Here is a 57671-nt window from a genome sequence, read left to right on the forward strand (position 1 = left end):
TAGCCATTTAGTTCTCCTGAATCGGCAGATTTGACAAAACCCAGCATTGTACTGTGCGAAGGTGTCAGTGCAATGCCAAACAAGTTTGAAACGGCGACTTGTCAACACGGGTTTCCCTGAGCGCCGACATGCCACCAGATGAAATCAACGACGGCCGCGGCCGCCGCCTCCTCCACCGCCGCGACGGCCGCCACCACCAGTCTTGCCGAAGTAGGCATCGGCGCCGATGTAGCCCACCGAGGTTTGCAGCGGGTCGGGCTGACGCGGGCCCTGGCCCTTCTTCTGCCCACCGTGGTCCTGCCCATGGTTCTGATCGGGGCGACCAAAGCCCGCGGTGATGCGCTTGGAGCCCTTCACGAAACGCTTGTCGAAGGTCTGCTCCAGGGGGTTGGGGATCGGTCCGATGTGGTCCAGATCGTCGTCCATGTCATGGCGAGGTGCCTGCTGGCGATCCTGCATGGGGGCGCGTTGCTGCTTGTTGCCAAAACCACCCTGGCCACCACCTTGGCCGCCATGTTGCGGACGGCCGCCGCGCTGGTCTTGCTGGCCTTGCTGACCACCACGACCTTGTTGCGGCTTGCCCTTGAAGCCCTGCTGGCTCTTTTGCTGACCCTGCCCCTTGCCACCGCGGCCCTGACCTTGGCCTTGGCCCTGGCCTTGACCAAACTCCTGGCGGTCCATGCCAGCCAGTGACTTCACGGCACGCACGTCGGACTCACCCAGCTCAACCCAGATGCCACGCTTGAGGCCGCGAGGCAGCACGATGGCGCCATAACGCACACGGATCAGGCGGTTGACCGTGAGGCCGACGGCATCAAACAACTTGCGCACTTCGCGGTTGCGGCCTTCGGTGATGACCACGCGGTACCACTGGTTCACGCCCTCGCCCTCACCCTTGCTGATGGACACGAACGAGGCCGACTGGCCCTCGATCTCCACGCCGGTCAGCAGCTTGTTGCGGGCGGCATCGTCCAGCGTACCCAGCACGCGAACAGCGTACTCACGCTCCACGCCGAAACGCGGGTGCATGAGCTGGTTGGCCAGCTCGCCCGAGTTCGTGAACAGCAACAGGCCTTCGGTGTTGAGGTCCAGGCGACCCACCGACATCCACTTGCCGTTCTGCAGACGAGGCAGACGCTGGAACACCGTTGGGCGCCCCTGGGGGTCGTCATGCGTGACCACTTCGCCGGTCGGCTTGTGATACGCCAGGATGCGCGCGGGCGGCGGTGCAATGCGGACCTTGATCGGGCGGCCCGCCACCTTGATGCGATCCCCAAAGGAAATGCGCTGACCGATGTGGGCGACCTGGTCATTGACCTCGATGCGGCCGTCTTCGATCATCTGCTCGATGTCGCGGCGCGACCCGACGCCGGCCTGGGCCAGCACCTTCTGCAACTTGGGCGCATCAGGCTCCGGGCGCAGCACGCGCTTGTAGGGGCCGCTTTCTTCCGTCGAAGCGGCTTCAGCCGCTTCTTCTTCGCGCTGCTTGTCGAAATCACCGGACAGCAACTCGGCGAACACCTCGGTGGCCTGCTCGGCGGCAATGACCGCACGGCGCGACGGACGCTGCTCACCCGGCTCGCCGGCGTTTTCGCCGCCCTCACCGCCCGGCAAAGCATCCGACTCACCATCCGCCGCCGCGACCTGATCCTGCCGCGGCGGACGATCACCACGCGGGCCACGCTGGCGATCCCGGTCGCGCTCGCGGCGATTGCCACGCCCCTCGGGGCGCTGCTCGGCAGCGGGCTCGATCAACTCGCCCTGCACAGCCTCGACCACCGCCGCATCCGCCTGCACCGGCACCGCCGGAGCCTCAGGCGCCAGTTCCACGAAACCATGCGGCGTCAATTCACGGGGCGCGTCCTGCGTTTCGGCAGACACCACCTCGACAAGCTCGGCAGCCTTCTTGCGAGGCGCACGCTTGGGCTTGGCCGGCGCAACGTCATCACCGCCTTGCTCCACCGTTGCTTCAGCGCCTTCTGCCGCCACAGGCAGGTCGGCCTCAACGGCCTTCTTGCGGCGCGTTGCGGCCTTCTTGGCGGGCACAGCCGCCTCTTCGGCAGAGGCCACGGCCTCGACTGGTGAGGCGTCTTCCGTCACCTTGGGGCGGCGCGCTCGCTTGGGCTTGACCACCTCGTCGGTGACCAAAGGCTGTTCATTGGGATCTTGCATGGGCACGTTGTCTGTGGTCATGGAGCGGGAAATGCTTGTTCTGTTCAGTATCGGGTGACTGCAGCCCGGCGCCCTCAAAGGACACGGGCTCAGCTTGAATGTCGGCTGCACAAGCGGGCGTCGCCTCGGCGGGTGCATCGCCAGTTGAATCGGTTTCCAGGAGAGAAGCCTGGTCTTGTGTTGTGCCACCTTCATCAGCCGGCAACTCGTCGACACCAGCCTCCTCGAGGCCCGGCAGCAAGGCCTGGCTGACCGGCAGGCCGTCCAGCGTCGGCAACTGGTTGAGCGAGGCCAGCCCCAGGTCACTGAGGAACTGCCGCGTGGTGGCAAACAGGCTTGGCCTGCCCGGCCCGTCACGGTGGCCGATCACCTCGATCCAGCCCCGATCTTCCAGTTGCTTGATGATGTTGGCACTGACCGTCACACCCCGGATGTCTTCGATGTCACCCCGGGTCACGGGCTGCTTGTAGGCAATGATGGCCAGGGTCTCCAGCGTCGCACGCGAATACTTGGGCGGCTTCTCAGGGTTGAGCCGATCCAGGTGCGCCTGAACCTCTGCCCGCGTCTGGAAGCGCCACCCATTGGCCACCTGACGCAACTCGACCCCCCGCCCGTCCCAGCGCGCGCCCAGGTCAGCCAGCAAGGCGAGCACGGCGTCCGCCGACATGGTGTCGTCGAACAACTGGCGCATCTCGCGCACCGTCATGGGCTGGTCGGCGCACATCAGCGCCGCTTCGAGAATGCACTGGGCATCCTGGGGATTGAGGACTTCCATCTCTTCAATCGAATAGGGTCGGACGGCCTTGCTGGCCACCGGACGACATTCAAAGCTGGCAGACACGCTGTTATCACGTGGCGAGTCCGCAAGTCGGGTTACACGAGGCGATTCACGCCCTGCTTGTAGCTTTTAAAGGAACCTCTGTGAGGTGATCGGGCCGGGGAGCACCTGAAGGCGCTTCAACCCTTGCTCGGCTTTTCAATCAGGAAAGCCGCCCGCATCCGGGCTCTGTGCCCGTTATTTGTCGAAGCATTATGCACCAGTTGTGCCCCGCCATGGCACAGATCATCAAACCGCCCCGCAAACGGCCGCCAATTCGCTCCATGCGTGAGCCATGTCCTCTGGCAACGGCGCCTCGAATTTCAGCAACTCGCCCGTGATCGGATGCGCAAAGGACAAGCGCGCAGCATGCAAGGCCTGACGCACCATGCCCAGCGCCGGGCCTCCACCATAAAGCGCATCGGCCACCAAGGGGTAGCGCCGGCTGCTCAGGTGGACGCGAATCTGGTGCGTACGGCCGGTGTGCAAGGTGCACAACACCCCGCTGAAGCTGCGCGGCACAGCACGATCACCCTTGCCCGCCGGCGACGCCGGCGCCCACTCGCCCGTGAGCAAGCGCTGCACATCCGTGCGCGCCGGCTTGCCCGAGGGCACCACGGCCATCTTGACCCGGGTCGCCGGATCCCGGCCGATGGAGGATTCGACCGTGAACGACTCGGGCGGCACGCCGTGCACCAGCGCCAGGTATTGCCGACTGACCTCACGTGCAGCAATGGCACGTGTCAGGGCCGTCACCGCCTCCAGCGTCTTGCCCACCACCATCAAACCGCTGGTGTCCTTGTCCAACCGGTGCACGATGCCGGCGCGCGGCAGGTTGACGGCGCCAGCATGGTGCGCCAGCAAGCCGTTCATGAGGGTCCCCGTCCAGTTGCCGGCCGCGGGGTGCACGACCAGGCCGGCGGGCTTGTTGACCACCAGCAGGTGCGCATCCTCAAAGACGATGGGCAGCGCCATTGCCTCGGGCACGAAGGCCTGGCTTTGGGCCGTGGGCTTGAGCAAAACGGCCACCCGCTGCCCGGCCAGCACTTTGCGCGAGGCCGCACTCGCCACCTTGCCGTCGACCTCGACACACCCCTCTTCGACCAGATGCTTGAGGTGGCTGCGGGAGAACTCCCCCGCCCCCGCCACCAGGAACACATCCAGGCGTTGGCCATGGGCGGCCTCGCTCACCACCCACTCGCGACGCTCGGGCTCCCTGGGTGCGGCAGGCACGTCTGCCGACTCCAGCCACTCGTCATCGGCCAGATCGCCCCCCGGTACATCAGATGCGGCATCCACCGCGGCTGGCAAGGTTTCAACGGGTGGTTCAACGGGAGTTCGACGGGCCATGTGGCAAACAAACCTGGTTAGCGGAGAAAGATAAGGCGGAGGGCTTCTATACTGCAGGTTCTGGCGCTGCAAGGCGGAACTGCAAGCGGAGCAATCCGCAACATACACACGTGAAACTGCTGAAGAACACCTCCCGGAGCACCTGGACCGGCCAACGTGCCGGCCTGCTGGCACTGGCTGCGAGCGCCCTGATGGCGGCATGCGGGTCAGCCCCTCAAGACGAGTTTGCCAACATCAGCCCGGACAAATTGTACGCAGACGCCAAAGATGAAGCGGCTGACGGCAATTACGAGAACGCCATCAAGCGCCTGGAAAAGGTCGAAGCGCGCGCATCCGGCACGATCCTGGCGCAGCAGGCGCAGATCGACCTGGCCTATGCCTACTACAAAACCGGCGAAAAGGCCCAGGCCCTGGCCAAGCTGGAACGCTTCATCCGCCTGCACCCCACCAGCCCTGCGCTGGACTACGCCTACTACCTGCAAGGCCTGGTCAACTTCAACGACGACCTGGGTCTGTTCGGCCGCCTGGCCAGCCAGGACCTGTCAGAGCGGGATCAACAAGCCTCACGTGACGCCTACGAGTCCTTCCGGCTGCTGAGTGAACGCTTTCCCGCCTCGAAGTACACACCCGATGCGCGCCTGCGCATGAACCACATCGTGAACTCGCTGGCTGCCGGCGAAGTGCACGTGGCGCGCTATTACCTGCGTCGCGGCGCCTACCTGGCCGCCGCGAACCGCGCCCAGCAAGCCGTCAAGGACTACCGCCAGTCGCCGGCCATCGAAGAAGCGCTCTACATCATGGTGGAAAGCTACGACAAGCTGGGCCTGACGCAGTTGCGTGACGACGCCCAACGCGTCCTCAAACAGAGCTTCCCCAGCAGCGTTTACCTGGGGGACCAGGCCGCCACCAATCTCAACGCGCCCGCCAAGAAGCCCTGGTGGCAGCTCTGGTGAGGCCAGGCAGGCGGGGCGGGCTCAGTCCCCGCTGCTGGCGCCACCGGCTGTGAAGCCGGAGAGCGTCCCCTGGTCATGAACCTCGCGGCCCAGCGGTCGCACGTCCACAGGCTCTTCGGTCGGGGCCACCTCGGCAGAGGGCTCGGCCTGGATCTGCTCCAGGTGGATCTTGTGGATGAATCGGCGCGCCCTGTCGTACGGGAACACGTCATGCACATAACCCGCCTTGATGCGCTCCTTGTGCTGCTGCCAGAAATCGGCCTCCAGCAGATCGGCATGGTGTTCCATGAAGATTTTGCGCACGCGCGGGTCACCCAGCAGGAAGGGCCCGAAAGTCTCGGGGAACACATCGTGCGGGCCGACGCTATACCAGATCTCGCCTGACATCTCCTCTTCCTCCGTGCGCGGCTCGGGCACCTTGCGGAAGTTGCAATCGGTGACGTACTCGATCTCGTCATAGTCGTAGAACACGACCTTGCCGTTGCGCGTCACGCCGAAGTTCTTCCACAGCATGTCACCCGGGAAGATGTTGGCCGCCACCAGGTCCTTCAGCGCGTTGCCGTACTCGATCACGGCGTGCTCCAGCGAATCGCCACTGGCTTCCTGGATGTAGATGTTGAGCGGCACCATGCGGCGCTCGATGTAGAGGTGCTTGAGGATCAGCACCTGGCCGTCCTCGTCTTCCTCCATCACGCTGGGGGCGAACTTCTTGAGCTCGGCAATCAGCTCCTCATCGAAGCGGTGGCGCGGAAAGGCCACGTTGGTGAACTCCAGCGAGTCGGCCATGCGCCCCACGCGGTCGTGCTGCTTCACGAGCTGGTACTTGCTCATGATCAGGTCGCGTGTGGTTTCCTTCTGGGGCGGGAAGTAATCCTTGATGACCTTGAACACGAAGGGGTAGGACGGCAGGTCGAACACCAGCATGACCATGCCCTTGATGCCCGGCGCGATGCGGAACTTGTCGCTGGAATGCTTCAGGTGGAACAGGAAGTCCCGGTAGAACAGGTTCTTGCCATGCTTCTGCAGACCGATGGCGCTGTAGAGCTCGCCGCGTGGCTTGCGGGGCATCAGCGTGCGCAGGAACTGCACGTAAGCCGATGGCACCGGCATGTTCACCATGAAGTAGGCGCGCGCAAAGCTGAACAAGGCCAGCAGATCGTCCTCGCCAAACAAGGCCGCATCGATGTAGAGGCGGTTCTTGGAGTTGTGCAGGATGGGGATCGCAAACGGCAGGCTGCGGAAGCCGTTGACCACCTTGCCGACGATGTACGCCCCCTTGTTGCGGAAGAACAAGGAGCTCAGAACCTGGATCTGGAAGTTGGTGCGCAAGCGCACATTGCCCACCTGCTCCATCAAGGCTTCGTACACGAAACCGATGTCGCGGTCCAGATCATCGAAGGGGATGGTCAGCTCGTAGTTCAGGACGATGGTCTTGAGCGTGTCGCGCAGGTTGTCGCGCGTGGGGTAGTAGGCACGGAAAGTGGCGTTGCCCTCACCTTCCTCGTCATCGATGTACTCGGTGGACACCGCCGGGCGCACGAAGATGAAGTCGTTGCGGTAGTACTTGCGGTGCAGGATCTTGATGGTGACCGAGTTGAAGAAGGTCTCGGCCAGCTCCGGCTGCTTGTGCCCGGTCAGCAAGCCGATGTAGAACAGCTTGATCTGGTGCCAGACCTCCATGGGCAAGGTGCTGGCCTGGTAATCCTTTTCCAGGCGCTCGACGGCCTCTTCCACCCGCAGGTCATAGAACTCGATGCGCACACGCTGCGCTGTCTGCTGGCCATGCCAGTCCGCCTGCTCGAAGCGCTTCTTGGACTGCGCACTGGTTTCGCTGAAGATCTTGTAGTGGCGGTCAAAGCCGTCCAGCAAAGCCTTGGCGATTTCAAAGACGCGGGAGTCGGTCAGCTGCTGTGGAAACATCGTGTGCCCTGGTATGGATCAAGCCTTGTCGGCGTAACGCTGCTTGAGTTGATCGATGGCCTCGGCATACGCCTGGGGAAGCCCCTCTGGCCCCGCCACCGACATGCGCAAGTCATTGATCAGGCCATTATGAACGCCGTAAACCCAGCCATGCACCACGACCTCCTGCCCTCTTGACCAGGCCTCATGAACCATCGTGGTCTGGCACACATTAAAGGCTTGCTGCAAGACATTGAGCTCGCACAGCGCGTTGTAACGGCGATCGCCCTCTGGCACCGTCATCAGCCATTCCAGATGCTGGTTGCGCACATCCTTGACGTGGCGGATCCAGTTGTCGACGATGCCGATGCGCAGGTCGTCCATGGCGGCGCGCACGCCACCACAGCCGTAGTGCCCCACCACCATGATGTGCTTGACCTTGAGCATGTCGATGGCAAACTCCACCACCGACAGGCAGTTCAGGTCGGAATGCCCCACCACGTTGGCCACATTGCGATGCACGAACATCTCGCCAGGCAGAAGGCCGCAGATTTCGTTGGCGGGCACCCGGCTGTCCGAACAGCCGATCCACAGGTACTCCGGGGACTGCTGCTTTTGCAGCCTGGAGAAGAAACCAGGGGTGCGTTGTTCAATGTCTCGTGCCCAGGCACGGTTGTTGTCAAACAGGTGATCAAGTTTCATGCCCCACAGTGTAGTTAGGGATGCCCCTGATCGGGAAAAGGCAGGCCAAAAGAAACGGCCGCCCCGGTATTTGCCATGATGCCGACACTGTTGTTGCGCATAACAATGGCCGTGTCTCCTCATTCAGATGAACGCCACCCATCGGGCTGACGTTTCTCGCCCGGGTCGGTTTGGCCCGGGTTCTTTTCTCCCTTCGGCGAACCTGCACACAGCAAGGCACAATGGCTTGACTCCATCCTGCTGTGCCTCATGCCTGCTACCTCAGAAGCCGCCAAGCCCTTGCATTACCCGCTGGACAAGACCCAACCCCTACCTGGCCAGTTGATGACGATCCGGCCCGGCCTGCACTGGTTGCGCATGCCCATACCCTTTGCGCTCAACCACATCAACCTGTGGGCACTGGACGATGAGCTGGACGGCCAGGCTGGCTGGACCATCGTGGATGCGGGCGTGGCCACCGAGCCCATCCGCGAAGCCTGGCAGACGCTCTGGGCTGGCGCGCTGGCCGACAAGCCTCTGACGCGCATGCTGGTGACCCACATGCACCCCGACCACGTCGGCAACGCGCAATGGCTGATCGAGCACTTCAGCGCACCAGGTCAGCCCGCCCGCTTGTGGATGAGCGCCACCGACCACTTCGCGGCCCAACTGGCGTGTGAATCAACCACCGGTTTTGGCGGCGCCCGTGCGGCTGATTTCTTCCAGCAACACGGCCTGAACAATCCAGAAGATGTCGAGAAGATCCGGGGGCGCAGCAACTATTTCAAATCGCTGGTGCCCACCGTGCCTTACAGCTATCGCCGGCTGCAGGACGGCATGCTGCTGCGCATCGGCGAACGCGAGTGGCGCTGTATCTCCGGCTACGGCCACAGCCCCGAGCACATCGCCCTGTTCAACGAACGCGATGGCCTGCTCATCTCCGGGGACATGCTGCTGCCCAGCATCTCCACCAACGTCAGTGTGGTGGACATGGAGCCAGAAGGCGACGCGCTGGGCCTGTTCCTGAGCTCGCTGGACAAGATGGCCGCCTTACCCGGCGACACCTTGGCCCTGCCCTCGCATGGCCTGCCCTTCACGGGCATCCATGCCCGCATCCAGCAGTTGAAGGCCCACCATGACGATCGTCTGAGCGAGGTGCTGCAGGCCTGCGCGCTCAAGCCGTCGAGCGCCGCGGACATGCTGCCCGTGCTGTTCAAACGCCAGCTGGACCTGCACCAGACCACCTTTGCCATGGGCGAATCCATCGCCCACCTGAACTACCTGTGGCACCGCGGGCAACTGCACCGCCACCAGGATGCGCAAGGCACCTGGTTGTTCGAGAAGGCCTGATCAGTCCGGGATGATCGCGTGGCGCAGCTGGTCACGCGGGCCATCAAACTCCGGCATGATCGAACGCACCACATCCCAGAAACGCGGGCTGTGGTTCATCTCGCGCAGGTGCGCCAACTCGTGCGCCACCACGTAATCGATCACGCTGATGCTGAAGTGGATCAGGCGCCAGTGCAGCCGGATCGAACCATCGGCGCTGGCACTGCCCCAGCGGGTCTTGGCCGATGACAGGCTGACCTTGCGCACCGACACGCCCAACTGGTCTGCGTAAACCGGCACACGCGCCAGGAAGACCTGCATGGCCTCGCGCTGCAGCCAGGCCTGCACGGCATCGCGGATCTGCTCGGCCGAGGCGTTCTGCGGCAAGCCCAGGTGCAGAGCCCGCTGCGCCACGCCGGGAAGGCCTTGATCGGCTTGCTGGAAAGGCGCTTGCAGGGCCGCCCCGTCGACACGGGGATCCAGCACCAGTACCACCGACTCGCCCATATAGGGCACGGTCGCGCCTTCGCGCCAGTCGATGCGCGCGGACAACTGCTTCTGAGCGCGTTCGCGCTGCTCGACCAGCTTGTTGCAGATCCAGCGCTCCTTGGCGCGCAAGGCGGTCTCGATGTCGGTGGACGAGACCCAGCGCGGCGCACGCACGCTCAGGCCCTCGACACCGACCACCATGCCAATGCTGCGGCGGCGCGCACGCTTGATTTCATAAGACACGATGGCCTTGCCCAGGCGGATTTCATGCTCACCCTGAGGGTGGCGAAACCAGGGCAGACCGCTCACGGGATGGCACTCATCATGCGCGTGATGCGGCACACGCAGGGCGGATGTCTTGGACACCGGTGCGTCATCGGGGCTGGGCACGCCATTGCCCCGAACAGCAGGGTCAGCGGCCAGGGAAGAGGAAGACAAAGGGGGAGCCGCAAGCGGCGATACAGCAGCAGTCAAAGGAGGCAAGGAATGTGAAACGGCAGATACAGCCGACACGGGATCAGCGCAGAGATCATCGTCTCCCCACAGACCCAGTTGCATCGGCTCGGAGAGTCTCAAGTCAACTCCCCCATATGGGTCGCGACCGGGCTGTCTTCGCCATGGGCCTTGCGATCCCGCAGGATGAGAAAGTCTGCAAACGCAGACAGGTCAGGGTGAATGGTCAGGTCGGGCACGCGCTGGCGCAGATCGAACAGGTCGGACTCGCTCATGGTGGCAGCCTGACCGGTACGCACCAGATGGGGTTCGCACCCCACGGATTGGGCGGCCAGCACGTCACGCGGGAGGTCGCCCACCATGGGCACACCGTCCAGGCTGCGCCCGAAGCGCTGGCCGATCATCTGGAACAAGCCCGGCAAGGGCTTGCGGCAGGTGCACTGGTCTTCAGGGGTGTGCGGGCAGAAGAACACCGCCTCCACACGCCCACCCACACGCGCCAGCATCTGGTTCATCTTGGCATGCATGGCGTTGAGCGCCACCATGTCGAACAGGCCACGGCCAATGCCCGACTGGTTGGTCGCCACCACCACATGCCAGCCGGCGTGGTTCAGGCGGGCAATGGCCTCCAGCGCACCAGGCAGCGGCACCCACTCGTCGCTGGACTTGATGTAGTCCTCGCGTTCGTGGTTGATCGTGCCGTCGCGATCGAGGATGACCAGTTTCATGCCCTCTCCGGGGTGGATGCGTCCAGACACGTGCTCAGGCCGCCAGCCTGGAGATGTCCGCCACCTGGTTCATGGCCTTGTGCAAGGTGGCCAGCAAGCCCAGACGGTTCGCCTTCAGGGCAGCGTCATCGGCATTGACCATGACCCCGTCGAAGAAGGCATCAACCGGCGCCTTGAGCACGGCCAGCGCCTGCAAGCTTGCAGTGTAGTCACCTTCTTCGAAGGATGCGCGTGCTTTTGGCGCAGCAGCCTGCAGCGCGTCATACAGCGCACGCTCGGCGGCTTCTTTCAGCAGGCCCTCATCAACCTTGGCTTCAACCTGGGTTTCCGCCTTCTTGAGGATGTTGCCCACGCGCTTGTTGGCAGCCGCCAGCGACGCAGCCTCGGGCAGCGCGGCAAAGGCGCGCACCGCCGCCAGGCGACGGGGGACGTCACCCAGGCGTTCGGGCTGCAGCGCCAGCACGGCGTCCACTTCCTGGGCACTGTAGCCTTGCTCGCGCAGGGACACGGCCAGACGGTCCGAGAAAAACACCAGCAGGTGCTCGGCCGGGTTACTGATGAGCTCGCCAAACACGGGAATGGCCGCAGCGATCAACGCAGGCAGCTCCAATGGCAAGTTGTTCTCGACGAGGATGCGGATCACGCCCAGCGCATGGCGGCGCAGCGCAAACGGGTCCTTGTCGCCGGTGGGCAGCTGGCCGATACCGAACAAGCCGACCAGGGTCTCCAGCTTGTCGGCCAGGGCCACCACGGTACCGGTGTGGTTGCGAGGCAAGGCGTCACCAGCAAAACGAGGCTTGTAATGGTCTTCGATGGCGATGGCCACGCCGTCACGCAGGCCTTCGTGGCGCGCGTAATAGCCGCCCATGATGCCCTGCAGCTCGGGGAACTCGCCCACCATGTCGGTCAGCAAGTCGGTCTTGGCCAGGCGGGCAGCCTGCTGGACCTTGCTGTCGAGCACGGCAAAGTGATCCTGCGCCTCCACCGTGAACGGCAGGGTCGCCAGGCTCAGTTGCTTGACGATCTCGTGGCCGATGGCGCGCACGCGCTCGGCGCGGTCACCCTGCGTACCCAGCTTGCCGTGGTACACCACCTTGGCCAGGCCGTCCACGCGCGACTCCAGGGTCTTCTTGCGGTCCTGATCGAAGAAGAACTTGGCATCGGCCAGGCGCGGGCGCACCACACGCTCGTTGCCACCGATCACGGCGCTGGCGTCGTCGGGCTTGATGTTGCTGACGATCAGGAACTGGTTGGTCAGCTTGCCCGACGTATCCAGCAGCGGGAAGTACTTCTGGTTGGCCTTCATCGTGAGGATCAGGCACTCCTGGGGCACGGCCAGGAAGGCTTCTTCGAAGCGACCGGTCAGCACATTGGGGCGCTCGACCAGGGCCGTCACCTCATCGAGCAAGGCGTCGTCTTCGATGGGCTTGAGGTTGCTACCGGCCTTGGCTGCGGCTGCGGCCAGTTGGCGCTCGATCTCGGCGCGACGCTCGGCAAAGCTGGCGATCACGGCGCCTTCGTGCTGCAGCTGCTCGGCGTAGGTGTCGGCCGTGAGCAGGATGATTTTCTCGACGCGGGCTTCAAAGCGGTGGCCACGCGTGCTGCGGCCAGCCTTCAGACCCAGCGCAGACACAGCCACCTCCTGGTCACCATGCAAGGCCACCAGGCCATGCGCCGGACGCACGAAGTTCACGCTGGTCCAGCCCGGCTGGAAGTTGGCGCCATCGCCTTGCTCCAGCTGGTAGGTCATGACTTTGGGAATGGGCAGCTTGGCGATGCTCTCGTCCAGCGCCTTCTGCAGGCCTTCAGCCAGGGTGGCACCAGGCTTGATGCTGTCAAAGAACAAGGCCTCGGCCTTGCCATCAGGGGCACGCTTGAGACCCGGCACGGCTTCAGGACCAGCGCCCAGCGCCGCCAGCTTCTTGAGCAGGGCCGGCGTGGCCTGGCCGTTGGCATCCAGCCCCACGGCGACAGGCATCAGCTTTTGTTGCACGGCCTGGTCAGCAGCCTTGCCTGCCACGTTGCTGACATGCACGGCCAGACGGCGCGGCGAGGCAAACGGCGTGACCACCACATCGGCCGCGGCCAGACCTTGAGCCTTGAGGCTGTCAGCCAGCACGTTGGCAAAGGATTCACCCAGCTTCTTGAGCGCCTTGGGCGGCAGCTCTTCAACAAACAGTTCGACGAGGAGGTTCGCCTTGTGATTGGAGGACGTCATGCTCAGGCAGCCTTCTTGTTATTGAGTTGTTCGATCACTTCGTCGGCCCAGGCCTTGGGGGCCATGGGGAAGCCCAGTCGAGCGCGGCTATCCAGGTAGCTGGCCGCCACAGCGCGGGCCAGATTGCGGATACGACCGATGTAGGCGGCACGCTCGGTCACCGAGATGGCGCCACGGGCATCCAGCAGGTTGAAGGTGTGGGCGGCCTTGAGCACCTGCTCGTAAGCCGGCAGCGCCAGTTGCTGCTCCATCAGGTACTTTGCCTGCGTCTCATAGTTGGTGAACGCGTCCAGCAGAAAATCGACATTGCTGTGCTCGAAGTTGTAGGTGGACTGCTCCACCTCGTTCTGATGGAACACGTCGCCATATTTGACGCCGGGCGAGTAGACCAGGTCGTACACGCTCTCCACGCCTTGCAGGTACATGGCCAGGCGTTCCAGGCCATAGGTGATCTCACCGGTGATGGGCTTGCAGTCAATGCCGCCCACCTGCTGGAAGTAGGTGAACTGCGTCACCTCCATGCCGTTGAGCCAGACTTCCCAGCCCAGGCCCCAGGCGCCCAGCGTGGGGTTCTCCCAGTCGTCTTCCACAAAGCGGATGTCGTTCTTCTTCAGATCGAAACCCAGGGCCTCCAGCGAACCCAGGTACAACTCCAGGATGTTGCTGGGTGCGGGCTTGAGCACAACCTGGTACTGGTAGTAGTGCTGCAGGCGGTTGGGGTTCTCGCCATAACGGCCATCCTTCGGGCGGCGGCTGGGCTGCACATAAGCGGCCTTCCAGGGCTCCGGGCCCAGTGCGCGCAGGAAGGTGGCGGTATGGCTGGTGCCCGCGCCCACTTCCATGTCATAGGGTTGCAGCAGCGTGCAGCCCTGGGCGTCCCAGTAGCTTTGCAAACGCAGGATCAGTTGCTGGAAGGTCAGCATGGTGTTGCCTTGTGTGATACCGGGCGCTTCGAGGCGCACCCTTGATCGGTGAATGTGTGTTGTTCTGCCTCACACACCGGGACACGCAAAACAAGCGCGCCAGCCCCGGGTGCAAAAGCTCGATTCTAGTGAATGACGGGGCCGTTCCCGCCGAGGGGCAGCGGCGTGCGATTTCGCACACCTGCACACCCGCCCGCCATGAGCACCAGGGCCAGCCCGAACATGGGCCACAAGCCCCAGCGAGAGGCCCACCAGGCAAAGGGCGTCACCCCGGCGCGCCCCTGCACAGAGGCCTCCAGCACGCCACGCGTATTGGTGGGCAAGGCGTGCGTCACGCGGCCGGTGTGGTCGATCACGACGGTGGCGCCCGTGTTGGTGGCCCGCAGTGTGGGCAACTGGAACTCCAGCGAGCGCATGCGGGCGATCTGCAGGTGCTGAGAAATGGCCACGCGCTCACCGAACCACGCGAGGTTGCTCACGTTGACCAGGATCGTGGGAGACGAGGCAGCGTCTTTGAAGCGCGCCGCGATCTCCTCGCCATACAAATCCTCATAGCAGATATTGGGCGCCACGCGCTGGTCCAGCACGGCAAAGGGCGGCGCATTCAGGGGCCCGCGGCTGAAATCCCCCAGGGGCATGTTCATCATCCGCACAAACCAGTGGAAGCCGTAGGGGATGACTTCACCGAACGGCACCAGGTGGTGCTTGTTGTAACGATACATGCCCTCGGGCGTCGCCAGCGCATCAGCAGACAAGCCCGCCACCGAGTTGGTGTAGCCCCGCTCGAAGTCACCCAAGGGCACACCAATGAGTGCAAAGCGATGGCTGCCCGGGCCAAAGCCGCTTCTGATCTGATCCCAGTAGCCCGGAGGCAACTGCATGGGCAGCATGGGAATGGCCGTTTCAGGTGCGACAACGAGTTGCCCCTGTGCCGACAGGATCTGCTGCCCATGCCAGATCAGCATGGGTACCTGCCGTTCGGACAGGAATTTCTCGTCCTGCGGCACATTACCTTGCAGCAAGGTGACGCTCAGGGAGCGACCGTGGGCCTGGGTAAAGACCTGCGTGGGCATGAACTGCAATGCCAACACACCCAGCAGGATCGCCGCGGGCACCCCAAGGCGCACCCTGGCAGACACCCCGCCCCACGCCGACATGACCAGCAGCGCCACGCCCAGAGCCCAGACGCAGCCGAGGCCATACACCCCCAGCCACGGCGCGAACCTGACCAGTGGCGCCTCCAGCATGCCGTAACCGCTGGCGCCCCAGGGAAAACCGGTGAGGATGACCGCACGCGCCATCTCGGCCAGCAACCACAGCCCGGCAAACAACAGGGCATCGGCCCACCAGACCCGGCGACGCCAACGCGCCCAGGCCCAGCCCACCAGCGCCATGTACAAGGACAAGGCCGCACAGAGCGCCACCACGGCGCTGGCAGCCAGCCAGCCTGGCAACTCGCCATAGCGGTGCAGGCTCACATACATCCACCCCGTCGCACCGATGAGCCACACCGTGCCGTACAGCCACATCACGGCCGAGGCCTTGCCTGGCGTCAGCTCCTTGCGGCACAAGGCGGACAGGACCACCACCAGGGCCAGCGTCTGAATCAGCGCGGGCGCGACCTTGCCCCAATCCTGACACCAGGGAGAGAGCGACCAGGCATGAAGCGCCCCACCCAGCACAGCCCAGGCCAAGGCAGGATGGCGCCACCACGGCGCAGACTGCGTCATGCTTGAGGCCTCACTGCTCGACGGGCTCGGTCACGTCAGGCGCACGTGTCACCTTGAACCAGCGCACGGCCCCGCCACGCGCCAGCATGACGGTAAAACGCAAGCCGCCGATGTCCACGTGCTCGCCCCGGTGCGGCACCCGCCCCAGTTCATGCGCGACCAGGCCACCGATGGTGTCGAAATCCTCTTCGGGCAGGTTCGTCTCGAAGGTCTCGTTCACCGAGACGATGGAGGCATCGCCGGCCACCCGCTGGCTGCCATCTGCCAGCGTGAAGATGCTCGACTGGCGGTCTTCCTCGTCGAACTCGTCTTCGATCTCGCCGACGATTTCCTCGAGCACGTCTTCAATCGTGATCAGCCCGGCCGTCTTGCCGAACTCGTCGATCACGATGGCCATGTGACTGCGATTCGAGCGGAACTCACGCAGCAGCTCATTGAGCCCCTTGGACTCCGGCACGAACACCGGCGTACGCAACAAGGTGCGCAAGCTGAGCTCGGGTGCCCGCTGCAGCTTGAGCAGGTCCTTGGCCATGAGCATGCCGATGATGTTGTCGCGCGACCCCTCGAAAACAGGGAAACGAGAGTGACCGGTTTCAATCACCTGGCCCAGCAAGGCGTCGTAAGGTGAGTCGATGTCCAGCAGATCCATGCGCTTGACGGCGACCATCACGTCGCCAGCGGTCATGCTGGCCATGCGGATCACGCCCTCCAGCATCACGCGGGATTCGGGCTCGATCAGCTCTCGGTGTTCGGCATCAGCCAGGGTTTCGATCAACTCGGCCGTGGAGTCCGGCCCTGGGGAAAGGAATTCCACCAGGCGAACGAACAGGCTGCGTTGATCACGCTCCCGCTTGTGGGGATGCGCATGATGTTTGTCGCCCTTGAGGGGCCGACTATGGGAGGGTTCGGACACGGCGGGGGTGTCGTGGTTGGGATGCCGCAAGAATACCCTATGGTCGCGTCAATTCAGTCACAGCCGCTGCTCAGGGCGCGCAACACAGGGCTACACTTGTGCTATGAGCCTGATTCCCGTCACCATCCTCACCGGTTTCCTGGGCAGCGGTAAGACCACCCTGCTCAAGCGCGTCCTCACCGAAGCCCACGGGCAGCGCATTGCTGTCATCGAAAACGAGTTCGGCGAAGAAAACATCGACAACGACATCCTGGTCGCCGACACCGAAGAGCAGATCATCCAGATGAGCAATGGCTGCATCTGCTGCACCATCCGGGAAGATCTGCGCGACACCTTGTCCGACCTGGCCAAGCAAAAGCGTGCCGGCACCCTGACTTTTGACCGCGTGGTGATCGAGACCACCGGCGTGGCTGACCCTGGCCCTGTCGCCCAGACCTTCTTCATGGACGACGAGATCGCCGAGCTGTACCTGCTGGACGCCATCGTCACCCTGGTGGACGCCAAGCACGGCGACAAGCAACTCGACGAGCGCCAGGAAGCGCGCCGCCAGGTGGGCTTTGCCGACCAGATCTTCATGAGCAAGACCGACCTGGTCAGCCCTGAAGAGGCCGATGCCCTCTCCCACCGCATCAAGCACATGAACCCGCGCGCGCCCCAGAAACGCGTGCATTTCGGGGACGTGCCGCTCAAGGAAGTCTTCGACATCAAGGGCTTCAACCTCAACGCCAAGCTCGACATCGACCCCGACTTCCTCAAGGAAGACGGCCATGGTCATGATCACCATCATCATGACCACGATCATGAGCATGGCGAGCACTGCAACCACCCGCATCACCACGCCCACGACGATGACGTCAAGTCCTTCGTCTACAAGGCCACCCGCCCCTTCAACCCCACCAAGCTGGAAGATTTCCTGGGCTCCATGGTCCAGATCTACGGCCCGCGCATGCTGCGCTACAAGGGCGTCCTGCACGTCACCGGCATGGACAAGAAGGTGGTATTCCAGGGCGTGCACCAGCTGATGGGCAGTGACGTGGGGCCCAAATGGGCGCCCGGCGAGACCAAAATCAGCAAGATGGTGTTCATTGGCATCGACCTGCCGCAGGACCTGTTCAAGGCCGGCCTGGACCAGTGCCTGTCCTGAGCCCGGAGTAACCGAAATGAACACCTTGAGGGATAGTCTGGTGAAAACTGACGACAAGCGTGGCTACAATCCGCGCGCCTCCCGTACTGGCGACAGCCGGAACGGGGCCCTCGTTTGAGCATTCTGGCGATGGAGCAGTACCTGGCCACGCGTTACCGAATCAAGACATCAGTCTGTGGATCACGCATTTTGGGAAGGAGGATCCTGTGACGAAAACATCCGCCTCTGCGAGCAAATCGGCAGTCCCCGCCTCGGCGAAAACCGCCAAGGCGAGCCCGTCCGCCGCCAAAACGCCAGCCAAGCCCGCCGCCAAGAAGACCAGCGCGGACACCAAGGCATCTGCCGAGGTCAAACCCGTCAAAACCCCTACTCAAGCTGAGGCAAAGCCTGCCGAAGCTGCCGTATCAGCCAAATCCGTGGCGACCGGACGACCGTCGTCCAAAATCAGTACCCCAGACAACATGCCCACCCCTGCCACCAAGGTTGACACCAAACTCGCCAACGCCTGGAAAACCAAAGCCGGCAAAGACTTGTCCGAAGCCGAACTGCTGGCCATGCCTGACGCCGAATACATGAGCGACAAGCAGCTGGACTTCTTCCGCGCCCGCCTGGAAGAGCAGAAGGATGACCTGCTGTCCAACGCCGGCGAAACCACCGAGCACCTGCGCGAAGACACCTCCATCGTGCCCGACCCGGCAGACCGCGCCACCATCGAAGAAGAACACGCCCTGGAACTGCGCACCCGCGACCGCGAGCGCAAACTGCTCAAGAAGATCTCGCAAGCGCTGGCCCGCATTGAATCGGGTGAATACGGCTTCTGCGACGAAACGGGTGAGCCCATCGGCCTGGGTCGCCTGCTGGCCCGCCCGACCGCCACGCTGTCGCTCGAAGCTCAGCAGCGCCGTGAACTCAAGCAAAAAATGTTCGGCGACTGATTCATGAGCAAGGAATCGGGCGGTTTCCTGCGCAAGGTCGCGCGCTTCGTTGCCAATCCCACCACGGATTGGACGGAGCTTGACGCGCCTGGCTCGGGTACTGGCGAAAGCGAATACGCCAAAACCGAAATCAAGGCCATGATCGAGCGCAAGCGGCGCAACGACTTCGTGCGCAAGCGCGAACTCGACATGCTGCGCAAGATCCGTCGCGAAGGCCTCAGCCCGGATAACGCGCTGGCCTTGAGCAGCCCGTCCAACATGGATCCGGACTCGCGCCCTCAGGCCAGCAGCACCCGCTCCGATGCAGCCGTGAAGGCCAAGATCGACGAGATCGAGTTGCAAATGGTGGGTGGCGCTGGCAGGCCGCCCGCGCTGCAACCGGCGGCCCAACCCTCCATGCCCGGCCGGCTGGTGGACCCAGCCACCACGGCCCCCAACACCCTCACGGTGCCGGCCGCCCTGCGCTACGACGACGAAGAGCCCCCACAGATTTCCCAGGAAGTGCTGGACGTGGCCCGGTCTTCTGCGCCACGCATGTCGGCCAACCCCGCTTCGCTCAACGGCCTCGGCGGCCGTTCGGACGACGAACTGGCTGTGCACGTCATGGAAGTCGTGCACGATCCGGAACTCGACGAGGCAGTCATCGCCTTTGCCAACGCCGATTTTGACCAATGCGAGCGTTGCCTGCTCGATCTGGTGCAACCGGGTGCACCGCGGCACGACCAACCCGAAACCTGGCTGGTCCTGTTCGACTTCTACCGTACGCTGGATCTGCAGCAGAAATTCGACCACCTCGCCGTGTCCTTCGCACAGAAGTTCGGCGTATCCGCCCCGCAGTGGTATTCGCTGCCGCAAAAAGTGGCCGCCTTCCTCGCGCACCGGGACCAGTCCAAGACGGCCAACAAGGAAGCGCAGCAGCCCGCCGCGGCTGAGGCCATCGTCAACACCGAACCCCTGCCTCTGGACGCCCTCCCCTCTGCACGGCTGGAGGGCTGGATTGCGCCTGACTTGATCGACGCCGAGGCTGCGGCCCGTTTGCGCATTGAAGTGTTGCAAATGCCCCGCCCATGGATCATGGACTGGAGCCAGGTGCAAACGGTCACGCCGGAAGGTGCCGGGCAACTGGTGCAACTGATGCGACAGTGGGCCCGCGAGACCCAGGAGCTGATCTGGATTGGCGCCGCCCACCTGCTGGACGTGCTGGGTGAAGCCTCTCCCTCTGGCGTCAAGGACACCGATCCCGCCTACTGGATGCTGCGACTGGAAATCCTGAGGCTGTGCAACATGCCGGTTCAGTTTGACGAAGTCGCCATCGACTACTGCGTCACCTACGAACTGTCGCCGCCCTCATGGGAGCACGCAGCATGCCGCGTGCGCGAACAGACCGATGCGATCCAGGCCCACACTCGCCCCTTGTCGCACGTCAGCGAGATCACGACCAGCTTCGTCGAATCCCAACTGCAGGACGACGAGATCGAGTTCATCCAGGTGGCCGCACTGAATCTGTCCGGCCAGCTCGTGGGCGACATCGGCCAGACCTTGAACCAGCTGGACGACCAGCTCAGCTCCAGCGTGACGCTGGAGATCGACTGCGAACACCTGCTGCGCGTGGACTTCATCGCGGCAGGCGACTTGCTCAACTGGGTACTGGCACGCCGAGCCGAAGAACGTCAGGTGGTCTTCCTGAACCCGCACCGGCTCATCGCCCTGTTCTTTGGCGCCATGGGCATCAACGAGCACGCCAAGGTCAAACTGCAAACGACCTGATCACGGGGGCTGTGCCGCTGACGCAAGCGGCCCCTTGAAACCGGTGAGCCTGCCCCAAACTGCCGCTACTTCGTGCCTTTGCACTTCTCACGTAGCGTCATGGACTCCTATCACGGCACCACCATCGTCAGCGTCCGCCGCCAGACACCGAATGGCTGGCAGGTTGCCATGGGCGGCGACGGCCAGGTCACCCTGGGCCACATCGTTGTCAAGGCCTCGGCCCGCAAGGTCCGCACCCTTTACCGCGACCAGGTGCTCGCGGGCTTCGCAGGCGCCACGGCCGACGCCTTCACGCTGTTCGAGCGCTTTGAAGCCAAGCTGGAAAAGCACCAGGGCAACCTGACGCGTGCGGCCGTCGAGCTGACCCGTGACTGGCGCACCGACCGCGTCCTGCGCAAACTCGAAGCCATGCTGGCCGTGGCCGACCGCGACACCTCCCTGATCATCACCGGCAACGGCGACGTGCTGGAGCCCGAGCACGGCATCATCGCCATCGGCTCGGGCGGCGCCTATGCCCAGGCCGCTGCGCGCGCCCTGGCCGCCAACACCGATCTGCCCGCCGCAGACATGGTGAAGAAGTCCCTGGAGATCGCCGGCGACTTGTGCATCTACACCAACCAGAACCACACCATCGTTTCGCTGGGCTGAACCACCATGAGCATGACCCCACAAGACATCGTCAACGAACTGGACCGCCACATCGTCGGCCAGCGCGACGCCAAACGTGCCGTGGCCATTGCCTTGCGCAACCGCTGGCGCCGCCAGCAGGTCGACGACAAGCTGCGCAGCGAGATCACGCCCAAGAACATCCTCATGATCGGCCCCACCGGCGTGGGCAAGACCGAGATCGCACGCCGCCTGGCCAAGCTGGCGGACGCACCTTTCATCAAGGTGGAGGCCACCAAGTTCACCGAAGTGGGCTATGTGGGCAAGGACGTCGACACCATCATCCGCGACCTGGTCGAGACCGCCGTCAAGCAGGAGCGCGCGCACCAGATCCAGGCCCAACGTGCCAAGGCCGAAGACGCCGCCGAAGAACGCCTGCTGGACGTGCTGGTGCCGCCCCCGCGCTCGGAGTTCGGCATCACCCAGACACCACCTGCCGACAACACGGCACGCCAGGTCATGCGCAAACGCTTGCGCGAGGGCACGCTGGATGACCGCGAAATCGAGATCGAGTTGTCGGAAGCCAAGGCACCTACGGTCGAGATCATGAGCCCCGCCGGCATGGAAGACATGGCCGAGCAGCTGCGTGGCATGTTCTCCCAACTGGGGCAAAACAAGCGCAAGACCTGCAAGGTCACTGTGGCTGAGGCCCGGGCGCAACTGATCGAAGAGGAAGCCGTCAAGCTGCTCAACGACGAGGACGTCAAGGCCCGTGCACTGGAGCGGGCCGAACAAAATGGCATCGTCTTCATCGACGAGATCGACAAGGTCGCCAGCCAGGCCGAGGGCCAGGGTGCAGAGGTGTCGCGCCAGGGCGTTCAGCGTGATCTGCTGCCGCTGGTCGAGGGCACCACCGTCAACACCAAGTACGGCATGGTCAAGACCGACCACATCCTGTTCATCGCCTCGGGCGCGTTTCACCTGAGCCGGCCCAGCGACCTCATCCCCGAACTTCAAGGGCGTTTCCCCATCCGGGTGGAACTGTCGTCCCTGTCGGTGGACGACTTCGAAGCCATCCTCACGCAGCCCACGGCCAGCCTGATCAAGCAGTATCAGGCCCTGCTGTCCGCAGAAGGCGTGACGCTGGATTTCACGCCAGAGGCCATTCGCCGCCTGGCGCAGATCGCCTTCGAGGTCAACGAGCGCACCGAGAACATCGGCGCACGCCGCCTGTCGACCGTGATGGAGCGCCTGCTGGACGAGCTGTCGTTCAACGCGCCCGCCATGCAGGGGCAGACGCACACCGTGGATGTGGACGAAGTGGAACGCCGCCTGGGTGAGCTGGCCCGCGATGAGGATCTGTCGCGCTTCATCCTGTGAAGCTGCATCGCTCAAGCTGAGCGGTGCCCCGACCTCAGGGCTGCGCTGGCGGTGTCGAAGCGTTCGCCGCCAGCGTCAGCAGGCCCTCGAAGATGAGGTTCTCGACCACGCTGGCCGGCAACTCTTCGACATGCGACAAGCGGGTGACGGCGCCACCCGACATGATCAGCAGCGGCTCGCGACCACACTGGACACGCAAGCGGCGCAAGCTGCGCTCGATGGCGCCGGCGATGGCATCGGTGCCACCGCTCATCAGCGCATCGCTGGTGTTGGTGGGGAAGTCCTGCACCTCGCCTGTGGGCACTTTCAGGCCCGCGGTGCCGCTTTCCAGGGCCCGGTACATCAAACCAAAGCCCGGCAGGATCAAACCACCCAGGAAACGCCCGCCTTGGTCGACGGCATCCACGGTCACGGCGGTGCCCACCATGACAGCCAGCACCGGCGGGGGATTGGCCGGGTCTTGCTTCAAAGCCCGCTGGCGCGCCCCGATGATGGCCGCCCAGCGGTCGGAGCCCAGGCGCTGAGGGTGCTCGTAACCATTCACCACCCCACCCGCTCGGGCGCTGGACGACAGCCACTGAGGCGCCAGGCCCCAACCTTCGATCAGCTGTTCTTCGACACGCTTCTTGATGGCCTCACCGGCGACCACACAGCCCAGCATGCCCTGGGGCTTGTGCATCAGGTTCTTCCAGTGCAGCTCCCAGAGGTAATCGATGTCCTCCAGGACAACGGCGCCGTGTGCCAGCAACTCGGCCCCTGGGGCGGGCTGTGCATACAGGCCCCATTTAAGGCGGGTGTTACCAATATCGATGACCAAAAAAGACATGCGTAACTTTCGTTCGCGAGGAACACCCCGGGGCCTTTGATGGGTTGCCATTGTCGCTGCAATACGCGGCGGGCACCGATGCCGCAGTGCAGCAATAAAGCCACGCTGGCAAAACAATTACCTATTGAGGGGGGACATGTCTGCAGTCAGTTCAGATATGGTGCGATCCGAAACACGACAGCGCCCGCCCCCAGGCGGTCTGCACGTCACCGGATTGCCCTGTTCGAAGCATTGGAGAGTGCCATGAAGTCCTTCACACGCAAGTTGGTTTTGTCCGTCGCCCTGGCCGCGACCTTGCCCGCATGGGCGGCCGTCGAGATCAAGGGCGCCAAATTCAATGACACCTACCAGCTGGCCAATCAAGCCTTGCAGCTCAACGGTGCGGGCGTGCGCGTGAAGATCGTGATCGATGTCTATGCCGCCGGCCTGTACGTGGCCCACAAGGAGCACAACGCCACCGCGCTCATCAGCCAGCCTGGCCCCAAGAGCATGCAGATCGTGCTGCTGCGCGACCTGACGGGCGAAGACTTTGCGGACGCCATGGTCAAGGGCTTCAAGAAGAACAACAGCGATGCCGACGTCGCCAAGTACCAGCCCAAGCTGGATGAGATCCGCGCGCTGATGATGGGGTTCGGTCAGGTCAAGAAGGGCACGTCCATCCACATCGACAACACCCCAGGGGTGGGCACGCGCGTGCTGGTTGATGGCGTACAGAAGGGCCCCGAGATGACGGGCGACGACTTCTACGCCGCCCTGTTGCGCATCTGGCTGGGCAACTCTCCGGTGGACTCCGACCTCAAGGAAGCCCTGATCGGCTCCAAGTAAGCAATTGTTACACGCCTGTCGTGACGAAATGGGCATGCCCGCGGGCAAGCCCGGCTTGCTAAATTCGGTCAATGTGCCGATAAGGGGATCATGCGTACTGGGTTAACCCGACCATGATCGAATCCGCCCTGCCTTCTCTGCGCGCGTGGGTCGATGCCATGAGCAGCATCGAGATCCCCATCCTGCCTGGCTCCGTTGCCGAGTTGAGCCAGCTTCGCGTCATCGAGGAAACAAAAGGCACGGTGGACGCGCACATGCTGGCAGAAGGCCTGTCCAGCGACCCGCTCATGACGCTCAAGGTGCTGGTGCATGTCTCCCGCTACTGCACGCGCTTGAGCGTCGAGCCCCCCGAAACCATGGTGGGCGCCATCGTGATGCAGGGCATCACCCCCTTCTTCAAAGCCTTCGAGCAGGTACCCACCATCCTGGAGTGGCTGCGTGAACAGCCCGAGGCCCTGAGTGGCCTGATCAAGGTCATCACCCGCTCCAGAAGGGCCGCGCACTTCGCCATGGGCTTCGCCCTGCGTCGCCAGGACGAGGATGCCGTGGTGATCCAGGAGGCCGCGCTGCTGCACGACTTCGCCGAGATGCTGCTGTGGTGCCACGCGCCCAAACTGGCCCTGGAGATCGCCAGGCGGCTCAAGGCCGACTACACCATGCGTTCGGCCGACGTTCAGCAAGAGGTGCTGGGCATTCAGCTGGCGGACTTGTCCCAGGATCTGATGCGGCTGTGGCAACTCCCCTATTTGCTGATCCGCTGCACGGACGACCGCAATGCCACCGACCCGAAGATCCGCAGCGTGATGCTGGGCGTGCGCCTTGCCCGCCACACCCAATATGGCTGGGACGACCCGCACGCGCAGGCCGCCATGCCCGATGACGTGGCCGACGTGGCCAAGCTGCTCAACCTGTCCAACGAGGCCGCCTACCGGCTGCTGGTCGGCATGGACAGTTGAAACCCGTGCTCAGTGGATGCTGATCGACGAACGCATCGACTGAACCGCACCGGCACCAAAGGCCGCGCCAAACCGTTTGGCCAGACGCTCGGCCAGGTTTTCCTTCTGGGTGTAGTCGATGATGTCTTCGGCCTTGACGACGTCACGCGCGATCTCATCGAGGCTGCCCAGCTTGTCCGCCAGCCCCAGCTCGACCGCCTTCTGACCGTTCCAGAAGAGGCCAGAGAAGGTCTCGGGGGTTTCCTTCAGGCGATTGCCACGGCCTTCCTTCACCACGGCAATGAACTGCTGATGGATCTGGTCCAACATGGCCTGGGCGAACTCTTCGTGACGCGGGTTGCGCGGCGAGAACGGGTCCAGCATGCCCTTGTTTGCACCGGCGGTCATCAGGCGGCGCTCCACGCCCACCTTTTCCATGACGCCCGTGAAGCCGAAGCCGTCCATCAACACGCCGATGGAGCCCACCATCGAGGCCTTGTCCACAAAGATCTGGTCGGCCGACACGGCGATGTAATAGGCAGCGGACGCGCACATCTCCTCGCACACGGCGTAGACCTTCTTCTTGTGCAAGGCCTTGAGGCGGCGCACTTCGTCATTGACCAGGCCCGCCTGCACAGGGCTGCCGCCCGGTGAGTTGATGCGCAGCACAACCGCCTGCGCACCTTCATCCTCGAACGCGCTGCGCAGGGCGGCCAGCAGGTTGTCCGCATTGGCTTCGGTGTCGGCAGCGATCTCGCCCCGGATCTCGACCAGCGCCGTGTGCGGCGAGGATTGAGACTTGGCCGAGGGCACGGTCTGCAGCGTGGCCCAGATCATGCTGACAGCCACGCCAATCCAGACGATGCGCCAGAACCAGCGCCAGCGCTTTTCGCGCTGCTGCTGCGCCAGGTAGGCCTGTGCAAACTGGTTCAGCAGGGCATGGCTGGCCGTGGACAGGTTGTCCGACGAAGAAGGATCGACAGCGCTCATGAACGGGCTCGGTTGAGTGAATGGGACGGGACTGAATCAGATGGACGCATCAGAACAGAGGCTGAAAGCGTTCGGAAGGATACCAATAGACCTGGCCGCTTTCTTCGCGCACCTCGATGGCCACCAGGTGGGCGCCATGGCACGGCCCACTGACGCACAGGCCGTTGGGCGGGTCATACAGGGCACCATGGACGGAGCAGATGATGAAGCGCTTGTCCATGTCCCAGAACTTGCCGGGCTGCCAGTCCATCTCGGCGGGGATATGGGCACAGCGGTTCAGGTAGGCCAGCGCGACATTGTCGAAGCGCACCGCAAAGGCCGGGGCGTTCTGCCCCCACTCCGAGACCTCGAAGAGCACGGCGTCACCGCATTCCTGCAGCGCGGCAGCGTCACACAAATACTGCGGCGCCAGGTTCAACTCAGGCATGTCGGCTCAACCAGTCGTGCAGCTCGCCCATCGAGTGGGCCACGAAACGGGTGGGGTAATCGGCAAAAGCGGCGGGTTCGTGCGCGCCGAAGCTGACCGCCACGCTGTGCGTACCGGCGTTGACCGCCAGTTGCAGGTCATGGGTGGTGTCGCCGATCATCAGCGTGCGCTCGGGGTCGACACCAAACTCGGCGATGAGCTCCTGCAGCATGCGCGGGTGTGGCTTGGAAAAAGTCTCGTCGGCCGTGCGGGAGCTGTCGAACAAGCCGCTGAGCTCCACATGCGCCAAGGCTTCGTCCAGCCCCTGGCGCGTCTTGCCGGTGGCCACGGCCAGCCAGTGGTTGCGCTCCTTGAGGCTGGCCAGCAGAGGCAGCACGCCCTCGAACAGGCTCAACTCATGCTGGCGCTGGAAGTAATGATGGCGGTAGCGCAGACCCAGCTCGGGCACACGCTCGGGTGGCAAGGTGGGCGCCACATGGGCGAGGGCGTCGTGCAGGCCCAGGCCGATCACATAGGCCGCTTCCGAGCGCGCGGGCACCGGCAAACCCAGGTCCTCGCAGGCGGACTGGATGCAGCGCACGATCAGCGCGGTGGAGTCATACAAGGTGCCATCCCAGTCGAACACGACGAGGTCATAGGCACGTGGACGCAGTCCATTGTCGGTGGGGTTCAAGCAAGCTCCTGTGTAGCCCAGGCACGCACTTTACTGGGCATGCGATGACACCGCACTCAGTGCGGACAGCAGCGTGTTGCATTCAGGAGGCAAAGGCGCCTCCAGCACGATGTCCTCGCCGGTATGCGGATGCGGCAGGCGCAGGTAGCGCGCATGCAGGAACATGCGCTCGAAACGGCCGTCATTCAGCTTGCGGCGGTCCACGCCCGGGATCGCCTGGTCGCCCGCGCCTCTGGCCAAGGCCTTGTTCAGCGTGAAATCACCGTATTTGTCATCACCGACGATGGCGTGCCCCTCGTGCGACAGGTGCACCCGGATCTGGTGGGTGCGCCCCGTCTTGATGGTCACATCCAGCAGGCTGAAGCCCTCGAAGCGCTGCACGACCTTGACCAGGGTGATGGAGCGGCGGCCCTCGTCATCGTCGCCCTTGACGGCCTTGACCCGGCGCTCGCCCTCGGCGGTCAGGAATTTGTGCAGCGCCACATCGATGACCTTCTTGCGATCAGGCCAGTCGCCGATCACCAGGGCCGCGTAGGTCTTGTGCGCCTGGCGGTGGCGGAAGAAGTCCTGCAAGGTGACCAGGGCGCTGCGTTTCTTGGCGATCAGCAGGATGCCCGAGGTTTCCTTGTCCAGCCGGTGCACCAGCTCCAGAAACTTGGCCTGTGGCCTGGCGCGCCGCAATTGTTCGATCACGCCAAAGCTCACGCCGCTGCCACCGTGCACGGCCACGCCGGCCGGCTTGTTGATGGCCAGCAGGTAGTCGTCTTCAAACAGAACCGGGAATTCACGCGCCGGCACGGCTGCGGCTTTGGCTTCGTCTTTTTCTGCCAGGCGCAGTGGCGGCACCCGGATGTTGTCGCCCAGCGCCAGCTTGGTATCCGCCGCCGCCCTGCCCTTGTTCACCCGCACCTCGCCACTGCGGATGATGCGGTAGACCAGGGTCTTGGGCGCCCCTTTCAGCACCTTGATCAGGAAGTTGTCCAGGCGCTGGCCCGCACCACCTTCATCCACCACGATGTGCTGCACCTGCGCGACCGCGGGTTCGGCGGCGTTGGTGGCGGGCGCAGCGGGTGGGGCCGGCTTCGCGGAGGATGGCCGCGCGACAGACACCCCCGATGGGGGCTTGACCTTGCTGGTGGGCTGTGTTTTCGCGGCTATTCTGGAGCGGCGGGATGCGGATTTCGCACCTATAATGGGCTGAGCCACGTTGTGAAATGTTTGTTTGTTGATAGGGCTTGTGCTTGTGTCAACAGCAACAAATAGGCAAAGCCAGATCCCATTTTACCTTTTGAGCGGGTTTGGCGGCGCTGCATGACAAGGCCCGGCGGGGTGTCCCGCCAATTTGATGGTGATGCAGCATGTGCTGCCCGCCGGAGAAAACCACCCAAGGTGTGGTTTTGCCAGTGGTCTGCATGTGTCAGAGCCAACGTTGAAAGAACCACGATTCAAGGTTTATTGGATTCCAGCGCGGCGCATGGTTGCAAACCGATCTGCATTGCGCTGGTATCTGCGTCGAGTGACTGCCCACGTGTCCCGCCTCATCAGATCCTCCACCCGAGCCGCCTGTCAGCAGGCCGCCTCCCGCATGCCATCAAGAGCATCGGGGGCCGGCACACTGCGCTGCGCCGTGTCGGGTCTGCGATTTGATGGCGCCCCTTCCCCCGCCTCATTGACCCGGCTGATCGCGCCAGATGCGCATCGTGGTGCCGGTGTGGGGTGGCGGCAGGCCCGTGTCCAAGTCTCGGCGCGCGCGCCCCTGCTGAAAGAGCGCCTCTCGCGTCACTGACAGCCAAGGCAATTCCTTTAAGGTTCCACATCGTTGCTCGTGCATGAATGCTGCCGCCACCCGCAAGGGAGGTGGTGAGTGGAGGCTTTTCCGGCGCCATCCCGGCGGGGCCTCGATACGATTCTCGTGGAGACCACATGAAGCGCATGCTGATCAACGCCACGCAGCCGGAAGAACGGCGCCTGGCCATTGTTGACGGACAAAAACTGCTCGACTTCGAAACTGAAATCGAAGGGCGCGAACAGCGCAAGGGCAACATCTACAAAGCGGTTGTCACCCGCGTCGAACCCTCCCTGGAAGCCTGTTTCGTCGATTACGGCGAAGAGCGCCACGGCTTCCTGCCGTTCAAGGAAATCTCGCGTCAGTATTTCAAGGAAGGCGTTGAAGTCCGCTCGGCCCGCATCCAGGACGTGATCAAGGAAGGGCAGGAACTGCTCGTCCAGGTCGAAAAGGAAGAACGCGGCAACAAGGGCGCCGCCCTGACCACCTTTGTCTCGCTGGCCGGCCGTTACCTGGTCCTGATGCCCAACAACCCGCGTGGCGGTGGCGTGAGCCGTCGCATCGAGGGCGACGAGCGTGAAGAGCTGAAAGAAGCCATGGATCAGCTCGAATACCCCAAGGGTATGAGCCTGATCGCCCGCACCGCCGGCATCGGCCGCTCCGCCGCCGAGCTGCAGTGGGACCTGAACTACATGCTCAAGCTGTGGACGGCCATCGACGAGGCCTCCACCGCTGGCAAGGGCGCCTACCTGATCTATCAGGAGTCCTCGCTGGTGATCCGCGCCATCCGCGATTACTTCACCTCCGACATCGGCGAGATCCTGATCGACACGGACGACATCTACGAGCAGGCGAACCAGTTCATGCTGCACGTGATGCCGGACCAGGCCAATCGCGTCAAGCGTTACCGCGATGATGCAGCCCTGTTCTCGCGCTTCCAGATCGAGCACCAGATCGAAACGGCCTTCAGCCGTACGGTGAACCTGCCTTCTGGCGGCGCCATCGTGATCGACCACACCGAAGCCCTGGTGGCCGTGGACGTGAACTCGGCGCGCGCCACCCGTGGCAGCGACATCGAGGAAACCGCCTTCCGCACCAACCTGGAAGCGGCCGACGAAATCGCCCGCCAGATGCGCCTGCGCGACCTGGGTGGCCTGATCGTCATGGACTTCATCGACATGGAGGAGTCCAAGAACCGCCGCGAGGTCGAGCAACGCCTGCGCGACGCCCTGCGCTTTGACCGCGCCCGCGTGCAGTTCAGCTCGATCAGCAAGTTCGGCCTGCTGGAAATGTCGCGCCAGCGCCTGCGCCCTGCGCTGAGCGAAGGCTCGCACATCACCTGCCCTCGTTGCAACGGCACCGGCCACATCCGCGACACCGAGTCCTCGGCGCTGCAGATCCTGCGCATCATCCAGGAAGAGTCCATGAAGGACAACACGGCCGCCGTGCACGTTCAGGTGCCGGTGGAGGTGACCTCCTTCCTGCTCAACGAGAAGCGCACGGAAATCACCAAGATCGAGCTCAAGCAGCGCGTGACCGTGCTGCTGGTGCCCAACAAGCACCTCGACACCCCGAACTACAAGCTCGAGCGCCTGCGCCACGACGACCCACGCCTGGAAAACATCCAGGCCAGCTACTCGATGATCGAGGAGCCGGACGACGAAGTGGGCATCACGCGCCGCGAGAAGGCCAAGCCCAAGCAGGAGCCGGTGATCAAGGGTGTGCTGCCCGATCAGCCCGCTCCTGTGGCACCACCCAAGCCCGAGCACGACGTGCCGGCCGTGGCTGCCGCTCCGATGGCTGCGCCGCCTGCCCCCGCCCCGGCTGCCCCTGCATCGTCAGGCGGCTTCTTTGGCTGGATCAAGCGCCTGTTTGGCGGTGAAGCCCCTGCTCCCGTGGTCACCCCCGCACCGGCAGTCGCCCCCGTGACCCCTGCCACGCAGGAAGAGTCCAAGGAAGGCGGCAAGGGCCAAGGCCGTGGCCGCCGTGATGGCCAGCGCCGCGGTGAACGCAGCGAGCGTGGCGGTGAACGCGGCGAGCGCAATGGTGAGCGCCGTGAACGTGGCGAACGCGCCGACAAGGGCGAACGCGGCGAGAACCGCGAAAACGGCCGAGGCCGCCGCAAGGAGCGCGAAGAGCGCCCGCAACTGGCTGAAGGTGCGGAAGGCCGCAGCGATGAAGGCAACAACCGTGGCGAGGGCCGTCGTGGCCGTGGTGGCCGTGGTGGTGAGCGCAACGGCGAGCGCCCGGTGATCAACCGTGAGGCGATTGCCGCTGAAGCCGCAGCCCTTGGTCAGGCTGCTGCAGTTGGCGCCCAGGACGTGGATGTCATGGGCGGCGCCCCCGCAGCCGAAGGCGAACAACGCGAGGGCGGCCGTCGCCGTCGTCGTGGTGGCCGCGGCCGTGGCGAGCGTGAAGAAGGCCAGAACCAGCTGGAAGGCGTTGCGCAGGCCGACGCAGAAGCAACCAGCACCCCAGCAGCAGAAGGCGAAGAAGCCAGCACCGAGGGCGACAACCAGGAGGGGGGTCGCCGCCGTCGTGGCCGAGGTCGCCAGGAGCGTCGCGAAGGTGGTGAGCGCGTTGAAAACGCAGGCCAGCAAGACGACACCGCGTTTGCTGACACGCAACCCGGCACTGAAGCTGCGGCTGAACTGTCCATGCCCCTGCCCACACCGGCTGTGGCCGAGACAAGCGCCTTCAGCCTGGCACCGGAGCCTGCCGCAAAGCCGGCCGAAGCGCCCGCTGTGGCCGTGGCTGCCGCTGCCCCCGTGGCCGCACAAGACGTTGCACAAGAGACCGCCGTGGCCCCTGCCACACCCTTCGTGCTGCCCATGGATGAACTCCAAGCCATCGCCCAGTCGGCTGGCCTGGAATGGGTGAACTCGGATGCCGAGAAGATCCGCATCGTGCAGGAAGCCATCGCCAACGAGCCCAAGCCGGTGCACGTGCCACGCGAGCGCAAGCCCGCCGTGGTGCTGGACGAAGGCCCGCTGATCCTGGTCGAGACCCGCAAGGACCTCAGCCAGATCACGCTGCCCTTTGAAAACGCAGCCTGACCAATCAGGCTCTCCGCGAAAAACCCGGCCTTGCGCCGGGTTTTTTCATGCCCTCAGGAAAACCATGAGGGTTTCACCTATACGCCAATATGTTGACGCATACGTCAACCATGCCATCTAATCTCTGATCAAAGTTGGAGACCGGCATGCCCCTTACTTCCGCAACGACGCACGCACGCTCCTGGCCATCTCAGCCCTCATCCCCCAGCGAGCAGACAGACGTGGAAATGACATTTGCAGACTTCATCGCCCCCCCTGTCAAGCTGTTCGAGACAGCCGGCAACCTGGCAGGCAGGCCGGCTTACTGGGTCAGAGGCGAGCAACACTGGCGGGCAACCAGCTGGCAGGAATACGCTCAGCAGGTGAAGCAGGCCGCGCGGGCGCTGCTGTCCCTGGGGGTTGAGCGGGGCGATGCCGTTGCCATACTCAGCTTCAACCGACCCGAATGGGCCATCACGGCCTATGCCGCGATGAGCATCGGCGCCATCCCGGTAGGCATCTACTGGACCAGCTCTACCGCCGACATCGACTACATCCTCAACCACTGCAAGGCGCCCGTGCTGGTGATCGAGGATGCAGACCGTTTTGAGCGCGTCCAGGCATGCGCGCTGAACCTGACGCACTTGCGCACCGTGGTGCAAATCAACGACACGCCGCAGGCCATGTCGACCTGCCAGACGCTGGCCTGGCAGGACTTCATGCAACACGGTTTGCTAGCACAGTCCTCCGAGCAGGACCTGGTGATCCAGAAGCGCCTGTCTGCCATTCAGGCGCAAGACACCGCCACGCTGATCTACACCTCAGGCACCACGGGCCCTTCCAAGGCCGTCGTGCTCAGCCATGGCAACCTCTGGTGGGTAGCGAACTCGCTGGGCCAGCTCTTCCATGCCGACGAGAACGATCGCATGCTGTCCTACCTGCCCCTGGCCCACATCGCCGAGCAGATGGGCACCATGCACAACCAGGTGTATGCAGGCTTTGCGGTGTACTTTGCCAAGAGCATCGAGCAGTTGGGCGAGCACCTCAAGGAGGTCAAGCCCACCGTGTTCTTCGGCGTGCCACGCGTATGGGAAAAGATGCAGGTGGCCATCGAAGCCAAGCTGCAGCAGGCCACCGGCGTGAAGGCCAGGCTGGCCACCTGGGCCATGTCAGTAGGCCAACGCTGGAATGAGCGAGACATGGCGGGCCAACCCACCGGCTTCTGGCTCGATTTGCAAAAGTCGCTGGCGCAAAAGCTGATTTTCCAGAAGGTCCAGGAGGCCCTGGGGTTTGATCAGGCCCGCATGTTGAGCACCGGCGCCGCCCCCATCGCACCAGAAAGCCTGAAGTTCTTCCACGGCCTCAACATCCTGGTGCGGGAGCTGTACGGGCAATCCGAAGCGTGTGGCCCGTCTACCCTGAGCTTGCCCGGCTCCACACGCGTGGGCTCAGTGGGCAAGCCCCTGCCAGACACCGAGGTGCGCGTGGCCGAAGACGGCGAACTGCTGATCCGGGGCCCGCACATCTTCAAAGGCTATATGGGGCAGCCTACCGCCACAGCCGAAACCATCGTGGATGGCTGGTTGCAGACAGGTGACCTGGGTCGCGTGGACGCGGATGGTTATGTCTACATCACCGGCCGCAAGAAGGACCTGATCATCACCTCTGGCGGCAAGAACATCTCGCCCGCCAACATCGAGGCCGCCTTGATGGACAGCCACCTGATCGAATACGCGGTGGTGTGCGGGGACGGCCGCAATTACCTGACGGCCCTGCTGACCCTGGAAGCGCAAAGCCTGGCTGACTTTGCCAGGACACATGGCCTGACACCTGGGCCCGATCTGCACAAGCACCCGCTGGTGCTGGAGGCCCTGCAGCACGCTGTAGACCACGTCAACGAACAGCAAGCGAGGGTCGCGCAGATCCGCAAGTTCGCAGTGCTGACCCAGCCGTTCAGCATCGAAGGCGGCGAGTTGACGCCCACCCTCAAGGTCAAGCGCAAGGTGGTGCTGGAACGCCAGCACGCCTTGATTCAGTCGCTTTACGCCAACTGAATCAGGCATCACGCCGGATCAACGTGGCAGCTTGAACAAGGCATGCTGGTACACGGGCGAGTACATCAACTCGTCCCAGGTCAGCGGCGCAGTCTGGGGCAGCAGGTCCAGGCGGCGCGCTTCGCTGTCAGGGCTGGCAACCCATTCGCCGCGGGCAAGTGCTTCACTCAGGCCGTCCAGCAAGGCGTCCACTGGCTTGCCACCGTTGAGCGACTGGTTGCACAGGAGCACCATGTCGCAGCCCGCGTTGAGCGCGGCGATCGCACCCTGGGTGTGGTTGCCGGCCACGCTGGCGCCTTCCATGCTGAGGTCATCACTGAAGATGGCGCCTGTGAAGCCCATCTGCGTGCGCAGGATGTCCTGCAACCATTTGCGTGAGAAGCCCGCAGGCGCCGCATCCACCTTGGGGTAGATCACATGGGCGGGCATCACGCTGGTCAGCGAGGTGCTCAGCCACTCGTAAGGCCTGGCGTCGTCAGACAGGATGGCCTTGAGGCTGCGCTTGTCGATGGGCACATCCACATGCGAGTCGGCCTTCACAAAACCGTGGCCGGGGAAATGTTTGCCGCAGTTGGCCATACCGGCCAGCAGCAGGCCGTGCATGACGCTCTTGGCCAGCACGGACACGACACGGGGATCACGATCAAAAGCCCGGTCGCCAATGACGCCGCTCTCGCCCCAGTCCAGATCCAGCACGGGCGTGAAGGTCAGGTCCACACCACAGGCACGCAACTCGCTGGCCAGCACGTAGCCGCAGGCCGTAGCCGCATCCGTTGCCGCCATGGCACCAGCGCCCTCGCCGCCCTTGCCGTCTTTCATCCACATCTCGCCCAGGCTGCGCATGGCCGGCACCTGGGTGAAGCCATCCGTGCGGAATCGCTGCACGCGCCCACCTTCGTGGTCCACGCAGATCAGCACATCCGGGCGGATGGATTTGATCTCGGTACACAGTGCCGTCAACTGCGCGCGGTTGGCCCAATTACGGGCAAACAGGATGAGACCACCTGTCAGCGGATGAAGCAGGCGACGGCGATCGTCGTCATCCAGGGTCAGGCCGGCGATGTCCAGCACCACGGGGGCGTGGGCGATGGTTTCCAGCGGCAGATCGGCAGAAGCGGCCTGGCTGTTCTTGATTTTCTTGCTCATGAGATGGATGCGGTTGAATCAGTTGGACGATGCCTGGCGGCGCGCAATCACGGCCTCGGCCTTGAAGTCGGCGATGGCCTCACGCAGGCCCACGAACAGTGCGTGCCCCATCAGTGCATGGCCGATGTGCAACTCGCTGACATCGGGCAAGGCGGCCACCAGGGCCGTGCTGCTGACCTGGCCGGGTTTGACCAGCTCGTCACCCACCGGCAGATTTTGCGTGAGAGCCAGGCCGTGGCCGGCGTGCGTGCGCAAACCCAGGCTGCGCCCGAGTTTCAGGCCGGCCTTGAGTCGATCCAGCTCATGGGCCAGCAAAGCGGCGTCCCCGTCCCACCAGGCGTTGGCCAGGGCGCCCGTGTGCAGTTCGATGCAAGGGGCGCCCACTTCAGCAGCCGCCTGGATCTGAGCGGGGTCAGCACCAATGAACAACGACACGCGGCAACCTGCCCTTGCCAGACGCTGACAGGCATCCTGCATGCGGCTGCGTTGCCCCAGCACATCCAGCCCACCTTCTGTGGTGATCTCCTGGCGGCGCTCGGGTACCAGGCACACGTGCTCAGGGGCCGTGCGTTCGATGATGTCGAGCATCTCGTCGGTCACGGCCGCTTCGAAGTTCAGGGGCACGGGCACATGGGCCTTCAAGCGCTGCACGTCTTCATCGCGGATGTGACGGCGGTCTTCGCGCAGGTGAAAGGTGATGATGTCTGCACCCGCCTCGACCGCCAGCAGCGCCGCGGCCACCGGGTCGGGAAAACGCCCGCCGCGTGCGTTGCGCACCGTGGCGATGTGGTCGATGTTGACACCCAGCAAAGGTGCGTCCACGGCGGTCAGTTGAGAGCCAGAGTAGGTCATGGTTGTTGAAGCTCCATCATGAGCTGGCGCGTGCGCAGCGTCTGGGAACCGAGATGATAGTGAATCAAGGTGCGCAACAGGGCTTTGAGTTCACTCAATGCCGGCATGCAGGCTGCCATCAGCGTGGGGATGCCGCCTGTGAGCGACAAGGCCTGCTCGATGGCCATCAGCACCTGCCCATCCAGCACCACCGGGCCCGCACCGGACTCCCCCACCCACAAGGCCTCACGCACACCCAGGTCGGGATGCAACTCGTAAGGCTGGCCAGCCACCACGGGCTGGTTGCCAATCGTCTGCACGGACAGTTGCGGCAGATGCCCCAGTTGGCGCAGCAAAGTCAACTCGAAGGCCCGGAGGGCCGCCTGCAACAGCGCCGGGTCACCCATGGCGTGCAATGTCTGCACGTAAGCGTCAAACAAGGTGGGGTGCGGGTCGTGGCGCACCATCAGGCGCATCAGCAACTCATTGAGGTAAAAGCCCGGCAGCAAGGCAGCGCCACCAGGCCAGGCCGGGCCTCCGGCCCATTCGGCCTGCCGCAAGAGCCAGACCTCCGCGTCTTCCGAGCGCTTGACACCGAACACCACCGACAGGCACTGAAACGGCATCAACACCGGGCGCAACTGCGAGTAAGGCCGTTTGGCCCCCTTGGCCACCGCCACCACGCGCCCATGCTCACGCGTGAACAGATCCAGGATCAGGCTGGATTCGCTCCAGTCATGGCTGTGCAGCACATACGCTGCCACCCCAGAACGTTGAGACGCGCGCGCCACGTGCCACCTGCCCCTTTGCAGCCTAGGTCACTCGTAGCCATAGGTACGCAGGCGGGCCTCATCATCTGCCCAGCCCGAGCGCACCTTCACCCAGATCTCTAGGAAGACCTTGACGCCCATGAGGCGCTCAAGCTCCGTGCGCGCCTCGGTGCCGATGCGCTTGAGGCGCTCGCCCTTGTCGCCAATGACCATGCCCTTGTGCTGCTCGCGCTCGACGATGATGGTCGCCGCGATCCGCACCAGGCCCGTGGCCTTGGGCTTGCCCGGAGGGGGCGGCTCTTCGTTGTACAGGTCGATCACCACGGTCGAGGTGTAAGGCAACTCGTCGCCCGTCAGGCGGAACAGCTTCTCGCGGATGATCTCGCTGGCCAGGAAGCGGTCGGTGCGGTCGGTCAGGGCCTCGGCGTCGTACCACCAGGCCTGCTCGGGCAGGTAGGGCTTGACCACGGCCATGAGCCGCTTGGTGTCATCCTCTTTCTGGGCAGACAAGGGGATGAACTCGGCAAAGGTGTGATGCGCCTGCATGCCCTGCAACCAGGGGAAAAGATCCTCGCGACGGTGCACCAGATCCAGCTTGTTGGCCACGAGGATCACGGGCTTGTCCTTGGGCAGCAAGGCCACGACCTTGGCGTCATCCGGCCCGAACTTGCCGGCCTCGACCAGGAACAGCACCACATCCACATCCGACAAGGTGGCCTGCACTGTCTTGTTCAGGTTGCGGTTGAGCGCCGCCGTACCACGCACCGTGTGGCGAGTCTGGAAGCCCGGTGTGTCCACGAACACGAACTGCGTGTCGCCATCCGTGCGGATGCCGGTGATGCGGTGGCGCGTGGTCTGTGCCTTGCGCGAAGTGATGGACACCTTCTGACCGACCAGCGCGTTCAGCAAAGTGGACTTGCCCACATTGGGCCGGCCGATGATGGCGATCAGGCCACAGCGCTGCTGCAGAGCCGGGGCGGCCGAATCGCCACCGCTTTTCTTGGCCATGGACAGGTTGGCCAGCATGGCGTCCAGATCAGGATTGACCTTGTCCGAAGCGGGCTTGGGCGTCTTGGCTGGCTTGGCGGACTTGGCAGCAGGCGCAGCCTTGCTTGACTTTGCTGCAGGCCCTGCCTTGACGGGCTTGGCGGTCTTTGCAGGTTTGGCGGATTCGGTCGGTGTGCTGGGCTTCTTCGGCATGGCAATCAATCAGTTGGGTTCGGGCGATGCGTCAGACGCGTTTTTTCTTGACCACCACGGTCGGTTTGGCCCCATTGGGCAACTCTTTGGATGGCAGGGCTTGCAGACGCGTGAGCGCAGCCTGCGCCGCCGCCTGCTCGGCCGCACGACGCGAAAGGCCTTCGCCCGTCACGACGAGGCCCTGCACGGGCAATTCACAAGCGACGATGAAGGTCTGCTCATGCGCCTTGCCGCGCGTTTCTTCAATGCGATAGACCGGCACGGCCAGCTTGCGCCCTTGCAGCCATTCCTGCAAGGCCGTCTTGGCGTCCTTGCTCCAGCCCTCCATGGTGGACTCGGCCACCAGTGGCTCGAACAGGCGCAACACCAGATCGCGGGCGGCATCAAACCCCGCATCCAGGTACACCGCACCGATGATGGCTTCCAGCGCGTCAGCCAGGATGGATGGGCGCTGCGCCCCGCCGCCCTTGGCCTCGCCCTCGCTCAGGCGCATGACCTGAGGCAGGTCCAGTTGCTGAGCCAGCTTGAACAGCATGTCCTGGCGCACCAGATGGGCACGCACGCGGGTGAGATCACCTTCGTCGCTGCGGTCAAAGCGGCGGTACAGCAAGGCCGACACCCCCAGACTCAAGACCGCGTCGCCCAGGAATTCCAGGCGCTCGTAGTGATCCGAGCCGAAGCTCTTGTGCGTCACGGCACGCGCCAGCAAACCGCCATCGGCGAAGGTGTACCCCAGCCGCTGTTGCAAGGCCTGCAGCGGTTGCGACAGCGATGCAAGGCCGGCTGCGCCACCTTTTTTGCTTGGAGATGAGGTCGCCATCAAAACAAAGCGGGCCTGAACTCAGGCCCGTGGTGTGTGAATTGCCAAAAAGCCGGCATCAGGAGGCCAGCCTCACTTGGACTGCCCATGAAATTTCAGCAGCAGGTACACCGGGTCCATCAACTCGATCTCCCGGTCATAGGCAAACTTGACCACCACCTTGTCGTCTTCCTTGGTGATCTCCAGATCCTTTGCGGTGATGGAGGTCACGCCATATTCGATAGAGGCTGAGCGGTCAAACGCGTTGCGAATGTCCTGCACCGTGCTGCCACCATCGTGGGCCGCCTTGTTCACCATGGACTGGATGGTCCGGTACTCGGTCACCGCCGGGAAGACCTTCATCAGGACCAGGGCGAACATGGAAATCAGAACGGCCCAGAACAGCAGGCCAACCAGCGTAATACCCGACTGCGGACGACGGGCAGCATGAGGACGAGACGTCAGATTCATCATGTCTGTCTTGGCTTAGTGGAAAAAACCGATGCGCTTGAAGTCGCTGAAGTTCATCCAGATCACGAATGCCTTGCCCACGATGTTTTCATCAGGCACAAAGCCCCAGAAACGGGAGTCCTGCGAGTTGTCGCGGTTGTCACCCATCATGAAGTAGTGACCCGGCGGCACCTTGCAGACCACGCCCTCGCCACTGTAGCGGCAGTTTTCCTTGTTGGGGAAATCTTCGATCGCCTGAGGTGGCACGAACGGTGGGCGGTCCTTGTCCACCAGGATGCGGTGGCTCACGCCCATGAGGTTTTCCGAGTACTGCAGCGAGTACTTCAGGCTGTCCTCGTCATAGAACTCGGCCAGTGGCGTCTGTTCGATGGGCGTCCCGTTGATGGTCAGGCGCTTGTTGATGTAGGCGATCTCGTCACCCGGCAGGCCCACCACGCGCTTGATGTAGTCCAGGCTGGGGTTGACGGGGTAGCGGAACACCATCACGTCACCACGTTCCGGCTCGTGGTTGGAAATGATCTTCTTGTTGATCACCGGCAGGCGGATGCCGTAGTGGAATTTGTTGACCAGAATGAGGTCGCCCACCAGCAGCGTCGGGATCATCGAGCCTGAAGGGATCTTGAACGGCTCGAACAGGAACGAGCGCATCAGGAACACGGCGCAGATGACCGGGAACAGACCGGCTGTCCAGTCCAGCCACCAGGGCTGCATCAGCAGCTTCTCGCGCGCCTGGCTGACGTTGCCGTCCACCTGCGCGATGCCCTGGCTGGCCAGTTGCTTGCGACGGGCTTCGTCCTCAACCAGCAGCTTGGCTGCGGCAGCCTCCCGCTCCGGCTGGAACTTGTAGCGCTCGGCCAGCCAGTAGACCAGCGTGACCAGCGTCAGCACGAACAGCAACAGGGAAAAGTTACCCTGCCATTGGCCGACGTACCAGCCCCCCAGGTACGCCAGCAGCGCAGCGTACAACACACCTGTGATCAAACTCATCAATCGTCCACTTGAAGGATGGCCAGGAAAGCTTCTTGCGGCACCTCGACGGAGCCCACCTGCTTCATGCGCTTTTTACCGGCCTTTTGTTTTTCGAGCAGTTTCTTCTTGCGGGTGATGTCACCGCCGTAGCATTTTGCCAGCACGTTCTTGCGAAGCGCCTTGATGTTTTCACGCGCAATGATGTTGCCGCCAATGGCCGCCTGAATCGCCACGTCGTACATCTGGCGCGGGATCTGTTCGCGCATCTTGGCCGCCACGGCGCGGCCACGGTACTGGCTTTGCGCGCGGTGCACGATGATCGACAGCGCGTCCACGCGGTCCCCGTTGATCATCAGGTCGACCTTGACCACGTCCGAGGCCCGGTACTCCTTGAACTCGTAGTCCATGGAGGCGTAACCACGCGACACGCTCTTGAGCTTGTCGAAGAAGTCCAGCACGATTTCGGCCAGCGGCATCTCGTAGGTCAGCATGACCTGGCGGCCGTGATAGGCCATGTTGAGCTGCACGCCACGCTTCTGGTTGGCCAGCGTCATCACCGGGCCGACATAGTCTTGCGGCATGTACAGGTGCACGGTGACGATGGGCTCGCGGATCTCCTTGATCTTGGCCACCTCGGGCATCTTCGAGGGGTTCTCGACCTCGATGACCTCGCCGCCATTGAGCTCGACCTGGTAGACCACGCTGGGCGCCGTCGTGATCAGGTCCTGATCGAACTCGCGCTCCAGGCGCTCCTGCACGATCTCCATGTGCAGCAGGCCGAGGAAACCGCAGCGAAAGCCAAAGCCCAGCGCTTGCGACACCTCAGGCTCATAGCGCAGCGAGGAATCATTGAGCTTGAGCTTTTCCAGCGCGTCACGCAGCTGGTCGTACTCGCTGGCCTCGGTGGGGTACAAGCCCGCGAACACCTGCGGCTGGATTTCCTTGAAGCCGGGCAGCGCCTCGGTAGCCGGGCCTGCGTTATTGGGCAGCTTCTTTTCAACGGTGACGGTGTCGCCCACCTTGGCCGCCTGCAACTCCTTGATGCCGGCGATGATGAAACCCACCTCGCCTGCCTTGAGCGCGTCACGGTTTTCAGACTTGGGCGAGAACACGCCCAGGTGCTCGGCCGGGTAGACGGCGTTGGAGGCCATCATGCGGATGCGTTCACCCTTGCGCAACTGGCCATCGACCACGCGCACCAGCATCACCACGCCCACGTAGTTGTCGAACCACGAGTCGATGATCATGGCGCGCAGCGGGCCATCAGGATCACCCTTGGGCGGTGGGATGCGTGCCACCACAGCTTCGAGGATCTCGTCCACACCCATGCCGGTCTTGGCCGAGCAAGGGATGCCGTCGGTGGCGTCGATGCCGATGACGTCTTCGATCTCGGCCTTGGCGCGCTCAGGGTCAGCCTGAGGCAAGTCCATCTTGTTGAGGACGGGCACCACCTCCACGCCCAGATCGAGCGCGGTGTAGCAGTTGGCCACCGTCTGGGCTTCCACGCCCTGGCTGGCGTCCACAACGAGCAAAGCGCCTTCACATGCGGACAGCGAGCGGCTCACTTCATAAGAGAAGTCCACATGGCCCGGGGTGTCGATCAGGTTGAGGTTGTAGACCTGGCCGTCCTTGGCCTTGTATTGCAGCGCAGCGGTCTGCGCCTTGATGGTGATGCCACGTTCGCGCTCGATGTCCATCGAGTCGAGAACCTGTGCTTCCATCTCACGGTCACTCAAGCCCCCGCAGCGCTGGATGATGCGATCGGCCAGCGTGGACTTGCCGTGGTCGATGTGGGCAATGATCGAAAAATTACGGATGTGATTCATAAAAAAAAGGCACGTCCAAAGGAGTGACGCGCCTTCCAACAAAAACGTATGGCAACTGCTTGTTGGACTTTCATTGTATCGAAAAGCCCCCCCGAAAAGGCCGCGTCACAGCCATATACGGGGATGTTGCGAGGCCCTCAAAAAACGTTATCCACAAGTTATCAACAGACCAATGTGGGTAACTTTGGTGTTTTTGCTTGCTTCTTGAGGGGGGGTTCGTCAGCCCGGGGATTGTACGGGCATTCCCAAGCCCTACCGCTCAGTTATCAACAGCAAAACGGGGTGTAGAGGCCAGCCAACAACCCATGAAATCGATCAAGTTTTCGGCGAATTTTCCGCAATAAAAAACCCTGATCGGGTCTCGGGTACCGATCAGGGCGGCCTTCGGGGCAGGCTGGGGAGCGCCCCACCCCACCCTGCAGGCGCCAGGGTTGACCTGGCCGTCACGTGGTCATCACTTGACCATTACTTGGCGTTCGGTCGAATCACCGCGTACTGCGCCCACTCGCCACGGCGCACCAGCACGCTCACAGGGCGAGACCGGTCGAGCTTGGCCAGCACAGCTTCGAATTCCTTGACGCCACTGATCTGGACGTTGGCCACGGCCAGCACCACATCACCAGGGCGCAAGCCCGCACGTGCAGCGGGGCCCTCGACGCCTTCCACCAGCACGCCGCCGTTTTGCTTGAGCTCGCGCTTCTGGTCTGCATTGAGGTCAATGATCTTCAAGCCCAGCGCAGAAGCGGCCAGCTTGGCGTCCGCCTTGCCTGAGTCAGCCTTGTCATCCTTGGCCTTGCCGGATGAGTCCAACTCGGCCACGGTGATGCTCAGATCCTTGTAGCTGCCGCGGCGGAAGACTTGAATGGAGGTCCTGGTACCCGGCTTGGTCGCCCCTACCAGGCGAGGCAGGTCCTGCGCCTTCTCGATGGCCTGGCCTGCAAACTTGGTGATGATGTCGCCCGCCTCCAGGCCGGCTTTCTCGGAAGGTGTGCCCGCTTCAACACTTTGCACCAGCGCGCCCACCGGCTTGCCAAGGCCAATGGATTCGGCCACGTCCTTGGTCACCGGCGCAATGGCCACACCAATGCGGCCGCGAATCACCTTGCCGCCTGCACGCAGTTGCTCGGCCACCTTCATGGCGTCGTCAATGGGGATCGACAGCGAGATCCCCATGAAGCCACCAGAGCGGCTGAGGATCTGCGAGTTGATGCCCACCACCTCGCCACGCATGTTGATCAGAGGGCCGCCCGAGTTACCCGGGTTCACCGCCACGTCAGTCTGGATGAAGCGGATCTCTTCACCGGTATCGCGCGCCTTGGCACTGACGATACCTGCCGTCACCGTGTTGTCCAGCCCGAAGGGCGTGCCGATGGCCATCACCCACTCGCCGACCTTCAACCTGCTGACGTCACCAATCGAGACGGCAGGTAGCTTGGACGCCTGGATCTTGAGCACGGCCACGTCGGTGCGCTTGTCCACGCCCACCACCTTGGCCTTGAACTCGCGCTTGTCGGTCAGGTTGACGTACACCTCATCGGCGCCATCCACCACGTGGGCGTTGGTCATCACATAACCATCAGGGCTCAGGATGAAACCCGAGCCCACGCCACGGGGGCGCTCTTCACCTTGATCTCCACCCTTTTTGGGCGCGCTCCTGCGCGGTGTCTGACCCGGCATGGGTGTGCCAAAGAAGCGCTTGAAGAACTCGCGCATCTGCGCATCGGCTTCATCGTCGCCCTCATCGGCATCTTCCACCACACGTTGAGTGGTGCGGATGCTGACCACCGAGGGGCCCACACGCTCAACCAGCTCGGTGAAATCGGGCAAGCCCTTGACGATCACCGGTGGCTGCGTTGCCTGGGGTGCCGGTGCGCTGAACGTTGTCGCAGGCTGTTGGGCCTGAGACGCATGCGGGAACAAGCTGGAGCTCAGCACCAGGCCGACGGCCGAGACCACCGCGCCGACCACCAAGGTACGGCGAACAACAGAACGGGTCGAAGAACCAGACTGCAGAGAGGACGTCATTTGCAAAACCTCGTTTGACAAAAAAACGGAAGGACAGAAACTACAACGTAGGAGACCAACTTGCGGCTGACAGTTCATCAGGCGCGTGTGAAGTCAGGTAAAGACGCGACGCAATGTCAAAGGCCGCAATCAGCCCGAGAGCTGAACGCGGCCTGAGAGGCGGAGAAAACGGCTGCTTCAGCGGCCGTCGAACACCACCTGACGTGTCAGGGCGCCCTGCCCCTGGAATGACCCATCACCCCACTGGTTGGCGCGCTGCATGGCCAAAGCCTGGTCAAGCTGCGGATTGCGGATCAGCACGACCTCGCCAGGTTGCTGGAATGAAGCACCGTCACCCACGGTGAGGGTTGATGCGCGCGACGCGTCCGGCACGAAGCCGTTGACAGACCACTGACCTGCGCTGGCCAGCGACAGCGCGCCGCCGCCCACCGGGCCGGACTGCGCCATGCCGGCATCGCCGCCCTGGGGGCCTCCCGGCAAGATCTGCGAAGACAGCATTGCGCCAACCACCAGCGCAAAACCGGCCGCCACGCTCATGGGGCCGGCCCACGCACGGCGCTTCAGCGGCCTGGCCTGGTTCAGCGCCACGACCTTGTCCTGCACGGGACGCTGAGCCTGTGCAGCGCTCGGCGCCAGCACCACCGGCTCCTGAGCCAGGCGCTCACGGAAGTTCTTCAGGAAAGTTTCACCGGAACCGGCCTGGGCCAGATCATCGGAACGCATCACGTCACCAATCAATTGGTACGCATGCCAGTTCGCCCGCGCATCAGCGTGATCGCGCCAGGCGGCGCATGCTCGGGCCACTTCCTGAGACTGGGCCTCGCCATCGGCCAGGGCCGACAACGCTTCACGCTCTGCATCACTGTCACTGAAACGGTCAGACATGAGGGTTTGCTCCAGATTCGCCACACGGATGACACATCCAAGGTCATCCACATGGTGAACAGATCAGGCTCAGGGAAAAAAGTTCACTGAGTTTTACATTTACCAGCGCTCGCCCTGGCGGGTGTCGAGCAAAGGTCTCAGTCTGGTTGCAATGGCCTCGCGCGCCCGGAAGATCCGGGAGCGGACCGTGCCGATGGGGCAGTTCATGAGCTCGGAGATTTCCTCGTAGCTCAGGCCCTCGATTTCGCGCAGGGTGATCGCCTGACGCAAGTCTTCCGACAGCGACTCGATCGCTGCGTTCACGGTTTCGGCAATCTGCCGGCTGGCCAGCACAGATTCCGGTGTTTCACCGTCACTCAGCTCGTTTTCAACGCGAGAAGCGCCCTCATCCTCCTCGTTGACAGCCGCCATGGCTGATTCGGTGAGAACAGGATCACGCTTGAGGCCGATCATGGCCTTTTTGGCCGTGTTGACGGCGATGCGGTAGAGCCAGGTGTAAAACGCGCTCTCACCGCGGAAATTGGGCAAGGCCCGATAAGCCCGGATGAAGGCCTCTTGCGCGATGTCTTCGACCAGATCGACGTCACGCACCATCCGCGCGATCAGGCGTTCGATGCGACGCTGGTACTTCACCACCAGCATTTCAAAGGCCTTCTGGTCGCCGCGCTGTACACGCTCCACCAGGGCGGCATCGACATCCACGATGGGCTCGGCCAGCCCCATGCGCTCGGCCCCGTCCGTGGCAGCCGCTACGCGGATACCTGGCTCGGGCAACACCTGATCCGGCAGCTGGCCGGGCTCATCGGCACCGGGGCCTTGGGGTTCATGGGGCGTCACACGCGTTCTCCGGCGCGGACGGCAGGGCGCGGATCCAGCGCGTCTTCCTCACGCATGACCAACGTAGAAGGGAAAGTGGACTCGGAGGGCAAGGACAAGGTGTTGACGCCTTGCACCGTACGAGGCGGGATGACAGATGAACGCAACTTGGATCCTGATTTGAATGAGTGCGCCCATGATGCCACCGCATGGCGCAGCCACTGGCCTGCTCCCCCATTGCCGGGCGTGGCGCTGCCCGCTATGGCCGTCAGGCGCGCAGGCAGGTAAACCAGCGTGCGCAGTTGATGCAAAGGGCTGCGGGCCGAGGTCTCCAGCCACAACCAGGATTGCCTGGGCGCCCCGCTGGTTGCGGTCACCCGCAACAGCATCCAGCGCTGCAGATCCAGCACGGCCTCTACCTTGACGGAGGCGTCCCATTGCGCCAGGCGAAAGCCCCCGATCCAGCCAGCGACGCCAGTGAGCTCATCCGGGTTCTCGCGAACCGGGCCCGTCCAGATCAGGGTCAACTGCGTACGGTCTGCGCGCCAGGTTGACCATGTGGACCAGGCCAGCCAGCACCACACCACCGCCACAGACAAACCGGAAATCAGCAAGAGGGGCGACGCCCCCCAGATCACCGCCTCATGCCACAGCCCGGCTACCCAGGCCATCAGCATGATGGTGCCTGCCAGCCAGAATGCGGCAGCCGCCCGCTGCACGGTGGGAATGCCACCGGAGCCGGACCAGATCGCCCAGGAAGCGGGCTTCATCAAGGGGTTCGTGGCCATGCCGACTTGATCCGTGCAAGAGAGCCTGGCTCACCCGGGCGTCAAACGCGCTTGAACACCAGCGAGCCGTTGGTGCCACCAAAGCCGAAGTTGTTCTTGAGCGCCACATCGATCTTCATCTCACGTGCGGTGTTGGCGCAGTAGTCCAGGTCGCACTCGGGGTCCTGGTTGAAGATGTTGATGGTGGGTGGCGACACCTGGTGGTGCACAGCCAGGGCCGTGAACACGGATTCAATGCCACCAGCACCGCCCAGCAAATGGCCAGTCATGGACTTGGTCGAGTTCACGACCAGGTTCTTGGCATGGTCACCAAACGCCGCCTTGATGGCGTTGGTTTCGTTCACGTCACCCAGCGGCGTGGACGTGCCGTGCGCGTTCAGGTAATGCACCTGATCGGGGTTGATGCCCGCATTGCGCAGGGCCGCCAGCATGGAACGCTTGGGGCCATCCACGTCGGGGGCGGTCATGTGATAGGCATCGCCGGTCATACCGAAGCCGACCAGTTCTGCATAGATCTTCGCGCCGCGAGCCTTGGCGCTTTCGTACTCTTCGAGCACCATCACGCCGGCGCCCTCGCCCAGCACGAAGCCGTCGCGGTCCTTGTCCCAGGGACGCGAGGCCGTCTTGGGGTCATCATTGCGGGTCGACAGCGCACGGGCGGCGGCAAAGCCACCAATACCCAACGGCGACACGGTGGACTCGGCGCCACCAGCCACCATGATGTCTGCGTCACCATACTCGATCATGCGAGCGGCCAGGCCGATGGCATGCAGGCCGGTGGTGCAAGCCGTGACCACGCCGATGTTCGGGCCCTTGAAGCCGTACTGGATGGACACGTGACCCGAGATCATGTTGATGATGGAGGCGGGCACGAAGAAAGGCGAGATGCGGCGTGGGCCGCGTTCGCTGTATTCCTTGTGGGTCTGCTCGATCATGGGCAGACCGCCAATGCCGGAGCCGACCATCACGCCAATGCGTTCGGCCAGTTCGGGCTTCAGGGCCTCGCCCGTGGGCAGGCCCGCATCACGGACAGCCTGCATGGATGCAGCCAGACCGTAATGGATGAAGGTGTCCATGTGACGGGCTTCTTTGGCGGGGATGTAATCCTCGATGTTGAAGCCCTTGACCTCGCCCGCGAACTGGCAGGCGAACGCCGAAGCGTCGAACTTGGTAATGGTTTGGATGCCGGATTGCCCTGCAACCAGATTCGACCAGGATTCCTGAACGTTGTTGCCCACGGGGGTAACCAGGCCCAGGCCTGTGACGACGACGCGACGACGGGTCATGCTTGATCTACTGATAGGTTGATTCGATGTGAACAAGGCCCCTGCCTGTTGATGCAGAGGCCTTGGTCTGACTCAATCGGCTCAGGCCTTGACGTGCGACTTGGCGTAATCGATCGCCAGTTGCACTGTCGTGATCTTTTCAGCCTCTTCGTCGGGGATCTCGATGCCGAACTCGTCTTCGAGGGCCATCACCAGTTCAACGGTGTCCAGAGAATCGGCGCCCAGGTCGGCCACGAATGCCTTCTCAGGGCTGACTTCAGACTCGGCAACACCAAGTTGCTCTGCAATGATCTTCTTGACGCGTGCTTCGATATCGCTCATGACTCCTCCAGGAGGTGGTGCAAACAAACCAGGGATTTTACCGGTACGGCGTGTCAATACGCCTGACCGGTCCAAAAAAGGAAATTGAGATTCCCTGAACTATCTCAAGATCAATTCATGTACATGCCGCCGTTGACGTGCAATTCCACACCCGTGATGTAGGCCGCTTGCGGGGAAGCCAGAAAGGCCACCGCATCGGCGATGTCTTCGGGCTGACCCAGGCGGCCCAGCGGGATTTGCGCCTTCAAGGCGGTGTGCTGCTCTTCTGTCAGGGCGCGGGTCATGTCGGTGTCGATGAAACCCGGCGCCACGCAGTTGACGGTGATGTTACGGCTACCCAGCTCGCGGGCCAACGCACGGGTCATGCCTGCCACGCCAGCCTTGGCTGCGGCGTAATTGGCCTGACCGGGGTTGCCGCTGGCGCCCACGACCGAGGTGATGTTGATGATGCGGCCATGGCGCTGCTTCATCATGGGGCGCATGACGGCTCGGCTCAGGCGGAAAACGGCCTTGAGGTTGGTGTCGATCACCGCATCCCAGTCGTCGTCCTTCATGCGCATGGCCAGGGTATCGCGGGTGATGCCGGCGTTGTTGACCAGCACATGCAGGGCGCCGTGCTCTTTGAGGATGGCATCCAGTGCGGCGTCCACGGCGGTGGCATCGGTCACGTTCAGCACGATGCCTTTGCCGCCTTCAAAGCCGGCCAGGGCCTCGCTGATGCCTTGCGCGCCGGATTCGGTCGTGGCAGTGCCAATGACCTTCAGGCCACGCTGGGCCAGGCCCATGGCGATCGCGCGGCCGATACCGCGGCTGGCGCCGGTGACCAGCGCGATTTGTCCCTTGAATTCCGTGCTCATGCCAGCAGCCCCTTGGCTTCAGCAAGCGAAGCCGGATCAAAAACGGTGGTTGCAATCAGGTCGGCGTCGATGCGCTTGACCATGCCGGCCAGCACTTTACCCGGCCCGCACTCGATCACGTGTGTCACACCCCTTGCCTTGAGGGCGGCAATGGTTTCCACCCAACGCACGGGGCCAAAAGCCTGGCGATACAGCGCATCGCGGATGGCGTCGGCGTCAGCCGCCACGGACACGTCGATGTTGTTGATGACGGGGATCAGCGGCGCGGCAAAAGCCGTGGCGGCCAGCTTTTCCTTCAGGCGCTCGGCAGCCGGCTTCATCAGGCTGGAGTGGAACGGGGCCGACACCGGCAGCGGCAACGCGCGCTTGGCGCCAGCGGCCTTCAAGACCTCGCAGGCCTTTTCCACGGCAGCCTTGGTGCCAGCGATCACGGTTTGCTTGGGGTCGTTGAAGTTCACCGCTTCGACAGCTTCGCCACAGGCGGCGGCCGCTTCGGCGCAACCGGCTTTCACGCCTTCGGCATCCATGCCCAGGATGGCGGCCATGCCGCCCGTACCGACTGGTACGGCTTCCTGCATGGCCTGGGCGCGAAAACGCACCAGGGGCAAGGCATCCTTCAAGGTCAGGGCGCCCGCGGCCACCAGGGCCGAGTACTCACCCAGGGAGTGACCAGCCAGGGCCACCGGGCTCAGGCCGGTTTCTGCCTGCCAGGCGCGCCAGCAGGCGATGCCCGCCGTCAGCATCACGGGCTGAGTGTTGGTGGTCAGGTCCAGCAACTCCTTGGGGCCTTCGGCGATCAGGCGGGCGATGTCCTCACCCAGGGCGTCAGAGGCTTCAGCCAGGGTGTCGCGAACGGCCGCGTGGCCTTCCCAGGCGTTGAGCATGCCGACAGCCTGGGAGCCCTGGCCGGGAAACACAAAAGCAAATGCAGTCATGACGAAGTCCTTGGTCCTTGTCTCTCGTGGTTGTTCTGTATGTAGAAAAAAGCTGAAGCAATCGGGGCGAGATTGGGGCGACTTCAATAGTCGACCAGCACCGCACCCCAGGTGAAGCCCCCGCCGACCCCTTCGAGCATGAGGGTCTGCCCACGCTGGACCTGCCCGCTGCGCACAGCGTGGTCCAGCGCCAGCGGAATGGAGGCCGCCGAGGTGTTGCCGTGCTGATCCACGGTCACCACGATCTTGTCATACGGGAGTTTCAGTTTTTTGGCAGTGCCCTGCATGATGCGCAGATTGGCCTGGTGCGGAATGAGCCAGTCGATGCAATGCTCATCACGCCCGGCGGCATGCAGCACCTCGTGCGCAGCCTTGTCCAGCACGGTCACGGCCAGCTTGAACACCGCCTGCCCGTCCATCTTCAGGGTGGCGTCGCCCAGAATCTGCCCACCCGAGACATTACCGGGTACGTTGAGCAGATTGGCATGGCGCCCGTCGGCATGCAGGCAGGAGCTGACGATGCCAGGCTTGTCGGAAGCTTCCAGCACCACGGCACCCGCGCCATCACCAAAGAGCACGCAGGTGGTGCGGTCCTTGAAGTCCAGCAGGCGGGAAAACACCTCGGCGCCGATGACCAGCGCCCGGCGTGCTGCGCCCGAACGGATCATCGAATCCGCCACGGTGAGCGCGTAGATGAAGCCCGAGCACACCGCCTGCACATCAAACGCAGGGCAACCATGGATGCCGAGTTCGCGCTGGATCAGGCAGGCCACCGACGGAAAGACCATGTCCGGCGTGGAGGTGGCACAGATGATGAGATCGATGTCGGCTGGCTGGACGCCGGCGGCCTCGATGGCGCGGCGCGCGGCCTGAACGCCCAGCATGCTGGATGTGACATCCGGCTCGGCAAAATGCCGCGACTGGATGCCCGTGCGTTCGACGATCCAGGCGTCGGATGACTGGATGCCTTCGGCTGCCAGCTGGTCAACCAGATCCTGGTTGGTGACGCGGCGCGGAGGAAGGTAGCTTCCTGTTCCGGCAATGCGGGCATGGGTGGCGCCCGGCAAAGTCTGTTGGGGTGAACGAGAACGGTCGTCTGTATGTCTTGTGGACATTGAAGGGAGGATCAGGCCGCCTGCCCCACATCCGCCGAACCGCTCGAGTCAGCCGAAGTCGGCAGACTGACAAGCGTGGCAGCGATCTGGTCGTGAACCCGGTCCAAGAGCTTGTGACGGGCGGCATCATAAGCCCGATTCAAGGCCACTTCAAACGCCAGCTTGTCGGATGAGCCATGGCTTTTAAACACAAGGCCACGCAAACCCAGCAGCGCCGCACCGCTGTAACGGCGGTGGTCAACGCGCATTTTGAAGTGATTTAGCACCGGCATGGCGACCAAAGCCGCCATTTTGGTGAAGATATTGCGCGTGAACTCTTGCTTGATGAAAGCCGAGAACATGCCGGCCAGCCCCTCGGCCGTCTTCAGGGCGACGTTGCCAACGAAGCCATCGCACACGACGATGTCCGAAGTTCCCTTGAAAATATCATTACCTTCCACGTTGCCGTAGAAGTTGAGCAGGCCCCGCTCATTGGCCGTACGCAGCAGGTCACCGGCCTGCTTGATGACCTCGCTGCCCTTGATCATCTCTTCGCCGATGTTGAGCAGGCCCACACTGGGGCTGTCCTTGCCGTCCACCGCCGACACCAGGGCGCTGCCCATGACGGCGAATTGCAGCAGGTGCTCGGCCGTGCAATCCACATTGGCGCCCAGGTCGAGCACGGTGGTGAAGCCGTCCTTCTGGTTGGGCATGACCGTGGCCAGCGCCGGGCGGTCGATGCCCTCGACCGTCTTGAGCAGGTAGCGCGCCAGCCCCATCAGGGCGCCGGTATTGCCAGCCGATACGCAGGCGTGACCCAACGCTGGCTTGTCTGCCGTGGCCTTGAGCTGGCTGATGGCCACGCGCATGGACGAGTCCTTCTTGCGGCGCAGTGCCACTTCCACGGCGTCATCCATGGTGACCACCTCGGTACAGGCGACCAGCGTGGTGCGCGGCCAGTTGCGCGCGGGCTCGATGGCCTCTGCCAGACCCACCAGCACCAACTCGGCCTCCGGGTGCTTGTCCAGGAAGGATTTGGCGGCGGGCAAGGTCACCGTCGGGCCATGGTCGCCACCCATGCAGTCCACCACGATGCGTACAGGGGACAGCACCCCTTCGGACGATCGGACTCCCGCAGCCGGGCCGGACGAGTTAGGCGTGGAAACAGTCATGGGCAGATTCGAATGGCATGCGGCTCGCTGTACAGCAAAGCACAAGCAGCGCGCACAAAAGAACAAGGGCTGGCGCGAACCGATTTGCTCGGTTGACCCAGCCCTCTTGGCGTGTCTCTTCACCCGGCCATTGACCGGGCGAAACCTGAAAGATCAGGCGTCAGCCTTGGTCTTGAGGACCTTGCGACCACGGTAGAAACCGGTGGGGCTGATGTGGTGACGCAGATGGGTTTCGCCAGTGGTGGGTTCCACAGCCGTGCCTGGCGTGACCAGGGCATTGTGCGAACGGTGCATACCGCGCTTGGAGGGCGACTTTTTGTTTTGCTGAACGGCCATGATGGACTCCGGAAGTGCGAACTTGTTTGCAGCTCGCGGGTTGTCAGACCGCACCGATGCCTACCCCAATTTGGCTGGGGCCGGCCGCCTTGCAGTCCGCAAGTGTTAATGAAAATTGCTTGTGATCAAGCTTGATTGACCCGCAGCTACCGAAAGGGTAACCCGGAAAACTCGCGATTCTAGCACGAGTCGCGCACTGATATCAAATCAGGAACGATCCTTTTTCAGGGAAGCCAGCACCGCAAAGGGGTTCGGGCGCCCGGAGGCGGTCGTGGCCTGACCTTCCCCGGCCGGCTCTGGCGAGGCGCCCGGTGGCAAGGCCTCGGACTCGGCCGTCATCAGCGACACCACGTCCGTGGGGCACTGCTCGTGGCGCGGCACGATGGGCAAGGCCATGATCAACTCGTCCTCGATGAGGCCCATCAGATCGAACTGCCGCGACAGCGCCAGCACATCGTCCTCGCTGTCGGCATCCAGCTCCGCCGCCGCCGCTTCGTCTTTCACAAAGCGGATGCTGTGATCGACCATCATCGGCAGGACCACGGCATGCAGGCAGCGCTGGCACTCCATGGCCATCTGCCCTTCTGCCTTCAGATCCAGCCAGAGCTGGGGGCCGCCCACGCGTTGCGGCACCTGCCGCCCGGTGGCAGACCAGTTGACGGGCAACAAGGCGTCCACATTGGCGTCTTTGGCCAATTCTTCAGCCAGGCGCGACAGATCCGTCACGGGCAAAGCCCCTTCCAGCGTGTCACCTGATTCGATAAATGCCTCGATGTCGAGCTTACGGGGCGCAAAGGTACGTGCTTTCATTCCCGCCAGTTTAGGGCAAGGTCGCCAACCCGGGGACAATAGCCTCCTGCGTACCCACCTGCGCAAGTCGCACCCAGCCATTGCCCATGCCTCTTCCCGCCACGACCAACAGACCGCAAACCGTTCAACCCGACGCCAACTGGCCCCGCCTGGTGCTGGGCTCGACCTCACCTTATCGCAAGGAGCTGCTGTCGCGCATCGGCCTGCCTTTCGACACCTGCGCGCCCCGCGTCGAGGAGACGGCGCTGGCCGGCGAGTTGCCGCGAGACCTGGCCTGGCGCCTGGCTCAGGCCAAGGCGCAAGACGTGGCCAGACAAGGCAGCGGCGACATGCTGGTCATCGGCTCGGACCAGGTGGCCGAATTGAACGGGCAGGCATTGGGCAAACCCGGCACACACGAACGCGCCAAAACCCAATTGCAGGCCATGCGCGGCCAGCGCGTGCTGTTTCACACCGCCGTCTGCGTGGTGCGCCCCCAGACAGGCTATGTCGGCACCCGGCTCAACACGGTCACCGTCACTTTCCGCCACTTGAGCGACGAGGACATCGAGACCTATCTGCAAGCCGAACAACCCTACGATTGCGCTGGCAGCGCCAAGGCGGAAAGCCTGGGCATCGTGCTGCTGGACGCCATTGAGTCCGACGACCCCACGGCCCTGATCGGTCTGCCGCTGATTGCCACCAGCCAGCTGCTGCGCGAAGCGGGTGCCGACCCCTTGGGCTGGCGCACGGCCTTGCGTTGAATCGGCAACGCCCCGGCGTCGACACCCCACATCACACTGCCATGTCATCCACACAACCAAACACATCCGGCCAGCCTGCAGGCCAGTCAACAGGGCAACGAACAGGCCGATTGCTGCTGATCCCCAATACGCTGGATTTCGGCTGCCTGGACGGGGGCACCGGCGAGACGCCGCCAGACCTGCGCGAGGTGCTGCCCATGGGCGCCATCACGGCCGCAGCGGGCCTCACCCACTGGATCGCCGAAAACGCCAAAACGACACGCGCCTTTCTCAAACGCGTGGGTGAGATCACCCCTTTGCGCGCGCCTCTGCAAGAACAGGACATCCAGGTCTTGCCGCGACCCAACAAGGGGGGGCACAAAGGTGGCGCCAAACGCCCCGACCCGCAAGAAGATCGCCAGATCACCGACTTGCTGGCCCCGGCCCTGGCGGGCCACGACGTCGGCTTGATTTCGGAAGCAGGCCTGCCCGGGGTGGCCGACCCGGGCGCCGCCGTGGTGCTGGCTGCGCACAAGGCAGGCATCGCCGTGCTGCCCTTGTCGGGGCCCAGTTCGCTGGTGCTGGCCCTGGCAGCCAGTGGCCTGCATGGCCAGAGCTTCGCCTTCGTGGGCTACCTGCCGGTGGAGGCACAAGAACGGGCTCAGCGCATCAAGGATCTGGAACAGACCTCGCGCAAGGCCCACCAGACGCAACTGGTGATCGAGACACCTTACCGCAACACGGCCCTGTGGCAGGCTCTGCTGCAGCACCTCCAGGCCAACACCCTGCTGAGCGTGAGTTGCGGCCTGACCCTGGCCCAGGGCTGGAGCCGAACCGACACGGTGGAGCGCTGGCGCAAGCAGGCATTGACTCTGCCTGACGACATTCCCGCTGTTTTCAGCTGGTTGGCCGCCTGATGAGCCCTCACGAGCACGCGCTTCTTGCCACAATGGCGACATTGCCCAGAAGTCCCCTATGAACGCCCTGCCCGCCACCCATACCCTGCCCGAACACCACCATGCCGAGCCTGACGAGCTCGCGCGCAAGCTCGGTTATGCCGGCCTGGCGCCCTTTGTCGCCGGCGCGTTGTTTGTCTGGCTGCTGGTCGGGCGCATCGACGAAGAACCTTTCATGTTCGTGGTGCGCGCCCTGACAAGCTATGCCGCCCTGGTCGTGTCCTTCCTCGGTGGCATCCCCTGGGGGCTGATCATGTGGCGCTCGGCCTCCAGCATGCCCATGCCCGATCACCACAAGCGCGCGCTGTGGACGGGTGTCATCTACACGCTGGCCGCCTGGATGGCCTTGCTGATGCCGCCGCATGCCGGGCTGGTCATCATGGGCGTACTGCTGGTGGCCTGCTATTTGTCTGACCGCAAACGCTACCCGGAGCTGGGTGTGGCCGGCTGGCTGACGATGCGCTTTCGCCTCACCTGCGTGGCCAGCCTGAGTTGCTTCCTGGCGGCTGCCCAGATCTGAACGCTGAACGCCAAACAGTCCTCCCCGCTTTTGCACACACGATGATCCAATACCGCATTGAAGTGGCCGATGTCCACGCTCACCGCTTCCTGGTCACCCTGCGCGTGGACAAGCCCCAGCCCCGTCAGCAACTGAGCTTGCCGGTGTGGATCCCGGGCAGCTACCTGGTGCGTGAGTTCGCTCGCCACCTGTCCCCCCTGAAAGCCCGGCAAGGCACGAGAGACGTCCGGGTCACGCCGCTGGACAAGGCCACCTGGGAGCTGGACACCCAGGGCAGCGCCGCGCTGACCGTGCAGTACGAGGTCTACGCTTTCGACACCTCGGTGCGAGCCGCCTTCCTGAACGCGCAGCGCGGCTTCTTCAATGGCACCAGCGTCTTCCTGAAAGCACACGGTTTCGAAGACCTGCCCCAGGCCGTCAAGATCACAGGCTTGCCCAAGGGCTGGCAGGTGGCCACGGCGCTGCCGGCCGTCAAGGTCGATGCCAAGGGCGGCGGCGACTACCTCGCCCCCGATTACGACGCCCTGGTCGACCACCCCGTTGAGATGGGCCACTTCTGGCGCGGCGAATTCACCGCGCGCGGCGTTCGCCATGAATTCGTGGTGTCAGGCGCCACGGCCGATCTGGATGGGCAACGCCTGCTGGACGACACGCGACGCATCTGCGAGGCCCAGATCGGGTTCTGGCATGGCCGCCGCAAAGCGCCTTTTGACCATTACGTCTTCATGCTCAACGTGGTGGAAGACGGCTACGGCGGGCTGGAACACCGGCAGAGCACCGCGCTCATCTGCGGCCGCAAGGACGTGCCCCGCGTCGGCCGAACGGTCAACAAGGATGCCTACACCACGCTGCTGGGCCTGATCAGCCACGAATACTTCCACACCTGGAACGTGAAGCGGCTCAAGCCCATCGAGTTCGCGCCCTATGACTACACCCAGGAGAACCACACCCGCATGCTGTGGTTCTTCGAGGGCTTCACCTCGTATTACGACGACCAGTTCCTGCTGCGCACGGGCCTGATCGACGCGGCCACCTACCTCAAGCTGTTGGGCAAGACGGTCAACCAGGTGCTGGCCACCCCTGGCCGCCTGAGCTACAGCGTGGGCCAGGCCAGCTTTGACGCGTGGACGCGCTATTACCGCCCCGACGAAAACACCGCCAACGCCACGGTGAGTTACTACACCAAGGGTTCGCTGGTGGCACTGGCGCTGGACCTGGCACTGCGGGAATTGCCGGCATCCGGCAAAGCTCACCCCTCGCTGGACGGCGTCATGCAAAGGCTGTGGCAACTGGCCCGGCCCATCACGCAGGCTGATGTGGCCCAGGCACTGGCCGATGAAGCCGGCCGCTACCCGCAGATGCTGCCCGTCAAGGCGGGCACACCGGTGGTCGAAGCCTGGCAGACGCTGCTGGACAAATGGACGGAAGGTTGCGACGAGTTGCCGTTGCAACACCTGCTGGACCGCCTGGGCGTGGCCTGGAGCGCCAAGGCGGCGCCGCTGCCGCAGCAATGGGGCGTACGCATCCAGGACAACAGCGGCGCCGCCAAGGTTCAGGCCGTCATGCGCGGTGGCCTGGCCGAGCAGATTGGCCTGAGTGCCGGGGATGAATTGCTGGCCCTGGACGGCTGGCGCGTCAAGAAGACCGATGATCTGGCCGCGTGGCATGACGCCCAACGTGCACAAGCCTTGCTGGTCAATCGCGACCAACGCATCCTGACCCTGACCGTGCCAGCCTTGAACGCCGCCGCAGGCAAAGCAGGCAAACCGCCACGTGTACCGGCCTCGACACAGGCGGCCACCGACATCGTGACCCTGGCCTTGTCTGACGTGAGCTCGGCACCCGACAAAATGGTCAGGCGACAGGCATGGCTGCAGGCGTGACGAGCAAGCGCACTGGCTGGCGGGCTCCGCAACACCGTCTCGCACTGGCCGCGCTGACGGTGGGCGTGGTGGTGGCCCACCTGTGGGTGACCCACGAGGTTTCCTCCCGCATGCAGGAACTCGCGCCACCCGAGCTGAAGATCAAGCGCATGGAGGCCACCTATGTCACCCAGGTCAGCCTGAGTGCCCCCCCGGTGGCCGCTGCCGCCCTGCCC

At 63.6% G+C, this 57671-nt stretch carries 53 protein-coding genes (2 of these 53 running past the window's edge); 16 read left to right on the forward strand and 37 right to left on the reverse strand.

What is annotated here, in order from left to right:
* The 4 genes from ndk to JY96_RS02290 all read right to left on the reverse strand — a co-directional run.
* Positions 1–7: the 5' end (the start) of a nucleoside-diphosphate kinase gene (gene ndk, locus JY96_RS02275; RefSeq protein ID WP_035034619.1), read on the reverse strand. The gene continues 419 nt to the left of window position 1, outside the view; the window shows 7 of its 426 coding nt (coding positions 1–7); its start codon is at positions 5–7; its stop codon lies off the left edge, out of view.
* A gap of 137 nt (positions 8–144) precedes the next feature.
* Positions 145–2193 carry a 23S rRNA pseudouridine(2605) synthase RluB gene (rluB, locus tag JY96_RS02280; RefSeq protein WP_052162048.1) on the reverse strand — a complete coding sequence of 683 codons (2049 nt, stop codon included), beginning with the start codon at positions 2191–2193 and terminating at the stop codon, positions 145–147.
* Positions 2156–2947 carry an SMC-Scp complex subunit ScpB gene (gene scpB / locus JY96_RS02285; protein WP_081961554.1) on the reverse strand — a complete coding sequence of 264 codons (792 nt, stop codon included), beginning with the start codon at positions 2945–2947 and terminating at the stop codon, positions 2156–2158. Before scpB ends, rluB begins: the two co-directional genes overlap by 38 nt.
* A gap of 291 nt (positions 2948–3238) precedes the next feature.
* Positions 3239–4339, reverse strand: coding sequence for an RluA family pseudouridine synthase (locus JY96_RS02290; protein WP_081961555.1), 1101 nt, complete (start codon positions 4337–4339; stop codon positions 3239–3241).
* Between the two features lie 119 nt (positions 4340–4458).
* Here JY96_RS02290 and JY96_RS02295 point away from each other — a divergent pair, with 119 nt between their 5' ends.
* Positions 4459–5292: an outer membrane protein assembly factor BamD gene (locus tag JY96_RS02295; RefSeq protein WP_369796185.1), complete on the forward strand. Its 834-nt coding sequence runs from the start codon at positions 4459–4461 to the stop codon at positions 5290–5292.
* A gap of 21 nt (positions 5293–5313) precedes the next feature.
* On the opposite strand, the gene aceK is transcribed toward JY96_RS02295, so the two are convergent.
* Positions 5314–7212 carry a bifunctional isocitrate dehydrogenase kinase/phosphatase gene (gene aceK, locus JY96_RS02300; protein ID WP_081960966.1) on the reverse strand — a complete coding sequence of 633 codons (1899 nt, stop codon included), beginning with the start codon at positions 7210–7212 and terminating at the stop codon, positions 5314–5316.
* A gap of 18 nt (positions 7213–7230) precedes the next feature.
* Positions 7231–7893, reverse strand: a complete 663-nt coding sequence (gene can / locus JY96_RS02305) for a carbonate dehydratase (RefSeq protein ID WP_035034621.1) — start codon at positions 7891–7893, stop codon at positions 7231–7233.
* A gap of 249 nt (positions 7894–8142) precedes the next feature.
* Between can and JY96_RS02310 the strand changes: the two genes are divergently transcribed.
* Positions 8143–9222, forward strand: coding sequence for an MBL fold metallo-hydrolase (locus tag JY96_RS02310; RefSeq protein WP_035034623.1), 1080 nt, complete (start codon positions 8143–8145; stop codon positions 9220–9222).
* Here JY96_RS02310 and JY96_RS02315 read toward each other — a convergent pair whose 3' ends face one another.
* From JY96_RS02315 to JY96_RS02340, 6 genes are all read right to left on the reverse strand, one after another.
* On the reverse strand, positions 9223–10128 hold the full coding sequence (locus JY96_RS02315) for a M48 family metallopeptidase (RefSeq protein WP_052162049.1): 906 nt from the start codon (positions 10126–10128) through the stop codon (positions 9223–9225).
* 134 nt (positions 10129–10262) lie between these two features.
* Positions 10263–10871 (reverse strand): D-glycero-beta-D-manno-heptose 1,7-bisphosphate 7-phosphatase, encoded by a 609-nt coding sequence (gene gmhB / locus JY96_RS02320; protein ID WP_035034625.1) that lies wholly within the window; start codon positions 10869–10871, stop codon positions 10263–10265.
* A gap of 34 nt (positions 10872–10905) precedes the next feature.
* Entirely contained in the window at positions 10906–13089 is a 2184-nt protein-coding gene (glyS, locus tag JY96_RS02325) for a glycine--tRNA ligase subunit beta (RefSeq protein ID WP_035034628.1), read from the reverse strand.
* 2 nt (positions 13090–13091) lie between these two features.
* The gene (glyQ, locus tag JY96_RS02330; protein WP_035040861.1) at positions 13092–14012 is read right to left on the reverse strand and encodes a glycine--tRNA ligase subunit alpha; all 921 of its coding nucleotides are present in this window, start codon (positions 14010–14012) and stop codon (positions 13092–13094) included.
* A gap of 125 nt (positions 14013–14137) precedes the next feature.
* A complete protein-coding gene (lnt, locus tag JY96_RS02335) occupies positions 14138–15742 on the reverse strand; it encodes an apolipoprotein N-acyltransferase (RefSeq protein WP_052162050.1) in 1605 nt (534 codons plus the stop codon).
* Positions 15743–15752: 10 nt separating this feature from the next.
* The gene (locus JY96_RS02340) at positions 15753–16655 is read right to left on the reverse strand and encodes a transporter associated domain-containing protein (RefSeq protein ID WP_052162870.1); all 903 of its coding nucleotides are present in this window, start codon (positions 16653–16655) and stop codon (positions 15753–15755) included.
* A 103-nt stretch (positions 16656–16758) separates the two neighbouring features.
* Between JY96_RS02340 and JY96_RS02345 the strand changes: the two genes are divergently transcribed.
* The 5 genes from JY96_RS02345 to hslU all read left to right on the forward strand — a co-directional run bounded on the left by JY96_RS02345 (position 16759) and on the right by hslU (position 22487).
* Positions 16759–17799 carry a GTP-binding protein gene (locus JY96_RS02345; RefSeq protein WP_035034630.1) on the forward strand — a complete coding sequence of 347 codons (1041 nt, stop codon included), beginning with the start codon at positions 16759–16761 and terminating at the stop codon, positions 17797–17799.
* A 206-nt stretch (positions 17800–18005) separates the two neighbouring features.
* Positions 18006–18734, forward strand: coding sequence for an RNA polymerase-binding protein DksA (gene dksA, locus JY96_RS02355; protein ID WP_081960968.1), 729 nt, complete (start codon positions 18006–18008; stop codon positions 18732–18734).
* 3 nt (positions 18735–18737) lie between these two features.
* Positions 18738–20501, forward strand: coding sequence for an STAS domain-containing protein (locus tag JY96_RS02360; RefSeq protein ID WP_035034633.1), 1764 nt, complete (start codon positions 18738–18740; stop codon positions 20499–20501).
* Between the two features lie 99 nt (positions 20502–20600).
* Positions 20601–21149, forward strand: coding sequence for an ATP-dependent protease subunit HslV (gene hslV, locus JY96_RS02365; protein ID WP_035034636.1), 549 nt, complete (start codon positions 20601–20603; stop codon positions 21147–21149).
* Positions 21150–21155: 6 nt separating this feature from the next.
* Entirely contained in the window at positions 21156–22487 is a 1332-nt protein-coding gene (hslU, locus tag JY96_RS02370; protein ID WP_035034639.1) for an ATP-dependent protease ATPase subunit HslU, read from the forward strand.
* Between the two features lie 34 nt (positions 22488–22521).
* On the opposite strand, the gene JY96_RS02375 is transcribed toward hslU, so the two are convergent.
* Entirely contained in the window at positions 22522–23313 is a 792-nt protein-coding gene (locus JY96_RS02375) for a type III pantothenate kinase (RefSeq protein WP_035034641.1), read from the reverse strand.
* A 243-nt stretch (positions 23314–23556) separates the two neighbouring features.
* Here JY96_RS02375 and JY96_RS02380 point away from each other — a divergent pair, with 243 nt between their 5' ends.
* Together JY96_RS02380 and JY96_RS02385 are read left to right on the forward strand one after the other, a co-directional pair.
* Positions 23557–24138, forward strand: coding sequence for a chalcone isomerase family protein (locus JY96_RS02380; protein WP_035034643.1), 582 nt, complete (start codon positions 23557–23559; stop codon positions 24136–24138).
* Between the two features lie 113 nt (positions 24139–24251).
* A complete protein-coding gene (locus JY96_RS02385; protein ID WP_035034645.1) occupies positions 24252–25094 on the forward strand; it encodes an HDOD domain-containing protein in 843 nt (280 codons plus the stop codon).
* A 9-nt stretch (positions 25095–25103) separates the two neighbouring features.
* Here the strand turns inward: JY96_RS02385 and JY96_RS02390 are convergent, their stop codons facing one another.
* Genes JY96_RS02390 through JY96_RS02405 form a run of 4 tightly spaced genes read right to left on the reverse strand, consistent with a single transcriptional unit; the run spans position 25104 to position 28189 of the window.
* Positions 25104–26063 (reverse strand): S49 family peptidase, encoded by a 960-nt coding sequence (locus JY96_RS02390; RefSeq protein ID WP_052162051.1) that lies wholly within the window; start codon positions 26061–26063, stop codon positions 25104–25106.
* Between the two features lie 49 nt (positions 26064–26112).
* The gene (locus tag JY96_RS02395) at positions 26113–26490 is read right to left on the reverse strand and encodes a Rieske 2Fe-2S domain-containing protein (RefSeq protein WP_035034648.1); all 378 of its coding nucleotides are present in this window, start codon (positions 26488–26490) and stop codon (positions 26113–26115) included.
* Complete coding sequence (locus JY96_RS02400; RefSeq protein ID WP_235333826.1) at positions 26483–27163, reverse strand: HAD-IA family hydrolase; 681 nt, start codon at positions 27161–27163, stop codon at positions 26483–26485. Before JY96_RS02400 ends, JY96_RS02395 begins: the two co-directional genes overlap by 8 nt.
* Before the next feature lie 30 nt (positions 27164–27193).
* Complete coding sequence (locus tag JY96_RS02405; protein ID WP_035040874.1) at positions 27194–28189, reverse strand: RluA family pseudouridine synthase; 996 nt, start codon at positions 28187–28189, stop codon at positions 27194–27196.
* A gap of 897 nt (positions 28190–29086) precedes the next feature.
* Between JY96_RS02405 and JY96_RS02410 the strand changes: the two genes are divergently transcribed.
* Both JY96_RS02410 and JY96_RS02415 read left to right on the forward strand, forming a co-directional pair.
* Complete coding sequence (locus JY96_RS02410) at positions 29087–32005, forward strand: Rne/Rng family ribonuclease (protein ID WP_035034650.1); 2919 nt, start codon at positions 29087–29089, stop codon at positions 32003–32005.
* 227 nt (positions 32006–32232) lie between these two features.
* The gene (locus JY96_RS02415; RefSeq protein ID WP_052162052.1) at positions 32233–34038 is read left to right on the forward strand and encodes a long-chain fatty acid--CoA ligase; all 1806 of its coding nucleotides are present in this window, start codon (positions 32233–32235) and stop codon (positions 34036–34038) included.
* 18 nt (positions 34039–34056) lie between these two features.
* On the opposite strand, the gene nagZ is transcribed toward JY96_RS02415, so the two are convergent.
* From nagZ to JY96_RS02515, 20 genes are all read right to left on the reverse strand, one after another.
* Positions 34057–35184 (reverse strand): beta-N-acetylhexosaminidase, encoded by a 1128-nt coding sequence (gene nagZ / locus JY96_RS02420; protein WP_081960971.1) that lies wholly within the window; start codon positions 35182–35184, stop codon positions 34057–34059.
* 18 nt (positions 35185–35202) lie between these two features.
* Positions 35203–36036 carry a pyridoxine 5'-phosphate synthase gene (locus JY96_RS02425; protein ID WP_052162053.1) on the reverse strand — a complete coding sequence of 278 codons (834 nt, stop codon included), beginning with the start codon at positions 36034–36036 and terminating at the stop codon, positions 35203–35205.
* The gene (recO, locus tag JY96_RS02430) at positions 36033–36779 is read right to left on the reverse strand and encodes a DNA repair protein RecO (RefSeq protein ID WP_235333827.1); all 747 of its coding nucleotides are present in this window, start codon (positions 36777–36779) and stop codon (positions 36033–36035) included. Before recO ends, JY96_RS02425 begins: the two co-directional genes overlap by 4 nt.
* Positions 36780–36833: 54 nt before the next feature.
* Positions 36834–37793, reverse strand: a complete 960-nt coding sequence (era, locus tag JY96_RS02435; RefSeq protein ID WP_035040886.1) for a GTPase Era — start codon at positions 37791–37793, stop codon at positions 36834–36836.
* 223 nt (positions 37794–38016) lie between these two features.
* On the reverse strand, positions 38017–38805 hold the full coding sequence (gene rnc / locus JY96_RS02440; RefSeq protein WP_052162054.1) for a ribonuclease III: 789 nt from the start codon (positions 38803–38805) through the stop codon (positions 38017–38019).
* A gap of 72 nt (positions 38806–38877) precedes the next feature.
* Positions 38878–39258: a DUF4845 domain-containing protein gene (locus tag JY96_RS02445; protein ID WP_235333828.1), complete on the reverse strand. Its 381-nt coding sequence runs from the start codon at positions 39256–39258 to the stop codon at positions 38878–38880.
* A gap of 12 nt (positions 39259–39270) precedes the next feature.
* A complete protein-coding gene (gene lepB / locus JY96_RS02450) occupies positions 39271–40242 on the reverse strand; it encodes a signal peptidase I (RefSeq protein WP_035034653.1) in 972 nt (323 codons plus the stop codon).
* Complete coding sequence (lepA, locus tag JY96_RS02455; RefSeq protein ID WP_035034655.1) at positions 40242–42050, reverse strand: translation elongation factor 4; 1809 nt, start codon at positions 42048–42050, stop codon at positions 40242–40244. The genes lepB and lepA overlap by 1 nt, the downstream gene beginning before the upstream one ends.
* Before the next feature lie 465 nt (positions 42051–42515).
* Positions 42516–44075 carry a DegQ family serine endoprotease gene (locus JY96_RS02460; protein ID WP_081960973.1) on the reverse strand — a complete coding sequence of 520 codons (1560 nt, stop codon included), beginning with the start codon at positions 44073–44075 and terminating at the stop codon, positions 42516–42518.
* Between the two features lie 177 nt (positions 44076–44252).
* On the reverse strand, positions 44253–44960 hold the full coding sequence (locus JY96_RS21875) for a sigma-E factor negative regulatory protein (RefSeq protein ID WP_152606337.1): 708 nt from the start codon (positions 44958–44960) through the stop codon (positions 44253–44255).
* A gap of 99 nt (positions 44961–45059) precedes the next feature.
* Entirely contained in the window at positions 45060–45683 is a 624-nt protein-coding gene (rpoE, locus tag JY96_RS02470; protein WP_035040896.1) for an RNA polymerase sigma factor RpoE, read from the reverse strand.
* Positions 45684–45793: 110 nt separating this feature from the next.
* Positions 45794–46564 (reverse strand): hypothetical protein, encoded by a 771-nt coding sequence (locus JY96_RS02475; RefSeq protein ID WP_035034659.1) that lies wholly within the window; start codon positions 46562–46564, stop codon positions 45794–45796.
* Between the two features lie 41 nt (positions 46565–46605).
* A complete protein-coding gene (gene fabF, locus JY96_RS02480; protein WP_035034662.1) occupies positions 46606–47850 on the reverse strand; it encodes a beta-ketoacyl-ACP synthase II in 1245 nt (414 codons plus the stop codon).
* An 81-nt stretch (positions 47851–47931) separates the two neighbouring features.
* A complete protein-coding gene (gene acpP / locus JY96_RS02485; RefSeq protein WP_035034663.1) occupies positions 47932–48171 on the reverse strand; it encodes an acyl carrier protein in 240 nt (79 codons plus the stop codon).
* 110 nt (positions 48172–48281) lie between these two features.
* Positions 48282–49028, reverse strand: coding sequence for a 3-oxoacyl-ACP reductase FabG (gene fabG, locus JY96_RS02490; RefSeq protein ID WP_035034664.1), 747 nt, complete (start codon positions 49026–49028; stop codon positions 48282–48284).
* Positions 49025–49963, reverse strand: a complete 939-nt coding sequence (gene fabD, locus JY96_RS02495; protein WP_035034666.1) for an ACP S-malonyltransferase — start codon at positions 49961–49963, stop codon at positions 49025–49027. Before fabD ends, fabG begins: the two co-directional genes overlap by 4 nt.
* An 83-nt stretch (positions 49964–50046) precedes the next feature.
* Positions 50047–51078: a beta-ketoacyl-ACP synthase III gene (locus JY96_RS02500; RefSeq protein ID WP_081960974.1), complete on the reverse strand. Its 1032-nt coding sequence runs from the start codon at positions 51076–51078 to the stop codon at positions 50047–50049.
* An 11-nt stretch (positions 51079–51089) separates the two neighbouring features.
* A complete protein-coding gene (gene plsX / locus JY96_RS02505; protein ID WP_081960975.1) occupies positions 51090–52229 on the reverse strand; it encodes a phosphate acyltransferase PlsX in 1140 nt (379 codons plus the stop codon).
* Between the two features lie 153 nt (positions 52230–52382).
* Positions 52383–52565, reverse strand: coding sequence for a 50S ribosomal protein L32 (gene rpmF, locus JY96_RS02510; protein WP_035034674.1), 183 nt, complete (start codon positions 52563–52565; stop codon positions 52383–52385).
* Positions 52566–52772: 207 nt separating this feature from the next.
* Positions 52773–53375 carry a DUF177 domain-containing protein gene (locus JY96_RS02515; protein WP_035034676.1) on the reverse strand — a complete coding sequence of 201 codons (603 nt, stop codon included), beginning with the start codon at positions 53373–53375 and terminating at the stop codon, positions 52773–52775.
* 80 nt (positions 53376–53455) lie between these two features.
* Here JY96_RS02515 and JY96_RS02520 point away from each other — a divergent pair, with 80 nt between their 5' ends.
* The 5 genes in view from JY96_RS02520 to JY96_RS02540 are tightly spaced (at most 58 nt apart) and all read left to right on the forward strand, a layout consistent with a single transcriptional unit that may run on beyond the window.
* Entirely contained in the window at positions 53456–54118 is a 663-nt protein-coding gene (locus JY96_RS02520; protein WP_369796114.1) for a nucleoside triphosphate pyrophosphatase, read from the forward strand.
* Between the two features lie 41 nt (positions 54119–54159).
* Positions 54160–55014, forward strand: a complete 855-nt coding sequence (locus tag JY96_RS02525; protein ID WP_081960977.1) for an SAM-dependent methyltransferase — start codon at positions 54160–54162, stop codon at positions 55012–55014.
* Positions 55015–55072: 58 nt separating this feature from the next.
* On the forward strand, positions 55073–55573 hold the full coding sequence (locus JY96_RS02530) for a DUF3429 domain-containing protein (protein ID WP_052162056.1): 501 nt from the start codon (positions 55073–55075) through the stop codon (positions 55571–55573).
* A 41-nt stretch (positions 55574–55614) separates the two neighbouring features.
* A complete protein-coding gene (locus tag JY96_RS02535) occupies positions 55615–57456 on the forward strand; it encodes a M61 family metallopeptidase (RefSeq protein ID WP_035034680.1) in 1842 nt (613 codons plus the stop codon).
* Positions 57441–57671, forward strand: partial view of a DUF3108 domain-containing protein gene (locus tag JY96_RS02540; RefSeq protein ID WP_035034683.1) — the 5' end (the start) only. It continues 924 nt past the right edge of the window; 231 of the gene's 1155 nt are visible here — the first part of the coding sequence; the start codon lies at positions 57441–57443; the stop codon falls past the right edge of the window. Before JY96_RS02535 ends, JY96_RS02540 begins: the two co-directional genes overlap by 16 nt.

The sequence above is a fragment of the Aquabacterium sp. NJ1 genome (assembly GCF_000768065.1).
In the GTDB taxonomy this organism is placed as follows: domain Bacteria; phylum Pseudomonadota; class Gammaproteobacteria; order Burkholderiales; family Burkholderiaceae_C; genus Aquabacterium.

Excerpts from the sequence above, each read along its gene's own strand:
- rluB (WP_052162048.1), bottom strand. The coding sequence starts at position 2,193 with ATGACCACAGACAACGTGCCCATGCAAGATCCCAATGAACAGCCTTTG.
- scpB (WP_081961554.1), bottom strand. The coding sequence starts at position 2,947 with ATGGAAGTCCTCAATCCCCAGGATGCCCAGTGCATTCTCGAAGCGGCG.
- JY96_RS02290 (WP_081961555.1), bottom strand. The coding sequence starts at position 4,339 with ATGGCCCGTCGAACTCCCGTTGAACCACCCGTTGAAACCTTGCCAGCC.
- aceK (WP_081960966.1), bottom strand. The coding sequence starts at position 7,212 with ATGTTTCCACAGCAGCTGACCGACTCCCGCGTCTTTGAAATCGCCAAG.
- can (WP_035034621.1), bottom strand. The coding sequence starts at position 7,893 with ATGAAACTTGATCACCTGTTTGACAACAACCGTGCCTGGGCACGAGAC.
- JY96_RS02310 (WP_035034623.1), top strand. The coding sequence starts at position 8,143 with ATGCCTGCTACCTCAGAAGCCGCCAAGCCCTTGCATTACCCGCTGGAC.
- gmhB (WP_035034625.1), bottom strand. The coding sequence starts at position 10,871 with ATGAAACTGGTCATCCTCGATCGCGACGGCACGATCAACCACGAACGC.
- glyS (WP_035034628.1), bottom strand. The coding sequence starts at position 13,089 with ATGACGTCCTCCAATCACAAGGCGAACCTCCTCGTCGAACTGTTTGTT.
- glyQ (WP_035040861.1), bottom strand. The coding sequence starts at position 14,012 with ATGCTGACCTTCCAGCAACTGATCCTGCGTTTGCAAAGCTACTGGGAC.
- lnt (WP_052162050.1), bottom strand. The coding sequence starts at position 15,742 with ATGACGCAGTCTGCGCCGTGGTGGCGCCATCCTGCCTTGGCCTGGGCT.
- JY96_RS02345 (WP_035034630.1), top strand. The coding sequence starts at position 16,759 with ATGAGCCTGATTCCCGTCACCATCCTCACCGGTTTCCTGGGCAGCGGT.
- JY96_RS02360 (WP_035034633.1), top strand. The coding sequence starts at position 18,738 with ATGAGCAAGGAATCGGGCGGTTTCCTGCGCAAGGTCGCGCGCTTCGTT.
- hslV (WP_035034636.1), top strand. The coding sequence starts at position 20,601 with ATGGACTCCTATCACGGCACCACCATCGTCAGCGTCCGCCGCCAGACA.
- hslU (WP_035034639.1), top strand. The coding sequence starts at position 21,156 with ATGAGCATGACCCCACAAGACATCGTCAACGAACTGGACCGCCACATC.
- JY96_RS02375 (WP_035034641.1), bottom strand. The coding sequence starts at position 23,313 with ATGTCTTTTTTGGTCATCGATATTGGTAACACCCGCCTTAAATGGGGC.
- JY96_RS02380 (WP_035034643.1), top strand. The coding sequence starts at position 23,557 with ATGAAGTCCTTCACACGCAAGTTGGTTTTGTCCGTCGCCCTGGCCGCG.
- JY96_RS02385 (WP_035034645.1), top strand. The coding sequence starts at position 24,252 with ATGATCGAATCCGCCCTGCCTTCTCTGCGCGCGTGGGTCGATGCCATG.
- JY96_RS02390 (WP_052162051.1), bottom strand. The coding sequence starts at position 26,063 with ATGAGCGCTGTCGATCCTTCTTCGTCGGACAACCTGTCCACGGCCAGC.
- JY96_RS02395 (WP_035034648.1), bottom strand. The coding sequence starts at position 26,490 with ATGCCTGAGTTGAACCTGGCGCCGCAGTATTTGTGTGACGCTGCCGCG.
- JY96_RS02410 (WP_035034650.1), top strand. The coding sequence starts at position 29,087 with ATGAAGCGCATGCTGATCAACGCCACGCAGCCGGAAGAACGGCGCCTG.
- JY96_RS02415 (WP_052162052.1), top strand. The coding sequence starts at position 32,233 with ATGACATTTGCAGACTTCATCGCCCCCCCTGTCAAGCTGTTCGAGACA.
- nagZ (WP_081960971.1), bottom strand. The coding sequence starts at position 35,184 with ATGAGCAAGAAAATCAAGAACAGCCAGGCCGCTTCTGCCGATCTGCCG.
- JY96_RS02425 (WP_052162053.1), bottom strand. The coding sequence starts at position 36,036 with ATGACCTACTCTGGCTCTCAACTGACCGCCGTGGACGCACCTTTGCTG.
- era (WP_035040886.1), bottom strand. The coding sequence starts at position 37,793 with ATGGCCAAGAAAAGCGGTGGCGATTCGGCCGCCCCGGCTCTGCAGCAG.
- rnc (WP_052162054.1), bottom strand. The coding sequence starts at position 38,805 with ATGGCGACCTCATCTCCAAGCAAAAAAGGTGGCGCAGCCGGCCTTGCA.
- JY96_RS02445 (WP_235333828.1), bottom strand. The coding sequence starts at position 39,258 with ATGATGAATCTGACGTCTCGTCCTCATGCTGCCCGTCGTCCGCAGTCG.
- lepB (WP_035034653.1), bottom strand. The coding sequence starts at position 40,242 with ATGAGTTTGATCACAGGTGTGTTGTACGCTGCGCTGCTGGCGTACCTG.
- lepA (WP_035034655.1), bottom strand. The coding sequence starts at position 42,050 with ATGAATCACATCCGTAATTTTTCGATCATTGCCCACATCGACCACGGC.
- JY96_RS02460 (WP_081960973.1), bottom strand. The coding sequence starts at position 44,075 with ATGACGTCCTCTCTGCAGTCTGGTTCTTCGACCCGTTCTGTTGTTCGC.
- JY96_RS21875 (WP_152606337.1), bottom strand. The coding sequence starts at position 44,960 with ATGTCTGACCGTTTCAGTGACAGTGATGCAGAGCGTGAAGCGTTGTCG.
- rpoE (WP_035040896.1), bottom strand. The coding sequence starts at position 45,683 with ATGGGGCTGGCCGAGCCCATCGTGGATGTCGATGCCGCCCTGGTGGAG.
- JY96_RS02475 (WP_035034659.1), bottom strand. The coding sequence starts at position 46,564 with ATGGCCACGAACCCCTTGATGAAGCCCGCTTCCTGGGCGATCTGGTCC.
- fabF (WP_035034662.1), bottom strand. The coding sequence starts at position 47,850 with ATGACCCGTCGTCGCGTCGTCGTCACAGGCCTGGGCCTGGTTACCCCC.
- acpP (WP_035034663.1), bottom strand. The coding sequence starts at position 48,171 with ATGAGCGATATCGAAGCACGCGTCAAGAAGATCATTGCAGAGCAACTT.
- fabG (WP_035034664.1), bottom strand. The coding sequence starts at position 49,028 with ATGAGCACGGAATTCAAGGGACAAATCGCGCTGGTCACCGGCGCCAGC.
- fabD (WP_035034666.1), bottom strand. The coding sequence starts at position 49,963 with ATGACTGCATTTGCTTTTGTGTTTCCCGGCCAGGGCTCCCAGGCTGTC.
- JY96_RS02500 (WP_081960974.1), bottom strand. The coding sequence starts at position 51,078 with ATGTCCACAAGACATACAGACGACCGTTCTCGTTCACCCCAACAGACT.
- plsX (WP_081960975.1), bottom strand. The coding sequence starts at position 52,229 with ATGACTGTTTCCACGCCTAACTCGTCCGGCCCGGCTGCGGGAGTCCGA.
- rpmF (WP_035034674.1), bottom strand. The coding sequence starts at position 52,565 with ATGGCCGTTCAGCAAAACAAAAAGTCGCCCTCCAAGCGCGGTATGCAC.
- JY96_RS02515 (WP_035034676.1), bottom strand. The coding sequence starts at position 53,375 with ATGAAAGCACGTACCTTTGCGCCCCGTAAGCTCGACATCGAGGCATTT.
- JY96_RS02525 (WP_081960977.1), top strand. The coding sequence starts at position 54,160 with ATGTCATCCACACAACCAAACACATCCGGCCAGCCTGCAGGCCAGTCA.
- JY96_RS02530 (WP_052162056.1), top strand. The coding sequence starts at position 55,073 with ATGAACGCCCTGCCCGCCACCCATACCCTGCCCGAACACCACCATGCC.
- JY96_RS02535 (WP_035034680.1), top strand. The coding sequence starts at position 55,615 with ATGATCCAATACCGCATTGAAGTGGCCGATGTCCACGCTCACCGCTTC.